Annotated in this window: 48 protein-coding genes, 1 tRNA gene and 1 riboswitch (1 of these 50 only partly in view); of the genes, 28 read left to right on the forward strand and 21 right to left on the reverse strand. The window is 69.0% G+C overall.

Translation table 11 applies throughout. The features are described 5' to 3' along the window. Positions 1–864: the 5' portion of a LysR family transcriptional regulator gene (locus JJL56_RS25205; protein WP_211110724.1), read on the reverse strand. 69 nt of this gene lie to the left of the window's left edge; only the first 864 of its 933 coding nucleotides appear in the window; its start codon is at positions 862–864; its stop codon lies off the left edge, out of view. A 185-nt stretch (positions 865–1,049) separates the two neighbouring features. On the opposite strand from JJL56_RS25205, the gene JJL56_RS25210 reads away from it, so the two are divergent. The 8 genes from JJL56_RS25210 to JJL56_RS25245 all read left to right on the forward strand — a co-directional run bounded on the left by JJL56_RS25210 (position 1,050) and on the right by JJL56_RS25245 (position 9,947). Next, positions 1,050–2,171: an ABC transporter substrate-binding protein gene (locus JJL56_RS25210; protein ID WP_137142949.1), complete on the forward strand. Its 1,122-nt coding sequence runs from the start codon at positions 1,050–1,052 to the stop codon at positions 2,169–2,171. 223 nt (positions 2,172–2,394) lie between these two features. Then, a complete protein-coding gene (locus JJL56_RS25215) occupies positions 2,395–3,411 on the forward strand; it encodes an ABC transporter ATP-binding protein (protein WP_345772641.1) in 1,017 nt (338 codons plus the stop codon). Then, positions 3,408–4,262, forward strand: a complete 855-nt coding sequence (locus tag JJL56_RS25220; protein WP_035682465.1) for an ABC transporter permease — start codon at positions 3,408–3,410, stop codon at positions 4,260–4,262. The genes JJL56_RS25215 and JJL56_RS25220 overlap by 4 nt, the downstream gene beginning before the upstream one ends. Then, positions 4,262–5,062 carry an ABC transporter permease gene (locus tag JJL56_RS25225; protein WP_200486750.1) on the forward strand — a complete coding sequence of 267 codons (801 nt, stop codon included), beginning with the start codon at positions 4,262–4,264 and terminating at the stop codon, positions 5,060–5,062. Before JJL56_RS25220 ends, JJL56_RS25225 begins: the two co-directional genes overlap by 1 nt. Before the next feature lie 33 nt (positions 5,063–5,095). Next, on the forward strand, positions 5,096–6,151 hold the full coding sequence (speB, locus tag JJL56_RS25230) for an agmatinase (RefSeq protein WP_200486751.1): 1,056 nt from the start codon (positions 5,096–5,098) through the stop codon (positions 6,149–6,151). 4 nt (positions 6,152–6,155) lie between these two features. Beyond that, positions 6,156–6,962 carry a carbon-nitrogen hydrolase family protein gene (locus JJL56_RS25235; RefSeq protein WP_200486752.1) on the forward strand — a complete coding sequence of 269 codons (807 nt, stop codon included), beginning with the start codon at positions 6,156–6,158 and terminating at the stop codon, positions 6,960–6,962. A gap of 16 nt (positions 6,963–6,978) precedes the next feature. Next, positions 6,979–8,223 (forward strand): threonine ammonia-lyase, encoded by a 1,245-nt coding sequence (locus JJL56_RS25240; RefSeq protein ID WP_200486753.1) that lies wholly within the window; start codon positions 6,979–6,981, stop codon positions 8,221–8,223. 362 nt (positions 8,224–8,585) lie between these two features. Then, positions 8,586–9,947: a nucleobase:cation symporter-2 family protein gene (locus JJL56_RS25245; RefSeq protein WP_200486754.1), complete on the forward strand. Its 1,362-nt coding sequence runs from the start codon at positions 8,586–8,588 to the stop codon at positions 9,945–9,947. Positions 9,948–9,991: 44 nt separating this feature from the next. On the opposite strand, the gene JJL56_RS25250 is transcribed toward JJL56_RS25245, so the two are convergent. Next, positions 9,992–10,285 (reverse strand): acylphosphatase, encoded by a 294-nt coding sequence (locus JJL56_RS25250; RefSeq protein WP_145628821.1) that lies wholly within the window; start codon positions 10,283–10,285, stop codon positions 9,992–9,994. A 232-nt stretch (positions 10,286–10,517) separates the two neighbouring features. Here JJL56_RS25250 and JJL56_RS25255 point away from each other — a divergent pair, with 232 nt between their 5' ends. Then, positions 10,518–11,381, forward strand: a complete 864-nt coding sequence (locus JJL56_RS25255) for a DUF2189 domain-containing protein (RefSeq protein ID WP_200486755.1) — start codon at positions 10,518–10,520, stop codon at positions 11,379–11,381. Between the two features lie 10 nt (positions 11,382–11,391). On the opposite strand, the gene JJL56_RS25260 is transcribed toward JJL56_RS25255, so the two are convergent. The 3 genes from JJL56_RS25260 to coxB are packed head-to-tail and all read right to left on the reverse strand — an operon-like array spanning position 11,392 to position 15,310. Beyond that, a complete protein-coding gene (locus tag JJL56_RS25260) occupies positions 11,392–11,751 on the reverse strand; it encodes a hypothetical protein (RefSeq protein ID WP_200486756.1) in 360 nt (119 codons plus the stop codon). A gap of 8 nt (positions 11,752–11,759) precedes the next feature. Next, complete coding sequence (ctaD, locus tag JJL56_RS25265; protein WP_200486757.1) at positions 11,760–14,291, reverse strand: cytochrome c oxidase subunit I; 2,532 nt, start codon at positions 14,289–14,291, stop codon at positions 11,760–11,762. Then, on the reverse strand, positions 14,288–15,310 hold the full coding sequence (gene coxB / locus JJL56_RS25270; protein WP_200486758.1) for a cytochrome c oxidase subunit II: 1,023 nt from the start codon (positions 15,308–15,310) through the stop codon (positions 14,288–14,290). The genes ctaD and coxB overlap by 4 nt, the downstream gene beginning before the upstream one ends. Before the next feature lie 150 nt (positions 15,311–15,460). Here coxB and JJL56_RS25275 point away from each other — a divergent pair, with 150 nt between their 5' ends. Both JJL56_RS25275 and JJL56_RS25280 read left to right on the forward strand, forming a co-directional pair. Continuing rightward, the gene (locus tag JJL56_RS25275) at positions 15,461–16,603 is read left to right on the forward strand and encodes a c-type cytochrome (RefSeq protein WP_200486759.1); all 1,143 of its coding nucleotides are present in this window, start codon (positions 15,461–15,463) and stop codon (positions 16,601–16,603) included. A gap of 185 nt (positions 16,604–16,788) precedes the next feature. Continuing rightward, positions 16,789–17,385 (forward strand): PDC sensor domain-containing protein, encoded by a 597-nt coding sequence (locus JJL56_RS25280; RefSeq protein ID WP_200486760.1) that lies wholly within the window; start codon positions 16,789–16,791, stop codon positions 17,383–17,385. A 55-nt stretch (positions 17,386–17,440) separates the two neighbouring features. Here JJL56_RS25280 and JJL56_RS25285 read toward each other — a convergent pair whose 3' ends face one another. Together JJL56_RS25285 and JJL56_RS25290 are read right to left on the reverse strand one after the other, a co-directional pair. Beyond that, positions 17,441–19,504 (reverse strand): putative bifunctional diguanylate cyclase/phosphodiesterase, encoded by a 2,064-nt coding sequence (locus tag JJL56_RS25285; protein ID WP_200486761.1) that lies wholly within the window; start codon positions 19,502–19,504, stop codon positions 17,441–17,443. 344 nt (positions 19,505–19,848) lie between these two features. Next, positions 19,849–20,040, reverse strand: a complete 192-nt coding sequence (locus JJL56_RS25290) for a zinc-finger domain-containing protein (protein WP_079285642.1) — start codon at positions 20,038–20,040, stop codon at positions 19,849–19,851. A gap of 171 nt (positions 20,041–20,211) precedes the next feature. Between JJL56_RS25290 and JJL56_RS25295 the strand changes: the two genes are divergently transcribed. From JJL56_RS25295 to JJL56_RS25305, 3 genes are all read left to right on the forward strand, one after another. Next, a complete protein-coding gene (locus JJL56_RS25295; protein ID WP_145628805.1) occupies positions 20,212–21,225 on the forward strand; it encodes an ABC transporter ATP-binding protein in 1,014 nt (337 codons plus the stop codon). Positions 21,226–21,247: 22 nt separating this feature from the next. After that, positions 21,248–22,216, forward strand: a complete 969-nt coding sequence (locus tag JJL56_RS25300; RefSeq protein WP_345772642.1) for an alpha/beta hydrolase — start codon at positions 21,248–21,250, stop codon at positions 22,214–22,216. A 95-nt stretch (positions 22,217–22,311) separates the two neighbouring features. Next, positions 22,312–22,388: transfer RNA gene (locus JJL56_RS25305), tRNA-Arg, on the forward strand. Positions 22,389–22,472: 84 nt separating this feature from the next. Here JJL56_RS25305 and JJL56_RS25310 read toward each other — a convergent pair. Continuing rightward, positions 22,473–23,006, reverse strand: coding sequence for a hypothetical protein (locus tag JJL56_RS25310; RefSeq protein ID WP_186453055.1), 534 nt, complete (start codon positions 23,004–23,006; stop codon positions 22,473–22,475). A gap of 240 nt (positions 23,007–23,246) precedes the next feature. Here JJL56_RS25310 and polA point away from each other — a divergent pair, with 240 nt between their 5' ends. Together polA and JJL56_RS25320 are read left to right on the forward strand one after the other, a co-directional pair. Further along, entirely contained in the window at positions 23,247–26,153 is a 2,907-nt protein-coding gene (polA, locus tag JJL56_RS25315) for a DNA polymerase I (RefSeq protein ID WP_200486763.1), read from the forward strand. Between the two features lies 1 nt (position 26,154). Then, positions 26,155–28,419, forward strand: a complete 2,265-nt coding sequence (locus JJL56_RS25320; protein WP_200486764.1) for a CheR family methyltransferase — start codon at positions 26,155–26,157, stop codon at positions 28,417–28,419. A gap of 192 nt (positions 28,420–28,611) precedes the next feature. Here the strand turns inward: JJL56_RS25320 and JJL56_RS25325 are convergent, their stop codons facing one another. After that, a complete protein-coding gene (locus JJL56_RS25325; protein WP_145628800.1) occupies positions 28,612–29,631 on the reverse strand; it encodes a chemotaxis protein CheB in 1,020 nt (339 codons plus the stop codon). Positions 29,632–29,743: 112 nt separating this feature from the next. After that, positions 29,744–29,980: a hypothetical protein gene (locus tag JJL56_RS33355; protein WP_247891242.1), complete on the reverse strand. Its 237-nt coding sequence runs from the start codon at positions 29,978–29,980 to the stop codon at positions 29,744–29,746. Between JJL56_RS33355 and JJL56_RS25330 the strand changes: the two genes are divergently transcribed. From JJL56_RS25330 to JJL56_RS25355, 6 genes are all read left to right on the forward strand, one after another. Further along, positions 29,963–31,726 (forward strand): ATP-binding protein, encoded by a 1,764-nt coding sequence (locus JJL56_RS25330; RefSeq protein WP_247891243.1) that lies wholly within the window; start codon positions 29,963–29,965, stop codon positions 31,724–31,726. The genes JJL56_RS33355 and JJL56_RS25330 overlap by 18 nt on opposite strands. A gap of 164 nt (positions 31,727–31,890) precedes the next feature. Then, positions 31,891–32,241: a DUF2946 domain-containing protein gene (locus tag JJL56_RS25335; RefSeq protein WP_247891244.1), complete on the forward strand. Its 351-nt coding sequence runs from the start codon at positions 31,891–31,893 to the stop codon at positions 32,239–32,241. A gap of 214 nt (positions 32,242–32,455) precedes the next feature. After that, a complete protein-coding gene (locus JJL56_RS25340; RefSeq protein ID WP_200486766.1) occupies positions 32,456–34,705 on the forward strand; it encodes a TonB-dependent receptor in 2,250 nt (749 codons plus the stop codon). A 30-nt stretch (positions 34,706–34,735) separates the two neighbouring features. Continuing rightward, positions 34,736–35,554 carry an energy transducer TonB family protein gene (locus JJL56_RS25345; RefSeq protein WP_200486767.1) on the forward strand — a complete coding sequence of 273 codons (819 nt, stop codon included), beginning with the start codon at positions 34,736–34,738 and terminating at the stop codon, positions 35,552–35,554. Between the two features lie 118 nt (positions 35,555–35,672). Next, a complete protein-coding gene (gene ychF / locus JJL56_RS25350) occupies positions 35,673–36,773 on the forward strand; it encodes a redox-regulated ATPase YchF (RefSeq protein WP_145628791.1) in 1,101 nt (366 codons plus the stop codon). Between the two features lie 197 nt (positions 36,774–36,970). Further along, positions 36,971–37,792 (forward strand): EAL domain-containing protein, encoded by an 822-nt coding sequence (locus JJL56_RS25355; protein WP_200486768.1) that lies wholly within the window; start codon positions 36,971–36,973, stop codon positions 37,790–37,792. On the opposite strand, the gene JJL56_RS25360 is transcribed toward JJL56_RS25355, so the two are convergent. Then, positions 37,755–38,231, reverse strand: coding sequence for an NUDIX hydrolase (locus tag JJL56_RS25360; RefSeq protein ID WP_145628787.1), 477 nt, complete (start codon positions 38,229–38,231; stop codon positions 37,755–37,757). The two genes, JJL56_RS25355 and JJL56_RS25360, sit on opposite strands and share 38 nt — an antisense overlap. Before the next feature lie 95 nt (positions 38,232–38,326). Between JJL56_RS25360 and JJL56_RS25365 the strand changes: the two genes are divergently transcribed. The 3 genes from JJL56_RS25365 (at position 38,327) to JJL56_RS25375 (ending at position 41,043) form a co-directional block, all read left to right on the forward strand. After that, positions 38,327–39,262: a LysR family transcriptional regulator gene (locus JJL56_RS25365; RefSeq protein ID WP_200486769.1), complete on the forward strand. Its 936-nt coding sequence runs from the start codon at positions 38,327–38,329 to the stop codon at positions 39,260–39,262. Positions 39,263–39,377: 115 nt separating this feature from the next. Beyond that, on the forward strand, positions 39,378–40,631 hold the full coding sequence (locus JJL56_RS25370) for an MFS transporter (RefSeq protein WP_186453054.1): 1,254 nt from the start codon (positions 39,378–39,380) through the stop codon (positions 40,629–40,631). A 4-nt stretch (positions 40,632–40,635) separates the two neighbouring features. After that, positions 40,636–41,043, forward strand: coding sequence for a hypothetical protein (locus JJL56_RS25375; RefSeq protein ID WP_200486770.1), 408 nt, complete (start codon positions 40,636–40,638; stop codon positions 41,041–41,043). A gap of 468 nt (positions 41,044–41,511) precedes the next feature. On the opposite strand, the gene phbB is transcribed toward JJL56_RS25375, so the two are convergent. The 3 genes from phbB to JJL56_RS25390 form a co-directional block, all read right to left on the reverse strand. After that, positions 41,512–42,234 carry an acetoacetyl-CoA reductase gene (gene phbB / locus JJL56_RS25380; protein WP_119510469.1) on the reverse strand — a complete coding sequence of 241 codons (723 nt, stop codon included), beginning with the start codon at positions 42,232–42,234 and terminating at the stop codon, positions 41,512–41,514. Positions 42,235–42,332: 98 nt separating this feature from the next. After that, positions 42,333–43,508 (reverse strand): acetyl-CoA C-acetyltransferase, encoded by a 1,176-nt coding sequence (locus tag JJL56_RS25385; protein ID WP_145628781.1) that lies wholly within the window; start codon positions 43,506–43,508, stop codon positions 42,333–42,335. A gap of 112 nt (positions 43,509–43,620) precedes the next feature. Then, positions 43,621–44,886: an alpha/beta fold hydrolase gene (locus JJL56_RS25390; protein ID WP_200486771.1), complete on the reverse strand. Its 1,266-nt coding sequence runs from the start codon at positions 44,884–44,886 to the stop codon at positions 43,621–43,623. A gap of 485 nt (positions 44,887–45,371) precedes the next feature. On the opposite strand from JJL56_RS25390, the gene phaR reads away from it, so the two are divergent. Both phaR and JJL56_RS25400 read left to right on the forward strand, forming a co-directional pair. Next, positions 45,372–46,043: a polyhydroxyalkanoate synthesis repressor PhaR gene (gene phaR / locus JJL56_RS25395; protein WP_145628779.1), complete on the forward strand. Its 672-nt coding sequence runs from the start codon at positions 45,372–45,374 to the stop codon at positions 46,041–46,043. A gap of 148 nt (positions 46,044–46,191) precedes the next feature. Further along, on the forward strand, positions 46,192–46,416 hold the full coding sequence (locus JJL56_RS25400; RefSeq protein ID WP_145628777.1) for a hypothetical protein: 225 nt from the start codon (positions 46,192–46,194) through the stop codon (positions 46,414–46,416). Positions 46,417–46,502: 86 nt separating this feature from the next. Here the strand turns inward: JJL56_RS25400 and JJL56_RS25405 are convergent, their stop codons facing one another. Both JJL56_RS25405 and JJL56_RS25410 read right to left on the reverse strand, forming a co-directional pair. Then, positions 46,503–47,654: a glutathionylspermidine synthase family protein gene (locus JJL56_RS25405; RefSeq protein WP_247891245.1), complete on the reverse strand. Its 1,152-nt coding sequence runs from the start codon at positions 47,652–47,654 to the stop codon at positions 46,503–46,505. Between the two features lie 206 nt (positions 47,655–47,860). Continuing rightward, complete coding sequence (locus tag JJL56_RS25410; RefSeq protein WP_200486773.1) at positions 47,861–49,789, reverse strand: glycosyltransferase family protein; 1,929 nt, start codon at positions 49,787–49,789, stop codon at positions 47,861–47,863. A 144-nt stretch (positions 49,790–49,933) separates the two neighbouring features. Then, positions 49,934–50,171, forward strand: a riboswitch (cobalamin riboswitch). 174 nt (positions 50,172–50,345) lie between these two features. Here JJL56_RS25410 and JJL56_RS25415 point away from each other — a divergent pair. Continuing rightward, positions 50,346–51,026: an energy-coupling factor ABC transporter permease gene (locus JJL56_RS25415; protein WP_145628771.1), complete on the forward strand. Its 681-nt coding sequence runs from the start codon at positions 50,346–50,348 to the stop codon at positions 51,024–51,026. A gap of 77 nt (positions 51,027–51,103) precedes the next feature. Here the strand turns inward: JJL56_RS25415 and JJL56_RS25420 are convergent, their stop codons facing one another. The 5 genes from JJL56_RS25420 to JJL56_RS25435 form a co-directional block, all read right to left on the reverse strand. Then, the gene (locus JJL56_RS25420) at positions 51,104–51,871 is read right to left on the reverse strand and encodes a superoxide dismutase (RefSeq protein WP_247891246.1); all 768 of its coding nucleotides are present in this window, start codon (positions 51,869–51,871) and stop codon (positions 51,104–51,106) included. 127 nt (positions 51,872–51,998) lie between these two features. Next, entirely contained in the window at positions 51,999–52,373 is a 375-nt protein-coding gene (locus tag JJL56_RS25425) for a hypothetical protein (protein ID WP_200486774.1), read from the reverse strand. 181 nt (positions 52,374–52,554) lie between these two features. Beyond that, on the reverse strand, positions 52,555–52,821 hold the full coding sequence (locus JJL56_RS33755; protein ID WP_282188952.1) for a hypothetical protein: 267 nt from the start codon (positions 52,819–52,821) through the stop codon (positions 52,555–52,557). Positions 52,822–52,925: 104 nt separating this feature from the next. Continuing rightward, a complete protein-coding gene (locus tag JJL56_RS33760; protein ID WP_282188951.1) occupies positions 52,926–53,051 on the reverse strand; it encodes a hypothetical protein in 126 nt (41 codons plus the stop codon). Beyond that, the coding region (locus tag JJL56_RS25435; protein ID WP_200486775.1) for an IS30 family transposase at positions 53,048–53,286 on the reverse strand (239 nt) is incomplete at its 5' end. The genes JJL56_RS33760 and JJL56_RS25435, both read right to left, overlap by 4 nt.

The raw sequence follows: 53,286 nt of genomic DNA on the forward strand, positions 1-53,286 counted from the left end.
CAGGTCCACCACCGGGCTCTTGGAGCGGTTGGCGTCGAAGGCCACCTGGAAGGGCGCCTGATAGGACAGGACCTTGGGCAGCAGGACCCGCAGCCGCCTGGCCTTGACGTAGGGCGCCGCGTAATGGTCCGGCAGATAGCCGGCGTAGGCGCCGGACAGGATCAGCCGCGCCGCCCCCTCCATGTCGCTGACCGTCGCCTTGGGCGTCGAGATGGCGAAGATCTTCAGGTCGCGCGCACCCCAGTAGCTGCGCGCGACCAGCCGGTAGCGGCGGATCTCGTCCAGGTCGATGGCCTCGTCCGGCAGGGTGAACAACGGGTGCCCGTCCGCCACGCAGAAGTGGATCGTTTCGTTGTAGAGGTCCTGATAGGACAGGCTGGGCACGATGCGCGGAAAACTGGCGATGGCGAGTTGCAACTGCCCGCCGATGACGTCGCGCAGAAGCTCGTTCGGCGGGCGGACGTTGATGATCAGCGAGACCTCCGGCGCTGCCTCGGTGAAGCGGGCGAAGACGCGCTCCAGCGGGGCGCGCGGGTCGGTCAGCGTGTTGTCCACCAGCCCGACCGCCAGCGTGCCGGTCAGCCGCTCGCGCAGGCCGCGCACCCGCCCGCGGAAACGCTCCAGCGTGTCGAACACGCGCCGCGCCTCGTCATAGACCGCCTGCCCTTCCGGGGTGAGTTGGAATCCCGACCGCCCCCGCCGGCACAGCCGCAGGCCCAGCCGCGTCTCCAGATCGGCGAAATGGGTGGAGATGGTGGACAGCGACAGGTTCAGTTCGCTCTGCGCCGCACTGAATCCGCCGGCCTCGACGATGGTCATGAACAACCGCAACAGGCGCAGATCCACGGTTTCCAGCTGAATCATCGCCACGACGCCCGCCCTCCCCTGCCCCGCCCGATGGGTCCGGCACGCCCGATACTTCGGCCCGGATCGAAGTAAGATACAAAACTTTCTGATTTTCGGGCAACGGCGCCGGGGGTCTAATGATCGCAGGCTGCAATGCTGGCCTCACGAACAGATAAGCTCGTCCGCAAGGAAAGGTCGCATCCATGAACGAGACGACGGGTAAGCAGGGACTTCACGCCGCTTTGACCGGCGGCATCAGCCGGCGCGCCGTTCTGGCCGGAGCGGGCACGCTGGCCACGGTGGCCGCCATCGGCTTTCCGAACATCGTCCGCGCCCAGTCGAAGACACTGAAGGTCGGCGTCTACGGCGGCTACTTCAAGGAATCCTTCGAAAAGCACATCTTCCCGGAATTCTCCAAGGCCACCGGCATCACGGTGGAGGCCATCGCCGAGCCGACCGGCGAGGCGTGGCTGGTCCAGCTCGAACAGGCGGCCCGCGCCCGTCAGGCGCCCGCCGACGTCTCGATGATGTCGCAGGTGGCGATGCTGAAGGGGGCCTCGGCGGAGCTGTGGGCGCCCTTCGACCTGTCGAAGATTCCCAACGCCGCCAAGGTCGTCCCCCACCTCGTCAACAAGTACCCGGACGGCAAGGTCAGCGGCATCGGCGCGGTGTCCTGGTACATCACGCTGGTCACCAACACCAAGAGCTACCCGCAGGCCCCGGACAGCTGGGCGGCGCTGTGGGACCCGGCGAACAAGGACAAGCTCGGCCTGCTGGCGCTGGTCAGCAACAGCTTCCTGCTGGAGGTCACGGCGGCGACCTTCTTCGGCGGCACCAAGCATCTCGACAGCGAGCAGGGGCAGCTCGACTGCTTCAAGAAGCTGGCGGAGCTGAAGTCCAACGTGAAGCTCTGGTACCGCGACGAGGCGCAGTTCGAGGCCTCGCTGAAGTCCGGCGAGATTCCGATGGGCCAGTATTACCACGACGTGACCGGCCTCGCCGCCGCGGACGGGCAGCCGGTGCGCTCGACCTTCCCGAAGGAGGGCGGCATCCTCGATTCGGGAAGCTGGGCGGTCACCCGCGCTTCCAAGGCCGGCGACCTCGCCCATGTCTTCGTGGACTACATGTGCCAGCCGTCGATCCAGGCCCTGCTGTCGCGCAAGGTCGGCACCGCCCCGACCATCGACCGCAAGCTGACCGACCTGACCGATCAGGAGTTCGCCGCCGTGTCCTCCGACATCGCGCCGATCATCCCGCGCTACGACCTCTACACGAGCAAGTCCGACTGGCTGAACCAGAAGTGGACGGAAATGATCGTCGGGTGAGTGTGTGAGCCCTTCTCCCCTCTGGGGAGAAGGGTATGGGATGAGGGGGCGGCCGCAGGCCGGACACGCACTGCAATGAGGCTGCGTTGACGCCCTGGCAGGCGCCCCCTCACCCTACCTCTCCCCAGAGGGGCGAGGGGACAAAGCCCGCTGTGAACGACAGACAAAAAGCCATCCTATGTCAGCCCTTGTCCTCGACGGTCTCACCAAACGATACGGTCCCGTGACCGCGGTGCACGGCGCGTCGCTGCGCATCCCCCACGGACAGTTCGTCTGCCTGCTCGGCCCGTCCGGCTGCGGGAAGACGACGCTGCTGCGCATGATCGCCGGGCTGGAGGACCCCACCGGCGGACGGCTGGTCATCGATGGGCGCGACATCACCACGGCCCCCGCCCACACGCGGGAATTCGGCATGGTGTTCCAGTCGCTGGCCCTCTTCCCGCACCTGACGGCGGGCGAGAACATCGCCTACCCCCTGCGCATCCGCGGTGCGGCGAAGGCCGAGCAGCGCAAGCGCGCCGACGAGCTTCTGGAGCTGGTGCGTCTGCCCGGCGTCGCCGACCGGCCGGTCTCCAAGCTGTCCGGCGGGCAGCGGCAGCGCGTCGCCATCGCCCGCGCGCTGGCCCTGTCGCCCAAGCTGTTCCTGCTGGACGAGCCGCTGTCGGCGCTCGACGCCAAGCTGCGCGAGGCCATGCAGATCGAGCTGAAGCAGCTTCAGCAGCGGCTGGGCATCACCACCATCGTCGTCACCCACGACCAGAGGGAGGCGATGACCATGGCCGACCTCGTGGTGGTGATGTCGCAGGGCCGCATCCATCAGGCCGCCCCGCCGATGGAGGTCTACCGCCAGCCCGCCGACGCCTTCGTCGCCGACTTCATCGGCATGACCAACCTGCTGGAGGGCGAGGTGACCGCCCCCGGCACCGCCGCCGTGCCCGGCGGCGCCCTGCATCTGCCCGACCTGCCGCCGACCGGCCGCGTCCTGCTGTCCGTCCGCCCGGAGGACGTGATCGTCCACCCCGCGGGCACCGACGGGCCGAACCGGCTGAGCGGCACGCTGTCCTTCATGCGCGACCTCGGCGCCAGCGTGGAGTTCCGCATCGACGTGGCCGGGCGGGAGATCGTCGCCCTGACCCGCCCGCAGGACCGCCCGCCGGTCGCCCCCGGCGGCGCCCTGGCGGTGGAGTTCCCCCCGGCGGCCTGCGTCGTGCTGCCCCCGATGGGCGAGAGGGTCCCATGATCCGCCGCGCCCCCCGCGGTCTGGCCGAACACGCGCCGATCCTCTTCCCGGCGCTGATGCTGGTCGTCTTCTTCGTCATCCCCTTCAGCCTGATGATCGCGGTCAGCGTCTTCCGGCGCGTGCCCGGCGGCTTCTACGAGCCGGACCTCGTCTTCGCCAACTACGAGCGCTTCCTGACCGCCTTCTTCGGCGGGGTGATGTCCTTCTCGCTGGGGCTGGCGGCGCTGGTCGCGGCGCTGTCGGTGGGCATCGCCTTCCCCTTCACCTACCGGCTGGTCAAGCTGTCGCGCGGCGCGCAGATCCGCTGGCTGGTCTTCCTGCTGTCGATCCTGTCGCTGTCGGAAGTCATCATCGGATTCGCCTGGTCCACCCTGCTGTCGCGCACGGCGGGCATCACCAACCTGTTCGTGGCGCTGGGCCTGATGGCCGAGCCGCAATCGCTCAGCCCCAGCTTCGGCGCGCTGCTGGCCGGGCTGGTGTATCAGGCCTTCCCCTACACGGTGCTGGTGCTCTACCCGGCGCTGGCCCGCCTCGACCCCTATCTGGAGGAGGCGGCGCGCACGCTGGGTTCCTCGCCGCTTCGGGCCTTCTTCACGGTGGTGGTTCCGGCGCTGCGCAACACCATCGTCGCCACCACGATCATGGTGTTCGTCTTCGCGCTCGGCTCCTACCTGCTGCCGCAGCTTCTTGGACGGCCCCAGCACTGGACGCTGTCGGTGCTCATCACCGATCAGGCGATCTACCAGTCCAACATGCCCTTCGCGGCGGCGATGGCCGTCTTCCTGGTGCTGGTCAGCCTCGCCCTGGTCGGGCTGGCGCTGCTCGCCGGACGGCGGGAGGAGACGGCCTGATGCTGATGCGCACGCTGAATTCATTGGCCGCCGGCCTGATCGCCCTGGTCCTGTCGGGCCCGATCCTGGTGGTGGCCGGCGTCTCGGTGAACGAGAAGAAGTCGCTGACCTTCCCGCCGCAGGGCTTCTCGCTCGCCTGGTACGCGGAGGTCTTCACCGATCCCGGCTGGCGCGGCGCGCTGATCACCAGCCTCGTCGTCGCCACCCTGTCGGCGGCGCTGGCGGTGCTGATCGCCTTTCCGCTGGCCTGGTTCCTGTGGCGCTGGCGGGCACCCTGGGCGCGGGCGTTCGAGGTGCTGGGCATGACGCCCTTCATCCTGCCGCCGGTCATCACCGCGCTGGGCTTCCTCAGCTTCTGGGCGGCGGTCGGCGAGTACGGGTCGCCCTGGACGGTGGTGGTCAGCCACGCGGTGTTCTTCGTGACGCTGCCGCTGGTCACGCTGTCGCTGGGCTTCGGGGCGGTGGACCGCTCCTACGTCGAGGCCGCGGCGACCATGGGGGCCGACGACCGGACGGTGCTGCGCACGGTGGTGATGCCGCTGGTGAGGCCCTACGTGATCTCCGGCTTCGCCTTCGCCTTCGTGCTGTCGCTGAACGAGTACATCGTGGCCTACATGGTGGTCGGCTTCACGCTGGAAACGCTGCCCATCAAGATCTTCAACGCGCTCCGCTACGGCTACACACCGACCATGGCCGCCGTGACGGTGCTGTTCGTGTCGCTGACGGCGGTGGTCTTCGGGCTGATCGCGTGGTTCGGCGACCTGCCCCGCCTTCTCGGCGCCTGGGCCAAAAACGACTGATAACCCTTTTCCTTTCTCAAAGAGATCCGGACGATGATCGACCCTCAGAAGCTTGATCGTTTGCGTACGAAGTACAGCGGCTCCGGCGGCGACGACTTCCACGATCCGGAGTTCCAGCGGGTGGCCGCCCTCCAGTTCTCCGGCGGCAAGCGGGTGCAGCCCTTCGCCGGGGTGTCCACCCTGCTCGATGCCCCCTACCGCCCCGACGCGGTCGACGCCGCGGACTTCGGCGGGCTGGACATCGCGCTGATCGGCGTGCCGATGGACCTGGGCGTCACCAACCGGGCCGGCGCCCGCCTCGGCCCGCGCGCCGTGCGCGGGATGGAGCGCATCGGCCCCTACGAGCACGCCCTGCGCATGGTCCCGGCGGCCTCCTGCAAGCTCGCCGACGTCGGCGACGTGCCGCTGTCCAGCCGCTTCAGCCTGGAGGCGTGCCACGGCGACATCCTGGCCTTCTACAACCGCGTGATGGACGCGGGCGTCATCCCGCTGTCGGTGGGCGGCGACCATTCCATCACCTATTCGATCCTCAAGGCGCTGGGCCGCGAGCGTCCGGTGGGCATGATCCATTTCGACGCCCATTGCGACACCGGCGGCCCCTACGAGGGCGCCAAGTTCCACCATGGCGGTCCCTTCCGGCAGGCGGTCCTGGACGGCGTCCTGGACCCGGAGCGCACGGTGCAGATCGGCATCCGCGGCAGCACCGAGTATCTGTGGGAGTTCTCCTACGACAGCGGCATGACCGTGATCCACGCGGAGGACATCCCGGAGCGCGGCATCGCCAGCGTCGTCGAGACGGCGCGCAAGGTGGTGGGCGACGGGCCGGTCTACGTCTCCTTCGACGTGGATTGCCTGGACCCGGTCTTCGCCCCCGGCACCGGCACGCCGGAGGTCGGCGGCCTGACCACGCGGGAGGCGCTGGCAATCCTGCGCGGGCTCGACGGGCTGGACATCGTCGGCGGCGACGTGGTGGAGGTGGCGCCCCAGTACGACGCCACGACCAACACCGCCCACGCCGGCGCGCAGATGCTGTTCGAGATCCTCTGCCTGTCGGTGCGCGCCCTCGCTAACCGCCAGGGCCGGGGCTGACGGCATGCGGCTGAGCCTGTTCCAGGCGGACGCGGAGCCCGGTGCGCCGGACCGCAACCTCGACCGTCTGGAGCGGGCGGCGGCGGAGGCGGCGGGGCGCGGTTCCGTCCTGCTGGTCGGGCCGGAGATGGGCCTGACCGGCTACGACATCGGCGCGGCGGCGGTGCGCGCCCTGGCCGAGCCGGCGGACGGGCCGATGGCCGCGCGGGTCGCCGACATCGCCCAGCGGCACGGCATCGCCATCCTCTACGGCTACCCGGAGCGGGGGGTGGACGGCGCCGTCCACAACGCCGCGCAACTGATCGGGGCGGACGGGCGGCCCCTCCTGAACCAGCGCAAGGCGCATCTCTATAGCGATCTCGACCGCGGCTCCTTCGCGCCGGGCGGCGACGCCTTCCCGACCGCCGGCGTCGGCGGGATGCGGGTGGGCGTGGCGATCTGCTACGACGTGGAGTTTCCCGAACTGGTGCGCCGCCACGCGCTGGCCGGGGTGGACGTGCTGCTGGTGCCGACCGCGCTGATGGCGCCCTATGAGATCGTCGCCACCACCATCGTCCCGGCCCGCGCCTTCGAGAACGGCATCTTCGTCGCCTACGCCAACCGCTGCGGGCGGGAGGGGAGTTTGCGCTATTGCGGGCTCAGCAGCGTGGCGGCGCCGGACGGGAGCGTGCTGGCGCGGGCGGGCGACGGCGAGGCGCTGCTGACCGTCGATCTGGACCCCGCCCTGCGCCGCGTCGGCACGCATCTGGCGGACCGCCGCCCGGACCTGTACGGTGCGGTCTCCAGCGCGCCTGGGAAGGGCGGTTCGTAGAGGAAGAACAGGACACATGCCGGTCACCATCGACGACATTCACGCCGCCGCCGAACGGCTGGCCGGACGCATCAGCCGCACGCCCTTCCTGCGCTCGGAAACCCTGTCGCAGATCACCGGCGCCGAGGTCTGGGTCAAGCTGGAGAACCTCCAGTTCACCGCCTCCTTCAAGGAGCGCGGGGCGGCCAACCGGCTGCTGCATCTGACGCCGGAGGAACGGAAGGCCGGGGTGATCGCCATGTCGGCCGGCAACCACGCCCAGGCCGTGGCCTACCACGCGAAGCGGCTGGGCATCGCGGCGACCATCGTCATGCCGCGCTTCACCCCCTTCGTGAAGGTCAAGCGCACCCGTTACCACGGCGCCACCGTCATCCTGGAGGGCGATTCCCTGGCCGAGGCCGCGGCCTTCGCCCACGACCTCGCCAAGCGCGAGGGGCTGGTCTTCGTCCATCCCTACGACGACGACGCGGTGATCGCCGGCCAGGGCACCGTCGTGCTGGAGATGCTGGCGGAGGTGCCGGACCTCGACGCGCTGGCCATCCCGGTGGGCGGCGGCGGGCTGGCCGCCGGGGCCGCGGTCGCCGCCCGCGCGCTGCGGCCCGGCCTGGAGGTCGTCGGGGTGGAGGTGGAGACCTACCCGGCCGCGGCGCAGCGCCTCGCCGGGCAGCCGGTCAAGGTCGGCGGCCCGACCGTGGCCGAGGGCATCGCCGTGCGCGACGTCGGCGACCGGCCCATGGACATCCTGAAGCAGAACGGCTGCGACGTGGTGCTGGTGCCCGAGGCGGTGATCGAGCGCGCCATCGCCATGCTGATCGAGGTGGAGAAGACCGTGGCGGAGGGCGCCGGGGCCGCCGGTCTGGCCGCCCTGCTCTTCCACCCCGAGCGCTTCCGCGGCAAGCGGGTCGGCCTGATCGTGTCGGGCGGCAACATCGACACGCGCACGCTCGCCAACGTGCTGATGCGCGGCTTCGCCCGCGACGGTCGCCTGCTGAACCTGGACATCGACGTGGCCGACCAGCCCGGCGCGCTGGCCCAGGTGGCCCGCATCGTGGCGGAGTGCGGCGGCAACATCATCGACGTGCAGCACCAGCGCCTGTTCGGCGCCTTCTCCGTCAAGTCCGCCGAGGTCGCCCTGCTGATCGAGGTGGAGGACGAGGGCCACGGCGACCGCATCACCGAAGCCCTGCGCGGCGCCGGCCTGCCCGTCCGCAAGGCGGTGGTGGCGGAAGCGGTGCAGCCGCTGTCCAGCGTGCGGCCTTGACCCGAGCCCCTTCGCTTGCGGTGCAATAGCCCTCTCCCCTCTGGGGAGAGGGTGGCCCGAAGGGCCTCTCGCACTGGCCGAAGGCCAGCGCTGACGGCGGCAGGCGGATGCCTATGGCATCCGCTGAGAGCCGGTGAGGGGGTTGCGCTTTTGCCGGACAGTCCGACACGCGCAACCCCCTCACCCTAACCCTCCCCCCAGTGGGGAGAGGGGATATGGATCTGCCCATGGATTGAGCATCCCTCCCGAGCACCGCTGGCTTTAGCGGCACATCCGGGCAGACTCCACCACAATCCTCCGCCCCGCCGGTTGTGGCACGGGCCATGCATTTCGCGCCTGTTCATTCGCGGAGGTCATGGATCATGTCGTCGCTGGAATCACCAACCCGACCCCACCCGGTTGACGAGAAGCTTCCGCTGCTGCGCCTGCTGGCGCTGGGCATGCAGCATGTGATGGTGATGTACGCGGGGGCCATCGCCGTGCCGCTCATCATTGGCGGCGCGCTGAAGCTGCCCAAGGACCAGATCGCGCTCCTCATCAACGCCGACCTGTTCGCCTGCGGCATCGTCACGCTGATCCAGACACTGGGATTCTGGAAGTTCGGCATCCGCCTGCCGGTGATGATGGGCGTCACCTTCGCCGCGGTCAGCCCAATGGTCGCCATGGCGGGGAACCCGTCGCTGGGACTGCTCGGCATCTACGGCGCGGTGATCGGAGCCGGGATCTTCGCCACGCTGGCCGCCCCGCTGGTCGGGCGCATGCTGCCGCTGTTCCCGCCGGTGGTGACGGGCACCGTGATCGCCATCATCGGCATCTCGCTGATGCGGGTGGGCATCACCTGGGCCGGTGGCGGGGCCGGGAACCCGAATTTCGGCGATCCGCTCTATCTCGGCGTCGCGCTGTTCGTGCTGGCGGTGATTCTGCTGGTGACCAAATACGCCAAGGGCTTCTGGGCCAACATCTCGGTCCTGCTGGGCATCGTCGCGGGCTTCGCCCTGACCATGGTTCTGGGGCTGGTCAGCTTCGACGGGGTGGGACAGGCGAAGTGGGTGGACGTCATCCGCCCGTTCCAGTTCGGCACGCCGGTGTTCGAGTTCTGGTCGATCCTGACCATGTCGCTGGTGATGATCGTCGTGATGATCGAATCCACCGGAATGTTCCTGGCGGTCGGCGAGATGGTCGGCCGCCCGGTGACGCCGGAGCAGCTGACCCGCGGCCTGCGCACGGACGGGCTGGGCACGCTGATCGGCGGCGTCTTCAACACCTTCCCCTACACCTCCTTCTCGCAGAATGTCGGGCTGGTCGGGATCACCGGCGTGCGCAGCCGCTGGGTCTGCGTGGCCGGCGGCGTCATCCTGGTCGCCTTCGGCCTGTTCCCGAAGCTGGCCCACGTCGTCGCCTCCGTCCCCACCTATGTGCTGGGCGGGGCCGGTCTGGTGATGTTCGGCATGGTGGCGGCGACCGGCATCAAAATCCTGGCGAAGGTCGATTACACGACCAACCGCGGCAACATCTACGTCGTGGCCATCAGCATCAGCCTGGGCATGGTGCCGCTGGTCGCCGACAAGATCTTCCAGAAGATGCCGCCCTTCCTGTCGCCGCTCCTGCACAGCGGCATCCTTCTCGGCACCATCGCGGCGGTCCTGCTGAACCTGTTCTTCAACGGGCTGGGCAAGGCCGGCAGCGCGGAGTTCGTCGCCGCCGCCAAAACCGCGGAGGCGTGAGGACGACGCCCGGCTGGGGTCGGGGGCTCGATCCCGGCCGGGCGTCACTGCGTCGGGCGTTGCTCGAAGACGCCCGGTCCGGGATCGCGGGCCGGCTCCACGGCGATGTCGCTGACCACGGCGGCGGAGGGGCCGCGGCGGCAGGCCTCCAGCATCCGATCCACGGCGTCCGCGGGGCCGGCGAACAGCGCCTCCACCGTTCCGTCGCCGCGGTTGCGCACCCAGCCGGCCAGCCCCAGCCGGTTCGCCGTGTCCACCGTCCAGCCGCGGTACCACACACCCTGCACCCTGCCATGAACGCGGGCCAGCACGGCCTTGCGGTTGTCGTCGTCCGCCATTCCCATCCCCGGTGTCATCTCCCTATGGTCGGGACAATAGGACAGGCGCCGGTTCAGGAAAACCCGGCGTGCCCCTCCCCCAATGAACAATCCCGCCAACCATTCGTCGGCGTATCATCCATGCATGGCGGGGCGCGGGACCTCCTGTGACCGCCGGGCCGCGACAGCGAAGGCCGCGACCGGGCACGGGCGGGCTCGCGCACCCTGAACGAACGGTTCGGGAGGAACGGACATGACCATCCGAAACCCTGCGGAATGGGGAGCGGCCCATTTCAAATCCTGGTCCCACGGCTTGGCCGAAGCGGGCCACGCCATCGCCCCGCCGGCGCGGGAACGGGCGGCGCTGGAGCCGACCGTGCGGCGCATCCGCAGCGACGACCTGCGCGACGCGCTGAGGAAAGGACTCCATGATTTCATGGCCTGCCGCACCGACGTCCTCTTCATCGCCCTGATCTACCCGCTGGTCGGGCTGCTGCTGGCCGAGGTGGTGTTTCACGGGAACGCGCTGCATCTGCTGTTCCCGCTGGCCTCCGGCTTCGTGCTGATCGGCCCCTTCGCCGCGGTCGGCCTCTACGAGATGAGCCGCCGGCGCGAGCGGGGTGACCGCGTGTCCTGGGCGGACGCCTTCGCGGTGGCGCGCTCCCCGGCCTTCGGGGCGATCCTGGCGATGGGGGCGATCCTGACGGCGGTGTTCCTGCTGTGGCTGGTGGCGGCGCAGCTCATCTACATGGCGACCCTCGCCCCGCTGGCGCCGGAGGGCTGGAGCGCCTTCACCCAGGCGCTGTTCACCACCCGCGCCGGCTGGGCGATGATCGTGCTGGGGATCGGGATCGGTTTCCTGTTCGCCGTTCTGGTGCTGGCGATCAGCGTCGTCAGCTTCCCGCTTCTCATGGACCGCCGGGTCGGCGTGGCGACGGCCATCCGCACCTCCGTCCGCGCCACGCTGAGGAATCCCGAGCCCATGGCGCTGTGGGGAATGATCGTGGCGGGCGGGCTGCTGCTCGGCTCGCTGCCCGCTTTCGTCGGGCTGGTGATCGTCATGCCGGTGCTCGGCCACGCCACCTGGCACCTCTACCGGCGCCTGATCCCGGAGTGAGACAGCCGGGTTAGCCGCAAGCCGGCACCTGCAGGGCGGGAAGCCCGTTCCACAGGATGGCGACCAGCGATCCCGCGGCGGCGAGCGCGGTGAACAGGCGGATGAAGCGGCGCGGGTCCTCGCTGGTCCGCCGGCCCGGAGCGGCGCCCCACAGCGCCGCCGCCAGCACGCCCGCGGCCAGCAGCAGGGCGATGGCCGTGGCGCCGAGGATCAGCACCACCGCGACGGGGTGCCCGTACAGATTCACCCCGTCCCATTCGCGGGCGCAGATCAGCCCGTTGATGCCATAGACCGCCGCGAAATGGACCGCCCAGATCAGGAAGGCCGACATCATTCCGGTGAAGGTCGCGGTGAACGCCGTCTTCTCCATGCCCCACCTCACACGGCCAGACGCGGGAACAGATGCACCAGCAGGAGCGACGCCACGCCCTGCCCGCAGGTATAGAGCCACACCAGCATCACGTTGTCGAAGGTGACCCGCCGCCGCGCGTGCAGCCGCCCGGCAAAGGAGCGCGCCAGCGCGAGGCCGGTCATCAGGACCAGGATCACGACGTGGAAGACCTGCCAGGAGGCCAGCATGTAGACGATGGCGCCATAGGCGCTCTCCGACGCCACGAGGCCGCTGCCGATGTGGTTGTAGGGCTCGGCCACCGCGGCGGCCAGCATCAGCAGGAGACCGGCGAGCAGGAGGCCCCGCATCGCCCAGGAGCGGTTGCCGGCCACGGCGCGGCTCGCCAGCAGCATCGCCCCCGCCGCCACGACCCAGAGCGCCGCCTCGCCCAACAGCCACCCCAGCCCCGGCAGGGAATCGGTGCCTGTCGGCCAGACGTCCGGGCTGACCGTCCACAGGAAGACGTAGGTGAAGCACAGGCAGGCGAAGGCCGTCCCGTCCACCAGCAGCAGGACCGCCGTCCCCCACCAGGAATGGTTCTCCGATCCTTGGAGATAGACCGGCACGCGCCAGCCCCCGCCGACGTCCTGCGGCGGATGGTCGGCCCCCTTGTCGAGGCTCCACACCCACCAGAAGACCGAGGCGATGGCCAGCACCCCCGGCACCAGCGACACCCAATAGAGCTGCACCGCCAGACAGATGAAGTGGGCGGCGGTGAACAGACCGGCCAGGAAATGGCTCCAGTGCGGGCCGGGCATCGGCATCAGATACTGGGGCCGGGCCTCGATCGGACTGGTCACGATGGTCTCGCGCCGGCGGGTCGGGGCGCCGGGCAGGTAATGGGCGCCCTCCTGCACCTCGCGCGACAGGTTCGGGTTGTCCCACAGCGGGTAGAGCGAGCGGACGTGCGGGATGCTGCGCGTGGCGTAGTCGTCGTTCGGAATCCACTCCAGCGTCCCCGCCTTCCACGGATTCTCCGGCGCCGGGCGCCCCCGACCGAAGGCGTCGCGCACCATGTCGATCAGCACCAGCAGGATGCCGAAGGCCATCACGAAGGCCCCGACGGTCGAAACCATGTTCAGGGCGTTCCAGCCGAGATCCCCCGGATAGGTGTAGACGCGGCGCGGCATGCCCATCAGGCCGCTGACATGCATGGGGAAGAAGGCGACGTTGAAGCCGATGAACATCATCCAGAAGGCCCAGCGCCCCAGCCGCTCCGACAGCATCGTGCCCTTCAGCGTCGGCCACCAGTGATACAGCCCGGCGAAGACCGGGAAGACCATGCCGCCGATCAGCACGTAATGCAGGTGCGCCACCACGAAGTAGCTGTCATGGGCCTGCCAGTCGAAGGGGATGACCGCCACCATCACGCCAGTCAGGCCACCGGCCACGAAGATGAACAGGAAGCCCAGCAGGAACCACGTCGCCACGGTCCATTGCAGCCGCCCCTTGCCCAGCGTGGCGATCCAGGCGAAGACCTGGATTCCGGCAGGCACCGAAACGGCCATGCTGGCGGCTGAGAAGAAGCTCAGGCTCAGCGGCGGGATGCCGGTGGCGAACATGTGGTGCACCCACAGGCCGAAGCTGAAGAAGCCGGTGCCGACCAGCGCAACCACCACCCAGTCGTGACCGACCAGCGGCCGCTGCGCCAGCGTCGGCACCATCATCGACACCAGCCCCGCCGCCGGCAGGAAGATGATGTAGACCTCCGGATGGCCGAAGAACCAGAACAGGTGCTGCCAGAGCAGCGGGTCGCCGCCCCGCTCCGCGATGAAGAAGGGCCAGTCGAAGGCGCGCTCGATCTCCAGCAGCGCGGTCGCGATGATCACCGCCGGGAAGGCGAAGACGATCATCCCCGCCATCACCAGCATCGACCAGCAATAGACCGGGATCTTGTCCAGCGTCATGCCGGGCGGGCGGGTGCGCAGGATGCCGACGATGATCTCGATGGCCCCGGCGATGGCCGAGATCTCGATGAAGCCGATCCCGAGCAGCCAGAAATCGGCGTTGATGCCGGGCGAGAACCTCATGCTGGTCAGCGGCGGGTACATGAACCAACCGCCGTCCGGCGCCACCTCGAAGATCAGCGAGCAGAAGAAGGCCAGACCGCCGAACAGATAGGCCCAGAAGGCGAAGGCCGACAGCCGCGGAAAGGGCAGGTCGCGCGCCGCCAGCATGGAGGGCAGCAGGAAGACGCCGATGGCCTCGACGATCGGCACGGCGAACAGGAACATCATGCCCGTGCCGTGCACGGTGAAGAACTGGTTGTAGAGGCTGTGCCCCAGCACGTCGTTCTCCGGCACGGCGAGCTGCGTCCGCATGACGAGCGCCAGCGTGCCCGAGATGACGAAGAACAGCAGCGCCGTGCCGATGTACATCACGCCGATGATGTTGTTGTTCACCTCCTTCAGCAGGCCGAGGCCGGAGGTCGGCTTCCAGGCCCGCTTCAGCGTCTCCAGCTCCTCCTTCGGACGGGGCAGGCGGTTGGGCAGGGCGGCATCGTCGAGCGGCGGGGTCATTTCAGGCTCTCCAGCCAGACGGCGATGGCGTGCAGATCGTCGCCGCCCAGGATCGGGAAGGACGGCATGCGGTTCTCCGGCTTGATGTGCTGCGACCCGGCGATCCAGCCGGCCAGGGCCTCCGGCGTGTTGGGCAGTGTCCCGGCGGCCAGCGCGCCGCGTCCGCCGACATGGGTCAGGTCCGGCCCGGCCGCCCCGTTGGCCGGCGTCCCGCGCACCGTGTGGCAGGACCCGCAGCCGGAGCGCAGGAAGGCGTCGCGCCCGGCGGCCTGCTGCGGCCCGTCGGGCTCGGCGGCAGGGCCGCGCTCGGCGGCCAGCCAGTCCTCGAAGCGGTCGGGCGGCTCCACCACCACGTCGAAGGCCATCAGCGCGTGCTGGGCGCCGCAATATTCGGCGCACTGGCCCCGGTAGGTGCCGGGCCGCTCCCCAACCAGGACCAGCCGGTTCTCATGGCCGGGGATCATGTCCATCTTGCCGCCCAGGCTGGGCACCCAGAAGCTGTGGATCACGTCCGCCGCGGTCACCACCACCTCCACCGGCCGCCCGGCCGGGATGACGAGGCGGTTGGCGGTGCGCAGCACCTCACCCCCCTCCCCCACATCAGGATAGCGGACCTCCCACCACCACATGTTGCCGGTGACCTCGATGCGCAGCGGCTCCACCCCGCCGGTGTCCGACAACTGCCGGGCCACGGCGAACTCGTAGACCTGAAGCGCGGTCAGCGTGACGATGGGAAAGACGATGCCGCCGCCGATGATCCAGGCGCGGCTTCCGGGGAAACGTTCCGGCCGGGCGATGACGGCGTACCCCGCCAGCGCCATGACGAAAAGGAAGATCACCCCGCCCCCGGCGACGAGAAGCAATGTCAGGTCGAGGATCGCCTCGGCGTTGCGTCCGGCGGGGTGGAGCGCGGATTGCGGACCCCGCTCACAGGCCGCCAGGAGCCCCATTCCGCCGGCCAGGGCCGCCCCCCGCCAGTTCCGTCTGCGTCCCTCGCTGCGGCCAGACCTGCGGTCCATGCACCCCCCTCGCGGCGTTGGCCCGCGGCGGCGGGCGGCGTCGTTGCACGGCTAAACTCACGGCGTCGCCACAGGTTCCGCCGGAACTTCGGTCATCGGGGGAGCATTCATTCGGGGACGAACACTCACAACCGCCGGAGCGTCCCATCCATGCGCAGAGTTCTGACGATCATCGGGCTGGTTCTGGGCGCCCAAGCGGTGGGGGGCTTCCTGTTCGCCTGGTCGGGGCTCTACAGCATCGCCGCCAGCAAGGAGCACTGGCCGCCGGTCCACTGGTTCTTCAGCATGGCGATGCGCAGCTCCATCGAGACGCACGCCGCCTTCGTGGGCGATCCGCCCGACCTCAACGACCCGGCGCTGATCCGGCGCGGCGCCGGCCATTACGAGGATGGCTGCGCTCCCTGCCACGGCGCGCCGGACGTCGGGCGCAACCCGATCTCGCGCCACATGCTGCCCACCCCGCCCTTCCTGCCGGGTCATGCCGGGGATTGGACGGACAAGCAGCTCTATTGGATCACCTACAACGGCATCAAATACGCCGGCATGCCGGCCTGGCCCGCGCAGGCGCGCGACGACGAGCCCTGGGCGGTGGCCGCCTTCCTGCGCCGGCTCGACGGCATGAGCGCCGAGGAATACCGCCGTCTGGCCTTCGGGGAGACGCCGCCGGACGGCGACCGTTCCGCCCTGAGCGATCTGGCGATGCTGGACGGCTCCGCCCGCGAGGTGCTGGACAACTGCGCCCGCTGCCACGGCTATGACGGTGCCGGGGGCGGCACCGGGGACAGCACCGCCGCCTTCCCCCGCCTATCCGGGCAGAACGCCGACTATCTCTTCCACGCGCTGAAGGCCTACGCCGAGGGCGGGCGGCACAGCGGCATCATGCAGCCGGTGGCCGCCGGGCTGGACGATTCGATTCTGCGCACCCTGGCCGACCATTATGCGGGGCAGACGGCGGCCCCCTACCCGCCCCCGCCCGCCGACGCCGATCCGGCCCTGCTGGAACTGGGTGCCCGGCTGGCCGAGTCCGGCGACCGCGCCACCGGGGTTCCGGCCTGTTCCGGCTGCCATGGCGAGGACCGCGACCCGCGCTACCCCCGCCTCGACGGCCAGCACGCGAGCTACATCGCCGGCCAGCTCCGCCTCTGGCAGAAGGACGCGCACGGCGACACGCCGCTGTCCAGGATCATGGGCGCCGCCGTCCGCAACCTGACGGAGGAGCAGATCCGCGCCCTATCCCTGCACTACGCGCAGAGCCGCCCACGGCAGACGGCGGAGACGGAGGGAGAGCGCTGAACCTTGCCCCCGGCCAAGCGCCACCCGTTCAAGAACAACAATGGTTAGGTTTGCTGATTTTCCGTCTCACGGAATAATTCACGCATTCCTCTGACCGGCGGGATGAAGCGGGACCTATGGTTCTGCGCCCACGGAGCACAGGCCGCGAAGGCAGCCCGTGGGCGGATCAATCATGGGAGGAATCGATGTCCAAACGCTTTTCCCTGCTCCTGTCCACCGCGGCGGTTCTGACCGTGCTCGGCACCCTGCCGGCCTACGCCGCCGATCCCGCCCTGGAAACCACCGTCCGCAAGACGGTAAGCCCGCAGACCCAGACCTGGCTCGCCGATCCCGCGATCGTCGACGCCGTCAAGGCCCAGAACGCGCAGAACAAGGGCCTCGACCAAGCCAAGATCGACGCCATGGACAACGACTGGAAGGCGGCGGCCAAGGCCAAGTCCGCCAACCCCACCTACGACAAGATCGCCGCGAACGCCGTGACCAAGCGTCTGAAGGAGGTGACGGACAAGAGCAACGGCCGGATCGTGGAGATCCTGCTGATGGACAACCGCGGCCTGAACGTGGCCCAGACCGGCGGCACCTCCGACTATTGGCAGGGCGACGAGCCGAAGTGGCAGAAGGTCTACAGCGGCGGCTCCGACCTCTACATGACCGACCCGGAGAAGGACGCCGGGACGAACGCCATGCTGACCGAGGTCAGCGTTCCCGTGCTCGATCCGGCCAGCAAGGAGAAGATCGGCGTGGCGATGATCGTGCTCGACACCAACAAGCTCGGCAACTGACGGGGCGCGGCTTCCCGCCGGCCCATACCCGCCGGGCCGCCACCGGGAAGCCGCCCTACCCGGCGTTCTCCACCAGGAAGCGCTCGAAGGCGTCCACGTCCAGCGGGCGGCTGATCAGGAAGCCCTGGATGCGCGTGCAGCGCTGGCGGCGCAGCATGTCCGCCTGCTCCTCCGTCTCCACCCCCTCGGCGATGGTGTCGAAGCCCAGGCTCTCGGCCAGATTCACGATGGTGTTGACGATGGCCGGGTCGGTGGCCGACTGCACGATGTCGCGGACGAAGCTGCGGTCGATCTTCAGCGTGTTGATCGGGAACCGCTTCAGATAGGCCAGGGAGGAATAGCCGGTCCCGAAATCGTCGATGGACAGGCGGATGCCGATCCCCTTCAGCCCGTGCAGGATGGTCACCGCCTTCTCGATGTCGCCGATCATGGCGCCCTCGGTCAGCTCCAGCTCCAGCCGCTCCGGCGGCACGCCGCTGCGCTCCACCACGTCGCGGACGAAGGTCACCAGACGCGCGTCCTGGAACTGGCGCGGCGACAGGTTGACCGACACCGACGCGATGTCCAGCCCCGCCGCCAGCCAGCCGGCCAGCCGGGCGCAGGCTTCCTTCAGGGTCCAGGCGCCGATCTCCCAGATCAGGCCGGTTTCCTCGGCCAGCGGGATGAACTCCGCCGGGCTGACGAGGCCGCGGACCGGGTGGTGCCAGCGGATCAGCGCCTCCGCCCCGATCACCCGGTGGGAGCCGCGGTGCGGCATGTCCACCTTGGGCTGGAAGTGCAGCGCGAACTCCTCGCCGGTGGCGGCGGCGCGGCGCAGGTCGCTTTCCAGCCCCAGCGTGAAGCCGGTGCGTTCCCGCATGCCCGCCTCGTAGAAGACGAACTTGCATTCCGGGTTGCGCTTGGCGTGGTACATGGCGAGGTCGGCGTTGCGCAGCAGCTGGTCCGCCGTCTCGCCGTCGTCGGGGAAGAAGGCCACGCCGATCGAGGCGCCGCAGAAGAGCTCCTGGTTGTGGACGGCGAAGGGCTCGCCCATCGAATAGAGGATCTTCTCGACCAGCCGGGCGCCGGCGGCGCGGTCCACCGCGTCGGGCGCCACGATCAGGAACTCGTCGCCGCCCAGCCGGCCCACCGTGTCGGACACACGGGTGCAGTTGCGCAGCCGCTTGGCCACCAGCTTCAGCAGGTCGTCGCCGGCGTGGTGGCCCAGCGTGTCGTTCACCTGCTTGAAGCGGTTGAGATCGAGGAAGGCCACGGCGACCTTGGTGCGCATGCGCTGCGCGCGGGCGATGGCCTCCTCCAGCCGCTCGCAGACCAGCCAGCGGTTGGGCAGGTCGGTCAGCCGGTCGAAGCTGGCCTGGTAGCGGATCTGGTGTTCCTGGTCCTTGCGCTGGCTGATGTCGGCCAGCGTCAGCACGTAATGCTCCATCGCCCCGCCCGGCGCGCGCACCGCCGTGACCGACAGCGAGGCCGCGAAGGCGTCGCCGGAATGACGGAAGCTGGTCACCTCGCCCTGCCAGCGCCCTTCCGTGCGGGCGGTGCGCCAGATGTCCTCGATGAAGGCGCGCTCGTGCGAACCTGGGGCGAAGATCACCAGCGGGCGGTGGAGAAGCTCCTCGCGTTGGAAGTCGGTCATCACCTCGTAGGCCGGGTTGACCGCCTGCACCGACAGGTCGGGGTCCACGATCAGGATGCCGTCGGCCACGCTGTCGAAGACGGTGGCGAGCAGGCGGATCTTCTCCTCGTGCTGCTTGCGTTCGGTGATGTCCTGGACGGTGCCTTCGTAGTAGCGGATGCGGCCCTGCGGATCGCGCACGCAGCGCGCGTTCTCCGAGATCCAGATGATCGAGCCGTCGCTGCGGAAGACCCGCGCCTCGAAGCTCTGCACCACGTCCCGCTCGGCCATCAGGCGGGCGAAGGCCTCGCGCTTGCCGGGATCGACGTAGAGCTGCCCGGCGATGTCCGTCAGGTTGTCGATCAGGTCGGCCGGCGAGCGGTAGCCATAGATGCGCGCCAGCGCCGGGTTGACCCGCAAATAACGTCCGTCCACCGTGGTCTGGTAAATACCTTCGACCGCGTTCTCGAAAATACTTCTGTACTGCTCTTCCGTCTCTTGGCTCATGGACCGGGCCTCATCTGGCGCGAGAGCGGTGGCCTCAGGAAAAAGCATGCGAAGGACCTGAGCGGGCAATTGCGTTGGACGCCTCTTTTGCGCCGCAAAAAAGTAGAAGGCGGATCGCGACGCGCGTCAAGGCGGTTCGTTTTATATTTTTCACAATTGCAATAAAAGAGGCATATGACCCGCCCCGCCCGCACGTTGCATCACCACGGAGAGAGGTGGCGGATGGGCCACAGAATCGGCCCGTGGCGCAGACACGAGAAAGGGCCGGATCGCTCCGGCCCTTTCTCGTGCGCGGGATTTCCGCCCTGTAAAAAAGCGCCGCCGCAAAAGTGCGCCGCACGGACTCAGTGCCCGTGCGTGCCCGTCTTGGCGCCTTCCTTCAGGACGAAGTGACGCGAGCAGTAGGGGCACTCAACCTTCCCCTCGGCGCTCAGCGTCAGATAGACCAGCGGGTGGCCGAGCGCGCCGCCACCACCGTCGCACCCGACGGTCAGGGTTTCGACTTCGATCGTTTCAATTGGCTGCATGGCAGACATCCTCCACTTTGACACACGCGCGCGTTAACGCCATCGTTAAGATGCCCACCGAATGAGGCACGCGCGCGGGGTCGGATCATACCCAACGCGCCGGACGGATCAAGTGATTGGACAGTGATCGCCCCCGGGGGTTCGGACTCGGGGCACGACCGGAAAGGCCCTTTCGACTCCATGGTTGCGCACGCCCCGCTGAACGACGCCGCCCTGCCCGCCCACACCGTCCCCGCCTACGCCGTGGAGGTGCGCGGCCTCACCAAGACCTATCAGGCCTCCGGCAAGGCAGGGCCGAAACAGGCTCTGAAGGGCATCGACCTGGCGATTCCGCGCGGGGCGGTGTTCGGGCTGCTGGGGCCGAACGGGGCGGGCAAGTCCACGCTCATCAACATCATGGCCGGGCTGGTCAACAAGACCGGCGGCACGGTTTCGATCTGGGGAACCGACATCGACGCCCATCCGCGCCAGGCGCGGGCGTCGATCGGCGTGGTCCCCCAGGAACTGAACATGGACCCTTTTTTCACCCCGCGGGAAATGCTGGAGCTTCAGGCCGGGCTGTACGGCGTGCCCAAGGCCGAGCGCCGGACCGAGGAGCTGCTGGAGGCCGTGGGACTGCGCGACAAGGCCGACGCCTACGCCCGCTCGCTGTCGGGCGGCATGAAGCGGCGGCTGATGGTGGCGAAGGCGATGGTCCACACCCCGCCCGTCCTGGTGCTGGACGAGCCGACCGCCGGCGTGGACGTGGAACTGCGCATCCAGCTGTGGGAGCATGTGCGCAAGCTGAACCGCGAGGGCTCGACGGTGCTGCTGACCACCCACTATCTGGAGGAGGCGCAGGAGCTGTGCGACTCCATCGCCATCATCAACCACGGCACGGTGGTGGCCTGCGAGCCGACCGCTTCGCTGCTCCGCCGGGTGGACGCCAAGGCGCTGACCGTTCTGGTCGACCGCGACCTGGACGCCGTGCCGGCGGAACTGTCCGCCTTCTCCGCCGAACTGGCCGAGCCGCGGCGCCTGATCGTCCGCTACCAGCCGAGCCGCCAGCGGGTGGACGGTATCCTGGCCGCGTTGGCCGGAGCCGGGCTGGGGGTGGTCGATCTCAGCACCGAGGAGTCGGACCTGGAGGACATCTTCCTGCAGTTGACCGGCGGCGCGCACGCCCGCAAGGAGATCGCGCACGATGCGGCGTAGGGCGGCCGGCCGGATTGCGAGCGTGATCGTCGGGATCGGCCTTCTGCTGTCCGGCTGCACCCCGGCCTATCAGCCGATGGGACTTCCGGTGACCCAGCCGGCCCTGACCGACCGTGCCCTGATCGCCGCCGACGGTTTCGAACTGCCGCTGCGCCGCTGGCTGCCCGAGGAGGGGGCGCCGCAAGCGGTGGTGCTGGCGCTGCACGGCTACAACGACTACTCCAACGCCTTCGACGGGGCCGGGCGCAGCCTCGCCGCGCGGGGGATCGCCGTCTACGCCTACGACCAGCGCGGGTTCGGCGCCACGCGGAACACCGGCATCTGGCCGGGCACCGACACGCTGGTGGCCGACCTGAAGGCGGCGGTGTCCCAGATCCACGCCCGCCACCCCGGCCTGCCGGTCTATCTGATGGGCGAGAGCATGGGCGGTGCCGTGGTGCTGACCGCGATGACCGGCCCGAATCCGCCGACGGTGAACGGCACGATCCTGGTCGCCCCCGCCGTCTGGGGCCGCGACGCGATGGGCCTCCTCCCGCGGGCGCTGCTCTGGCTCAGCTACACCATGGTGCCGGGGATGGTGGTGCACCCGCCCAAGGAGCTGAAGATCCAGGCGTCCGACAACATCGAGATGCTGCGCGCGCTGGGCCGCGACCCGCTGGTCATCAAGGGCTCCCGCATCGACGCGCTGGAGGGACTGACCAATCTGATGGGCACGGCCCTGGCCGCCTGCGGGCATCTGTCGGTGCCCTCCCTGGTGCTCTACGGCGCCCACGAGGAGGTTCTGCCGAAGACCCCCGTCAGCCGCGCGGTCGAGGATTTCGAGACCGGTGGGCGGCATGTGGTGGCGGTCTATCCCGACGGCTGGCACATGCTGCTGCGCGACCTGAGGGGGCAGGTGGTGGTCAACGACATCGCCGCCTGGATCGAGAATCCCAAGCAGCCCCTGGCGAGCGGCGCCGACCGCAACCGCAGCCTTCTGGCCGCGAAATAAGCGCGGATGGACGGCCCCCGCGGGGGTGAAAAAATGTCGAAAGGAGTGTTTGCACTGGCCGAGGCTTTTCGCTATGGTGCGCCTCCGCTGATGATGGACCCGTAGCTCAGCTGGATAGAGCGCTGCCCTCCGAAGGCAGAGGCCGATGGTTCGAATCCATTCGGGTCCGCCAGCGATTTCAAAGGCTTAGCCGCAATGCGCGCTAGGCCTTTATTATTCATATCCCCGTTTGCATCGCCGTATCGCTGTGGGAGCGCTATGCCAGCTCCCGGACAGCAGAGGCATGCTCGTGAGCGCCCGCCATCGGCTGCGCACCGGATCGGCCATCCTTCGCCTCTCCCATCAAATACGCGGCCGTAACGCCCGTTACCCCTCCCCACACCACATGGGCGGCAAGCATCAGGCTGTTGCGGGCGCTCGGATGGCGGGTTGCGGGGGTCAGGATGCGCATCGCCGGAATCCAACCGAGATAGCTGGCACCCCAGACCGCGAGACCGTAGCCGATTCCCGTCGCCACCGCCGGTCCGCCGACGCGCTGCGCGACCGCCGGATACAGAGCCCCGGCAGCGGCGCCGTAGCCGTAATGCAGGGCGAGCGTCAGGTCGCGGCGCTCCGGTTCGTCCAGCGCGTCCAGCAGCCCGGTCGGGCCGACGACCCGGTCCGTGATCAGGCGCGGCGGCAAGGGGTACCGGTCTTTTTCCGGCAAGGCGCGGAACATCGCGCGCATGGCCGCCGTCATGGCGACGGTGCCGGCCAGCCCGGCGATGGCTCCGGCGACATAATGGTTCATGGCGGGGCGGGTCGATGGCTGTTGCGCAGGGCATCCCATAAGAACTCGCAACAGATGCTTCCTTTCATGGTTCCTGCTCATGGTTCCAGCGTCGTCCGAGGGCACCCGGCGGACACCTTTCGACCGTTCATGCACACCCGAATCGGGCTGGGTGTCTCCAGCCCTCCAACGGCGTCGGGCGCGCTCGACTCTCGGGCCGCCTTCGGCCATGGTATCGCCCCGAAGGGAAGAGGCCGCACCATGTCCGACGAAAAGACCACCGACACGCTCCAGATCGCCAGCGAAGCCCCCGCACCCGCCGGGGACGGCAGCGGCCTGTATCTGGTGGACGGGTCGGGCTTCATCTTCCGGGCCTTTCACGCCCTGCCGATGCTGAACCGCCCGGACGGCACGCCGGTCAACGCGGTGCTGGGCTTCTCCAACATGCTGCTGAAGCTGCTGGCCGACCTGAAGGCCTCCGCCGTGGCGGTGGTCTTCGATTCGAAGCGGCTGAACTTCCGCAATGAGTTCTATCCCGAATACAAGGCCCACCGCCCCGAGCCGCCGGAGGAGCTGAAGCCCCAGTTCGCCCTGATCCGCGAGGCGACGGAGGCCTTCTGCCTGCCCTGCCTGGAGCTGGAGGGCTACGAGGCCGACGACCTGATCGCCACCTACGCGCGGCTGGCCAACGAGGCCGGGCGCGAGGTCACCATCGTGTCGTCCGACAAGGACATGATGCAGCTCGTCCGCCCCGGCGTGCGGATGCTCGACCCGCTGAAGAACAAGCCCATCGGCCCCGACGAGGTGTTCGAGAAGTTCGGCGTCGCCCCCGACCGGGTGGTGGACGTGCAGGCGCTGGCCGGCGACAGCGTGGACAACGTGCCGGGGGTGCCGGGCATCGGCGTGAAGACCGCCGCCCAGCTCATCACCGAATACGGCGACCTGGAATCGCTGCTGGCCCGCGCCGGCGAGATCAAGCAGCCGGCCCGCCGCCAGAAGCTGATCGACTTCGCGGAGCAGGCGCGGATCTCCCGCCGCCTCGTCCTGCTGGACGACCACGCCCCGCCGCCGAAGCCGCTGGAGGAGCTGCGCGTCCGCGAGCCCGACCACCAGAAGCTGATCGACTTCCTGCGCGCCCAGGGCTTCCGCACCATCGTCAGCCGCGTCGAGGCGGAGATGCGCAAGGACGGCACCATCGCCGACGGCGCGGTTCCCTCCGCCACGCCGTCCGCCGGCCCGGCCGGGACCGCCACGACCTCCCCCGCCCCGGCGGCGGAGGCCGGCGCGCCGCGCAGCCGCCCCGCCCCGCCCACCGACGTCGAGCAGCGCTACGAGCTGGTGCAGGATCTCGACGCCCTGGCCGTCTGGCTGGAGCGCGCCCGCAACACCGGCGTCCTGGCCGTGGACACCGAAACCGACTCGCTGACCCCCGCCACGGCGACGCTGGTCGGCATCTCGCTGGCGACCGAGCCGGGGCTGGCCTGCTACATCCCCCTGGCGCATCAGGCCCCCAACGCCGCGGCCAGCGGGGAGCTGTCCTTCGAGACGCCGGAAGCGCCGAAGCAGATCCCGGCGGAGGACGCGCTGAAGGCCCTGCGGGCGGTGCTGGAGGACCCGGCGATCCTGAAGATCGGGCACAATTTCAAGTTCGACCACCAGCTGTTCGCCCGCCACGGCGTGCGCGTGTCGCCGATCGACGACAGCATGCTGATCTCCTACGTGCTGGAGGGCGGCGCCCACGGCCACGGCATGGACGAGTTGGCGGAGCTGCACCTCGCCCACACGACCATCCCCTTCAAGGAGGTCTGCGGCACCGGGAAGAACCAGATCACCTTCGACCGCGTGCCGCTGGACAAGGCGCTGGCCTACGCCGCGGAGGACGCCGACATCACGCTGCGGCTGTGGCGGGTGCTGAAGCCGCGGCTGGTCGACGAGCGGATGGTAACCGTCTACGAGACGCTGGAACGCCCGCTGGTCCCGGTGATCGCCGACATGGAGTCCTGCGGCATCCGGGTGGACCGGGCGGCGCTCGCCCGCCTGTCCCAGGACCTCGCCGTCCGCATGGCGGAGATCGAGAAGGAGGTCCACGGGCACGCCGGGCGCAGCTTCAACATCGGTTCGCCCAAGCAGCTCGGCGAGATCCTGTTCGACGAGATGAAGCTCGGCACCGGCAAGAAGGGCAAGACCGGCGCCTACTCCACCGATTCCAGCGTGCTGGAGGAGCTGTCGGAACAGGGCCACGTCATCGCCCAGCGCGTGCTCGACTGGCGCCAGCTCGCCAAGCTGAAGAACACCTACACCGACGCGCTCCAGGCCCAGATCGTCGAAGGATCGGAGCGGGTGCACACCGCCTTCGCCATGGCGGCGACCAACACCGGCCGCCTGTCCTCGACCGACCCGAACCTGCAGAACATCCCGGTCCGCACCGAGGAGGGGCGCAAGATCCGCCGTGCCTTCGTGGCGGCACCAGGGCACAAGCTGATCTCCGTCGACTACTCGCAGATCGAGCTGCGGCTCGTCGCCGAGATGGCCGGCATCGCCGCGCTGAAACAGGCGTTCCAGGACGGCATCGACATTCACGCGGCCACCGCCAGCCAGGTCTTCGGCGTGCCGCTGGACCAGATGACCTCGGAGATCCGGCGCAAGGCCAAGGCGATCAACTTCGGCATCATCTACGGCATTTCCGGCTTCGGGCTGGGCCGCCAGCTCGGCATCGCGCCGGGCGAGGCCAACGCCTTCATCAAGGCCTATTTCGAGCGCTTCCACGAGCTGAAGGTGTGGATGGAGGCGACCAAGGCCTTCGCGCGCCAAAACGGCCATGTGGTGACGCTGTTCGGGCGGCGCTGCTACATCCCCGGCATCCACGACAAGAACGCCGCCCGCCGCGCCTTCGCGGAACGGCAGGCGATCAACGCGCCGATCCAAGGCACCGCCGCCGACATCATGAAGCGCGCCATGGCGCGCGTGCCCGGCGCCCTGAAGGAAGCCGGCTTCGACGACGTCCGTATGCTGCTCCAGGTCCACGACGAACTGCTGTTCGAAGCCCCGGACGCGGAGGCCGAACGCGCCGCCGCGCTGGTGCGCGCGGTCATGGAGGGGGCCGCCACGCTCGGCGTGCCGCTGGTGGCCGACGCCGGAATCGGCAACAATTGGGACGAGGCGCATTGAGATGTCCGGCAAGGATTCCGGCGCCAAGGACTCCGCCGAACCCGAATTCGAGGCGCTGATCCGCTACATCCAGGAAAGCCGGGGCCTCGATTTCCGCGGCTACAAGCGCACCAGCCTGCAACGGCGCATCCGCCGCCGGATGGAGGAGGCGGGCTGCGAGGATTTCGCCGTCTACCATGGCCTGCTGGAAGCAGACCCGCAGGAATTCATTCATCTTCTGAACACCGTGCTGATCAACGTGACCTCCTTCTTCCGCGACACCGACTCCTGGGACGTGCTGCGGAAGGAGGTCGTGCCGCAGATCCTGGCCCAGCGCTCCGACCGCGACCCCATCCGCATCTGGAGCGCCGGCTGCGCGTCGGGGGAGGAGCCCTATTCCCTCGCCATGCTGCTCGCGGAGGCGCTGGGCAAGGACGCCTTCATCAACCGGGTGAAGATCTACGCGACCGATCTGGACGACGCGGCGCTGAACACCGCCCGGCACGCCATCTACTCCCCGCGCGACGTGGCGAACGTGCCGCCCCCGTTGCTGGACCGGTATTTCGAGCGCACCAACAACCACTACGTCTTCCAGCGCGAGCTGCGCAAATGCGTGATCTTCGGGCGCCACAATCTGGTGACCGACGCCCCGATCTCGCGCATCGACCTGCTGGTGTGCCGCAACCTGCTGATCTATCTGGAAAGCGAAACCCAGAACATCGTCCTGCCGCGCCTGCACTACGCGCTGACCAACGACGGCGTCCTGTTCCTCGGCAAGGCGGAGACCCAGCTCGCCCGCTCCAAGATGTTCGAGCCGGTGAACCTGAAGAGCCGCATCTTCCGCAAGGTGCCGCAGGAATGGCGGCGCAGCCCGGGCGGCAGTCTGACCATCGCGCCGGACAACAACCATCGCCAGAGCTTCCAGAGCCGGCTGATGGAAGGCATCGTGGACAGCAGCGCCACCGCCTATTTGTCGGTCGACGGCGACGGCATCCTCGTCTTCGCCAACACCATGGCCCGGCGCCTTCTCGACGTGGGCGAGATCGACATCGGCCGCCCGTTCCAGGACCTGTCGATCTCCTACCGCCCGGCGGAGCTGCGCTCGCGCATCGAGGAGGTGCGGAAGACCGGGCGCGTGGTGCGCATCGAGCATCAGGAATTCGCCCGCCCGCCGGGCGAGCCGATGCGCCTGAGCATCGAGATCTCCCTGCTCTACGGGCGCGACGGCAAGCCCTTCGCCACGCTGCTCGGCTTCACCGACACCAGCCGGCATTTCCAGGTGCAGCAGGAGCTGGAAGCCGCGCAGGAAAGCCTGGAGACGACGATCGAGGAGCTGCAAAGCTCCAACGAGGAGCTGGAGACGACCAACGAGGAACTCCAGTCCACCAACGAGGAGTTGGAAACCACCAACGAGGAACTCCAGTCCACCAACGAGGAACTGGAGACCATGAATGAGGAGCTGCGCTCCGCCAACGAGGAGTTGGAGGTCGCCAACGAGGAGTTGCGTCGTCAGGGCGAGGAATCCGGGGAGTTCCGCCGCTACTCGGAATCGATCCTGCGCAGCATGGACGTGGGAATCATCGTTCTGGACCAGGATCTGCGCGTGCGCTCCTGGAACCGCTGGGGCGAGAACATGTGGGGCCTGCGCGCCGAAGAAGTCCAGGACGAGGACTTCCTCGACCTCGACATCGGCCTGCCGGTGCAGCGGCTCCGCGCCGACCTGGAGAACGTCCTGCACAGCGAGTCGCCGCAGACGCCGGTCATGCTGAACGCCGTGGACCGGCGCGGCCGCGCGGTGACCTGCCGGGTCCGGCTCTCCCCGCTGCTGTACGAGGCGCGGGAGGCCCGCGGCATCGTCCTGATCATCGAGGACGTGACCGAACAGACCCGGACCGAAGCCCTCGCCGGCTATCTCGGGCGGGTCATCGGCGAATCCCTGAACGAGGTCTATTTCCTCGACCCGTCGAGCTTCCATTTCCTGCTGGTGAACCGCGGGGCCGAAACCAAGCTGGGCTACAAGCTGGAGCACCTGAAGCAACTGGCCGTGCACGACCTGATGCCCGAGGTGCCGGCGGAGCGGTTCCGGGCTCTCGTCGCCCCCCTTCTCTCGGGCGAGAAGCAGGAGGTGGTCTTCGAAACGGTGATGCAGGGCAGCCAGCGCGGTCCCCATCCGGTCGAGGTCTGCCTTCAGCATTTCGGCGGGGAACAGCCGCCGATCCTCGTCGCCATCGTGCACGACACCACCGAACGCCAGCATCTGGGCGGCGAGACGGCGGCGGCGGACTAAAGAGGATTGCAATCCGCTTTGGACCGCGACGGCGGTCCCGGCCGCACATGCGGCCGAAGCCCAGCCGGCAAATGAGGCCATGTGAATCCAAAGCGAATGAAAATTCGCTTTAAGGGACGGTTGGAAGCGGTCGGGCGCGCCGCCGCTTCCGGGGAACGTCGAAGGGTGAATGGGCACCGCTCCGGGAGCCCCTCAAATCCCCTCTTCGGTGGCCATGCCGCCCGCCAATTCCTGCCCCGGTCCGGACAGCACGTCCTTCAGCATCGCCACGGTCCGCTCGGCCTCCTGCGCCGACCGGGTCCAATTGGCCTCGACGGTGGGGTGCCCATGCGCACGGGCCCGGTCGGCCAGGCGCCGGAACATTATGGCGCGGTCCTCGTGGGTTCGCAGGGCCACCCAGATGGCCTGCTCGATCGACTCCCGATGGAACTCCGCCAGCGTCGCGGGGCCGTACGCATGGCCGACCTTGCAGCGGAAACGCAGCAGCGGGCCGTCCTCGATCTCCACCAGATTGCCGCCGCAATCGGGGCAGCTCAGCGTGCTCGGTTTGCCCACGGAGGCGGTGAGTTCCGGCACCGCGTCGAACCCGTTCTCCGGAATGCGCGCCTCCATCGCGATGTCGGCGGGGACCGGCACCGCGGGGCCGGACGGCTCGGTCAGCAAACGGGTCAGCAGCGCCGGAAGGTCGGACAGCGGGGCACAGGCGTCCACGGAGACATGCCGCATGGCGTTGCACGGCATGTCCGGCCACTCGGCGTCCTCCGGGTCCTGCACCATTGCCAGCCCGCCGCAGCGCTTCACGGCGCGCAGCCCGGCGGTCCCGTCGTCCAGCGTGCCGGTCAGGATCAACCCCACCGCCCGCACCCCGTAGGCGACCGCCACCGACCGGAACAGCGGATCGATGGCCGGCCGGCATCGGTTCTCCCGCGCCCCGCGGCGCACCAGCGCGCAGCCGTCCTTGACCAGCAGATGGTGATCGGGCGGCGCGACGTGAATCCAGCCGGGGCGCACCGGTTCCCCGTCGTCCGGATGGAAGGCCGGCAGCCAGCCGGCGCGCGACAGCACCGTCGGCAGCACGCTGTGCGTGGCGCCGATGTGCTGAACGACGAAGACCGTGGCCGTCACGTCGCGCGGCATCGCCGCGAACAGCCTCTGCAATGCGGTGATCCCACCGGCGGAGGCCCCAATGGCCAGAATGTCCCTCTTGTCCATGATCCGGAAACAGCAGTTCTTGCATGCAAGAAAGCAACAGCATGGTGGTCGGAAAATTCCGGCTTTGGTTCTATAACTTTTCCACGCGCGCACTGTTGAGCCGTCTGTGCAATCATTCGCTCCCAGCGAGGGAGGGAGCTTGGGCAAGTCGGCATCCATCCGCGCGGGGGACGATACGCGCGATCCCGAACGCGAATTGCCCGAGCGCGAATTTTTGGTTCAGCGCGTCACAGAATTGGACCAAAGCCTCGAACAGGCCCTGGTGACGGCGCAGGATGCGCAGGAGGAAGCGCGCCTTTTGGCGGCCGACCGGATTCAAATGGAAGAGGAGATGAACGCCCAGCGGCATGAGATCGCCGCGTTGCGCGAGCGCCTCGCCCTGTCGGAATCGCGCCAGGCGGAGTTGCTCGACGCCTTGGCCGACACCAACCAGCGGCTGAACGCCCTCAGCCGGGACGAATCCTATCTGTCGGAGGAACTCCAGACCTCTTATGAGGAGCTTCAGACCCTCACCGAGGAGTTGGAGCAGGCCAACGCCGATCTGGAGCAGCGGGTCGAGGAGCGTACCACGCAGCTTAGCGAGAGCGAGCGGCGGTTCCGCGCCCTGTTCGAGGCGATGGACGAGGGCTTTCTCCTCGCCGACGTGATGTTCGACGGCGACCGGCCGGCGGATGTCCTGTATCTGGAAATGAATCCGGCGGCGCGGCGCATGACCGGAGAGGATTTCGTCGGTCGGCGGCTGCGCGAAATCAGCCCGGCTTTCGAAGACCACTGGTACGACGTGTTTGGCCGTGCGGCGCGCGACGGGGAGTCGACGCGGCAAGAGCTGTACGCCGGGCCGTTGGAAAAATGGATCAGCTTCTACGTCTTCAAGGTCGGCACCCCCGAACAGCGCCGCATCGCCGTGATCTTCCGCGACGTGACCGAGCGCAAGCAGACGCAGGAGCAGCTCAAGCGCGCGAAGGAGGCTGCGGAAGCGGCGAACCGGGCCAAGACCAAGTTCCTCGCCGCGGCCAGCCACGACCTGCGCCAGCCGATCCAGGCGGCGGCCCTCTACGCCCATGTCCTGCTCGGGTCGGTCGGCGCCGACCCGATCGCCCAGGAATCGCTGAGCCGGCTGAAGGCGTCCATCGACAGCCTGAACGGCATGCTGAGCGGCCTGCTCGACCTGTCCCGGCTGGAGGCCGGCGTCATCGAGGTGTCGGTCAGCGATTTCTCCCCCGCGGCCCTGATGACCCGTCTGGCCGAGGAATTCCGCGGCGTGGCCGAGGCGTCGTCCATCGAGCTGCGCTGCCGGCCCAGCCGTCTGGCGGTGTCCACCGATCCCCACCTGCTGGAACGGTTGTTGCGCAATCTGCTGTCCAACGCCATCGCGCATGGCCGGCCCAAGGACATGGACGGCAGAGGGCGGGTGCTGGTCGGCTGCCGCCGCCGGGCCGACGGGGTGGAGTTCCAGGTGTGGGACAACGGGCCGGGCATCCCCGAGGACGCCCGCGAGGCCATCTTCGAGGAGTTCCGCCAGCTCAACAACCCGGAGCGCAACGCCACCCAGGGTTTCGGGCTGGGCCTGTCCATCGTGTCGCGCATCGCCCGCCTGCTGGGGGTGGAGGTGGCGCTGCGCTCGCGGGTCGGGTCGGGCTCGGTCTTCTCGGTGACGGTGCCCTACGCCCGCAAGCCGGAGGCCGGCGCCGTAACGGTTCCGGCCCCGGAGACCAGCCGGGAACCGCGGCTGAAGGGGCGCACGGTGCTGCTGGTGGAGGACGACGAGCAGGTCCGTCGCAGCATGACCATGATGCTGAAGCGCTGGGGGCTGCGCGTGGTCGCCGTGTCCTCGACGGCGGAGCTGGCCGCGACGCTGCCCAGCCTGCGGCGCCCCCATGTGGTGCTGACCGACTACCGCCTGCCGGGCGGCGACTCCGGGCGCTCGGTGGTCGAGCTGGTGCGCCGGCGCTGGCCGGTGCCGGGGATCATCATCACCGGCGACACCGCCCCGGAGCGGTTGCGCGAGGCCATGTCGCTCGGCTGCCGCCTGCTGCACAAGCCGGTGCTGCCCGCGGATCTGGCCGGGGCGCTGGGCGAGGTGCTGCCCTCCTGAAAGTGGCACGGCGGTGCTGGGCTGCGACCAATCGTCCCTTGTTCCTTCGGCATAGTCCGATTAACCTAATCCCCTACTCGGATTAAGGGGTCGGCCGGGACATGCCGGTTTTTCTCGGAAGCATCGGACGCAGGCTGGGCTGCGCCGCCGTGATGGCGGGCGGAATGGCTTTGCTTCTGCAGCTTTTGGGTTGGGCCTTCCTGATTCCGGTGGCCAACGCCACGACCGGCGAAACGGTCATGATCTGCACGCCGCAGGGCATGGCCTCCATCGTTCTTCCCGACGGCCCATCCCCCGATTCCCTGATCCCGGACGGCAAGGCCACATTGTCCATGGGCGATGACTGCCCGGTCTGCGGGCTGGTCGCCGGTCTGACCGCGCCGCCGCCGCTTCTGACCGTGGTGCTTCCGGTTTCCGTCGTCGCCCACAGTTCCATCGGATTGCCCGGCCAGCACATCGCCGCCGGCTGGTTCCTGTCGCGGCTCAAGGCCCGAGCGCCCCCGGCTTTCGTCTGACCACCATCGGCACGCGCCCTCCGCTTCCCGCGCCCGGCTGTTGAGCCCGGCACGGCCTGCCCGGTCTTGCCCACCCCATCCTTCACGCCAGCCTTCGCACCGCAACCCGCCGGTCCCGATCCCTTGCGCTGATCCTGCGCGCCGATCGATGACCAGGCGGGGCGGCAAGGCTGTGCCCCGATCTTCACTCGTCCCCTTCGAGAACGAGCGCCCAATGATTCGCCTGTCCACCGCCGCGTCCGCGGCGAACGCCCCCCGTTTGTCCAATCGCCTTCGTGCCTCCACCGCCCTGCTGACGGCCGTCCTTGCCGCGCTGAGCGCACTGCCGGCCCAAGCTCAAACCCCGCAGGCCCTGCCCGCCGTCCCGGTCGAGACGGACACCGCGCCGGCCGCCACGGCGCCGGAGAAGGGCCTGTCCCGGCCGCTCGGCACCGGCACGCTCGACGCCGCCGAAATCGCCAGCCGCCGCATCGCCAGCGCGGACGCCGCGGCGCTGCTGCGCAGCCTGCCGGGCGTGTCGCTCTACAGCGCGGGCGGCTTCTCCAGCCTGCCGGCGCTGAACGGTCTGGCCGACGACCGCGTGCGCGTCCAGGTCGACGGCATGCCGATGACCGCCGCCTGCGCCAACCACATGAACGCGCCGCTGTCCTACGCCGACCCCTCGGTCATCGACGCGATCGAGGCCATCGCCGGCGTCACCCCGGTCAGCAAGGGCGGCGACAGCATCGCCGGCACCATCTCGGTGACCAGCAAGCCCCCCGTCTACGCCCAGCCCGGCGAGCCCATCCATGGCGAGGGCAGCCTGTCCACCGTCTACCGCTCGAACGGCAACGGCACCACCCTGTCCGGCACCGCCACCGCGGCGACCGAGCGGTTCAGCCTGCGCTACACCGGCGCCTGGAGCCGGGCGGACGATTACAAGGACGGCGACGGGGACAAGGTCCGCTCCACCCTCTACAACGTGCAGAACCACGCCCTGTCGGCCAGCGCGCGCAAGGACGGGCACGAGATCACCCTGTCCGGCGGCTACCAATATTCGCCCTATTCCGGCTTCGCGAACCAGCGCATGGACATGACGCTGAACCGCGGCACCACCCTGAACGGCCATTACAAGGGCGCGTTCGACTGGGGCACGCTGGACGGCCGGGCCTTCTGGCAGCGCACCGTCCACGCCATGAACTTCCTGCACGACAAGGGCGGCGCCGACCGTGGTGGCATGCCGATGAACACGGACTCGCACGAGATGGGCTACGCCGTCTCGGCGGAGGTGCCGCTGTCGTCGCAGGACACGCTGCGCGTCGGCAACGAGCTGGTCCGCTACCGCATCGACGACTGGTGGCCGCCGGTCACCGGGGCGGCGATGATGTCGCCGCTGACCTTCGTGAACCTGAACGACGCCCGCCGCGACCGGCTCGGCACCTTCGCCGAGTGGGAGAAGCGCTGGACCCCGGCCTGGACCTCGCTGCTCGGCGTGCGCAACGACGTGGTGTGGATGGACAACGGGCCGGTCCAGCCCTACTCCTGGGCCAACCCGATCCGCACCGGCATGATGGGCATGGGTATGGGCATGGCGAACCCGGACGCGCCCGCCGCCACGGCCTTCAACCGGGGTGACCGCTCCAAGACCGACGTGAACGTCGACGCCACCGCGCTGCTCCGCTTCGCTCCGTCCGCGTCGGAACGCTATGAGTTGGGCTTCGCCCGCAAGACCCGCTCGCCCAACTTGTACGAGCGCTTCGCCTGGGGCACCGGGGGCATGTCCTCCACCATGATCGGCTGGTACGGCGACGCCAACGGCTATGTCGGCAACCCGGACCTGAAGCCGGAAACCGCCTACACGGTCGGCGCCACCGCCGCTTGGCAGGACGCCGCGGCCAAGCGCTGGTTGGTCAAGGTCACGCCCTATTATTCGCACGTCGAGAACTTCATCGACGCCGACCGCATCGGCACCCTGTCGAACGGCTTCGTGCAGTTGCGCTTCGCCAACCACACGGCGGAACTGTACGGCATCAACGCCGAAGGCCGCACCCTGGTCCACCAGGACGAGCGGATGGGCGAGTTCACGATGGGCGCCGTGGTCAGCTACGTCCGCGGCCGCAACCTCGACACCGGGCGCGACCTCTACCACATCATGCCGCTGAACGGGACGTTCGACCTGGGCCACCGTCTGGGCGACTGGAGCAGCGTTCTGGAATTCCAGATGGTCGGGCGCAAGTTCCTGGTGGATTCCGGGCGGAACGAGCCGGAAACCCCCGGCTACGCCCTGGTCAACCTGCGCACCAGCTACGTCTGGGGCAACCTGCGCGCCGACGTCGGGATCGAGAACCTGCTCGACGCCCACTATTACCTGCCGCTGGGCGGCGTCGATTACGGCGATTTCCGCGCCAGCGGCAACCGCCAGCCGATCGGCGCCCTGGCCGGCATGGGGCGGTCCTTCAACCTCGGCCTGACCATGGCCTTCTGATGGAGGCCGGTTGACGCGGCGCTCCCAGCCTTGCGCGCGATCCGCCTGCATGAGCGTCCCCAGCCGGCCCGCCGGCCGCTGGGGGCGCTCGCCCTGTCCGGGACGCTGCACGCCGGCGTCCTGGCCGTCCTTCTGTTCGCCGCCGGAGCGGCCCCCGGCACGGTCACGGAGGAGACCGGCGCCGTCAGCCTGAACGAAGCCATCACCCCAGTGATCGAGGTGATGCTGGTGGCGTCCGAGGCGGACAGCGGCCCGCCGCCGGCAGCGGCGCCCGAACCGGAGAGCGAACCGGAACGGGAGTCCACGCCGGAGCCGGTCGCCCAACCGGAGCCGGAGTTGGCGCCAGAGCCGGAACCGGTGCCTCCGGTGGCGGAGCCGCCCCCGGAGCCCACAGCGGAACCGCCGCCGCCTCCCAAGCCGCTGCCGAAGCCAGCGCCGAAGCCACCGGTCAAGGCGGCACCGAAACAGCAGCCGGCTCCAGCGTCACCGCCTTCCCCGGCTCCATCCACCGAAAGCGAAACCGGAACCGGCCACAACGCCGCCGCGGCGGTCGAGGCGGTTTCGGCCAGCCGGGGCGCGGTGGTCGATTACGGGGCGCAGGTCTGGGCCTGGATCGGGCGGCACAAGCCGGAGAAGGTGGTCGGCGGCGGGCAGGCCACCGTCAAGCTGACCCTCGGCACGGCGGGCGAGGTGCTGGACGCCTCCATCCTCACGTCGAGCGGCGACGAGGCGTTGGACCGGGCGGCCCTGGCCGCGGTGCGCAAGGCGTCTCCCTTTCCCACCCCGCCACCCGGCCTGCCGGTGGAGGACCGCGTGTTTTCCGTGCCCTTCCTGTTCCGCCCGCGGTGAATCCAGTGCGCCGGAAGCGGCGGTCAACCCTGCCCACCCCCACTTCCCGTTTGCGCTTTGCGGCTCCACGTAGGATAAAGCGCCCCAATTCCCGAGATTTCCGACGGCGAGCACCCCCATGGGCTTCAATTGCGGCATCGTCGGCCTGCCGAACGTCGGCAAGTCGACCCTGTTCAACGCGCTGACCGCCACCCAGGCGGCCGAGGCGGCGAACTTCCCCTTCTGCACCAAGGAGCCGAACGTCGGCCGCGTCGGCGTGCCCGACCCGCGGCTGGACAAGCTGGCGGCCATCGCCAAGTCGCAGAAGATCATCCCGACCCAGCTCGAATTCGTCGACATCGCCGGCCTGATCCGCGGCGCCTCGAAGGGTGAGGGGCTGGGCAACCAGTTCCTCGCCAACATCCGCGAGGTGGACGCCATCGTCCACGTCCTGCGCTGCTTCGAGGACGACGACGTCACCCATGTGGAAGGCAACGTCGATCCCCTGCGCGACGCCGAGGTGGTCGAGACCGAGCTGATGCTCGCCGACATGGAGAGCCTGGAGCGCCAGCTCACCAGCCTCCAGAAGAAGGCCAAGGGCGGCGACAAGGACTCCAAGATCAAGGCCGATCTGATGGAGCGCGCGCTGAAGGTCCTCCAGGACGGCAAGCCGGCCCGCGTCGTCGATGTCAGCGACGAGGAGTGGCCGGTGTTCAAGCAGTTCATGCTGCTGACCGCCAAGCCGGTCCTCTACGTCTGCAACGTCGAGGAGGCCTCGGCGGCCACCGGCAACAGCCTGACCGCCAAGGTCGCCGAGAAGGCCAAGGCCGAGAACGCCGGCATGGTCGTCATCTCCGCCGCCATCGAGTCGGAGGTCGCCCAGCTCTCCGACGCCGCCGAGAAGCAGGAGTTCCTGGAATCCCTCGGCCTGGAAGAGACCGGCCTCAACAAGCTGATCCGCGCCGGCTTCCAGCTTCTCGACCTCATCACCTTCTTCACCGTCGGCCCGAAGGAGGCCCGCGCCTGGACCGTGCGCCGCGGCGCCAAGGCCCCGGAAGCGGCCGGCGTCATCCACACCGACTTCGAGCGCGGCTTCATCCGTGCCGAGACGATCGACTTCGACAGCTACATTACGCTGGGCGGCGAGCAGGGCGCCAAGGACAACGGCAAGATGCGCCAGGAAGGCAAGGAGTACGTCGTCAACGACGGCGACATCTTCCATTTCCGCTTCAACGTTTGATTGGGCAGCCGCGCAACCCTTCTCCTCTCCGGGGGAGAAGGGTTAACGCCTCCCAATCTTATCACCACAGAGAAATCCGTTAACCCTTTCGTAAAACTGGAAAAACCGCTTAAATACCCCTGAGATATGGTTAACAAGCCTCGCTTCGGCTGTTAAGTCCCCTATGGGCGACAACCGAGGGCTGGACCGGAGGGGATATGGCGGTGAACCAGAACGCGACCATCGCGCCGGGTGCCGGGACCTTCTCCGACCGCGTGCGCGACGCCATCCGGCACGGCGAATTGCGCTTGGCCTTCCAGCCGCAGGCCGACGCCCAGAGCGGGCGGCTGACCGGGTTCGAGGCGCTGTCGCGCTGGCGCCTGGCCGACGGCACGGTGATCCCGCCCGACGTCTTCATCCCCATGGCGGAAACCAGCGACGCCATCCACATCCTGGGCGAATGGACGGTGCGCCGCGCCTGCGAGACCGCGGCGGGCTGGATGCAGGACGGCGTCGCCGACGTGCCGGTGGCGGTGAACCTGTCGGCACGGCAGCTGGAGGACCCCGGCTTCGCCCGCACCGTGCTGGGCATCCTCGCCGAAACCGGCCTGCCCGCGGCCAATTTGAAGCTGGAGCTGACCGAAACCGCCCTGTTCGAGCACAGCGAGTCCTCACGCGAGGTGCTGACCCAGTTGCGCGGCGCCGGGGTGCGGCTGGTGCTGGACGATTTCGGGACGGGCTATTCCTCGCTGTCCCTGCTGCGCCGCGTGCCGGTCGAGGCGCTGAAGATCGACAAGCACTTCACCCAGGCGATGGTGCAGGACCGCGACGCCGCCGCCATCGTGCGCGCCATCATCGACCTCGCCCACGCGCTGGGGATGCAGGCGATCGCCGAGGGGGTGGAGACCAACGACGAGCTTCTCTACCTGCGCGCCTACCGCTGCGACCGCATCCAGGGCTACCTGCTGGCCAAGCCCCTGGACACAGAGCAGGTCCCGGACTTCATCCGGCGGCTCGCCGCGACGCCGACAGGCGGATGACCCGCTCCGTCTCGTCCCATTCGGTCAGCTCGGCGGCCTCGTCGACGGTGGCCCAGCGCGCTTCCAGGGCGTCGTCGGCGCAGACCGCCTCGCCCTCCGGGCTCTCCGCCGCCACCTCGACGATGGTGTAGTGGTACTGGACGGCCCCGGTGTCGTCGAGCGTCATGGCGTCCACCACCGTGACCACCTCCGTCGGCACGACGTGCAGGCCGGTTTCCTCCAGCACCTCGCGCACCGCCGTCTCGAACACCGTCTCGCCCACCGACTGGGCGCCGCCGGGCAGGCTCCACTGCCCCATCCGCGGCGGGCGGCCCCGGCGGATCAGCAGCACCCGGTCGCCGCGCCACACCACGGCGCCCACCCCCACCCAGGGACGGTCGGGGTATTCGCGGCCGGAACGGTCTGCGGGGGGCGTGGTGGACTCGGGCGAAGCGGACATGGAAACTCCCTCGTTGCGCTTGACCCGACGCTAACCCAGGCGGACAGTCGGATACCAGTGGCCAAGAGGCCGACCGCCCCACCCCGGACGCCGCCATGAAGCTCAACGAGATCCGCACCTTCGTCGCCGTGGCCGAAGCCCAGTCCGTGCAGGAGGCCGCGCACCGGCTGGGGCTGACCCAGTCCGCCGTCTCGCGCCTGATCCAGCGGCTGGAGGCCGAGCTTGGCGTGGCGCTGTTCGACCGCCAGACCAAGCCGCTGGCCCTGACCCGCGACGGCGAGATGGCGCTGGCCCACGCGCACCGGGTGCTGAAGGCGACCGACGAGCTGTCGGACGCCTTCGCCGGAGCCGCCCAGCCCCAGGGGCTGCTGCGGCTGGGCGTGGCCCATGTGCTGACCGCCATCGCCGCGCACCATCCGCTGGACCGGCTGCGCGCCGCCTTCCCCGGCCTGACCGTCCGCCTCCATTCCGACTGGAGCACGCCGCTGGTCGAACAGGTGCGCAACGGCACGCTGGACGGCGCGCTGGTGCTGACCCACGACGCCCAGACGCCGCCGGACGATCTGGACGCCGTCTGCATCTCGCGCGAGCCCGTGCGCGTCGTCGCGTCGTCCGAGCTGGCCGGACAGCGGGACTGGACCCTGCCGGCCATGAACGCCGTGGGTTGGGTGCTTCAGCCCGACGGCTGCCAGTACCGGACCGCCATGGGCCGCGCGATGGCGCAGCACGGCCCGGCGCTGAACGTCACAGTGGAGGGGTTCGACCAGTCGCTGCTGCTGTCGCTGGTCGCCCGCGGCGTCGGATTCGGGTTGGCCCCGCTGCGGCTGATCGCCCCGACCCTGCACGCCGCGCAGGTGCGGCCGTTGGAGACGCCGGACTTCGCGCTGACCGTCGCGGTGTGGCTGCTGCGCGGCCGCTTCACCGGGCGCATCGGCCCAGTCTTCGACGTTCTGGAGGACAGCCTGCTGGACCTGCTGCCCCCGGCGGCGGAGGTGCCCTTGCCCCTGCCCTGCCATTCCGCGGCCGAATAACCTTCTTTCCCATTGTGAATTTGCTGCACGTCCGGGCTGCGCTTATCGTGTGACCCTGATGAGACGCGGGCCAGCGTTGCCGCACCGGCCACAGCCCGCGCCGAGGGAGGATCACTTGAACACCAGCAACCGGGCGGGCGGAGCGCCTTCGCCCCGCTCCTGGCGGACGCCGGGATTCGTCATCGCCTGCGGCTGCCTGATCGCCATGCTGGCGTTCGGCCCGCGGTCCAGCATGGGCCTGTTCACCGCACCGCTGTCGGAGGCGCACGGCTGGGGCCGCGACGTCTTCGCCCTGTCGATCGCCATCCAAAATCTGGTCTGGGGCATCGGCACCCCCTTCGCCGGCGCGCTGTGCGACCGCTACGGCCCGGCGCTGGTGCTGGGGCTCAGCGGGATTCTCTACGCGCTGGGCTTGGCGTTGATGCCCTACGCCGACACGCCGCTGATGCTGCATCTCAGCTCCGGCCTGCTGATCGGTCTGGGTCTGGCCGGAGCGTCCTTCGGCATCGTCATCGCCGGTTTCAGCCGCATCGTCCCGCCGGAGAAGCGGAGCTGGTCGATGGGCGTGGCCACCGCCGCCGGCTCGATGGGACAGTTCCTGTTCGCCCCCACCGGCCAAGCCTTCATCGCCGCCTACGGCTGGCAGACGGCGCTGATCCTGTTCGGCGCCTCGATGCTGATGATCCCGGTGCTCGCCTCCTCCTTCGCCGGGGCGGGCGGGTCGAAGAGCGCGCAGGCCGTCACCGGGGCCGACATCGGCTTCGCCGCGACGATCCGGCAGGCCTTCAAGCACCGCAGCTACGTGTTGCTGGTCACCGGCTTCTTCGTCTGCGGCTTCCAGCTCGCCTTCATCACCACGCATCTGCCGCCCTACCTGACCGCCGCCGGGATCAGCCCCGGCCTCGCCTCCTGGGCGATGGCGCTGATCGGGCTGTTCAACGTGGTCGGGTCCTACATGTCCGGCGTGCTGGGCGGGAAGATGAGCAAGCGCCTGCTGCTCTGCGCCAACTACACGCTGCGCGGCCTGTGCACGGCGATCTTCATCCTGCTGCCGGTCACCCCGGTTTCGGTGATCCTCTACGCCGCGGCGATGGGCCTGCTTTGGCTGTCCACCGTGCCGCCGACCTCCGGCCTCGTCGTTCTGATGTTCGGCACGCGCTATCTCGGCATGCTCTACGGTTTCGCCTTCCTCAGCCATCAGGTGGGCGGATTCCTCGGCGTGTGGCTGGGCGGCGTGCTGTACGAGCGCGTCGGCTCCTACGACGTGGTGTGGTGGGCCAGCGTGGCCCTGGCCTTTGCCGCCGCGGTGGTGAACTGGCCGATCGCCGAGAAGCCCGCCCCCTCCCTGGCGGCGGAAGCAAAGGCCTGAGGCCATGACGGAACCGGCGCCCGCCCCCACTTCTCCTCCCGGCTTCGGCCACGGCTTCGCGCTGGCGCTCGGCGCGCTGGCCCTGGTCGTCTGGGCGGTGGTGACGGGGGTGGCGCTGACCCAGGCCGCCCTGAACGAGGAGGACGGAGGCACGGTGCTGGCCGTCTTCCCGCCGGGCACCCCGACCGCCGAGGCCTTCACCGCCGTGGTCCGTGCCGGAGGCCAGCCGGTGCGCCAGACCTGGATACCCTTCGCCTGGGTCGCCCGCAGCGACGGCAGCGGCTTCGTCGGGCGTTTGAAGGAGGAAGGGGCGGTCACCGCCTACGGCGAACTGTCGGTGGGCCCGGCGCTGGGCGGCTGCGCGGTGGTCTCGCTGGACGACAAACGCCCGGTCGGCTTCCAGTTCAAGTGACGCAAAAAACCGTCCACCAAGCGGTGACGGGGCCACAGTTCGGCTATTGACAACCCCCGCAAGGTGGAGCAGGCTATTCCTCAGAGCAACACTGGTTGAGGTGAAGACGCGGTGGACACCGCATCAAGTTGGCCAATTAGCCAACTTCTCATCACAGCAAATGTTCCCGTAGTCAGGAGGGTGTGATTGTCATGAGTCCACCTGCGCTTACTTGAGGAAGCCGACCTGTTCGGCCACACATTTCTGAACATTGCCGTTGAGACGGCTCAACCATTGCGGATGTCCTGGCACAACCGCTGAAACCCCCGCCCCCCGCGCGGGGGTTTCGCTTTTTTGGCCTCCCGTGCCGCGCGCCATGTCCTTGGCGATCCAAAGAAAAAACCCCTCCCCCGCGGGTACGGGAGAGGGGCGAAGGCTTCGTGTCGCTTCAAACGGGTGCGAAGACCCGGGAGTCCTCGCACCGGCCGATCAATACATGTGCTGGCCGCCGTTGATCGACAGGGTCGAGCCGGTGATGAAGCCGGCGTCGTCGCCGACCAGGAACAGCACGCCGCGGGCGATCTCCTCGGCCTTGCCGAGACGGCCGACCGGGATGCGGGCGACGATCTTCTCCAGCACGTTGGGCGGCACCGCGCGCACCATGTCGGTGTCGATGTAGCCCGGCGCGATGGCGTTGACGGTAACGCCCTTGGCAGCGCCCTCCTGGGCCAGCGCCTTGGTGAAGCCGTGGATGCCCGACTTGGCGGCGGCGTAGTTCACCTGACCATACTGGCCGGCCTGGCCGTTCACCGAACCGATGTTGACGATGCGGCCGAAGCCGCGCTCGCGCATGCCGTCGATGACGTTGCGGCAGAGGTTGAAGCAGGAGGTGAGGTTCGTCGCGATGACGTCGTTCCACTGCTGCGGGGTCATGCGGTGGATCACGCCGTCGCGGGTGATGCCCGCGTTATTCACCACCACGTCCACCGGCCCGAGTTCGGCGGTGATCTTCGCGATGCCATCCTTCACGGCGTCGAAGTCCGACACGTCGAACTTGTAGACCGCGATGCCCGTGCGGGCCGAGAATTCCTTCGCCTTTTCATCATTGCCGGCGTAGTTGGCGGCAACGACATAGCCAGCGTTCTTCAACGCGACGGAGATGGCTTCGCCGATACCGCGCGTTCCGCCCGTGACGACTGCAACTCGAGCCATTGGCTCCTCCCCCAAAGCTTGGTGTTGGATTCTTTATCGGTTTCTGTAGGCGCACATACGAAACGGGCCGCACCCCGGAGGGAACGGCCCGCTTTTCATCAGCCCCGCTCGACGGTGAGGGCGATGCCCATGCCGCCGCCGATGCACAAGGTGGCGAGGCCCTTCTTGGCGTCGCGCTTCTGCATCTCATAGAGCAGGGTGGTCAGGACGCGGGCGCCGGACGCGCCGACCGGATGGCCGAGCGCGATGGCGCCGCCGTTGACGTTCACCTTGGAGGTGTCCCAGCCAAGGTCCTTGTTGACGGCCAGGGCCTGCGCGGCGAAGGCTTCGTTCGCCTCGATCAGGTCCAGGTCCTCGTGCTTCCAGCCGGCCTTCTCCAGCGCGAGGCGGGAGGCCGGGATCGGGCCGGTGCCCATGATCGCCGGATCGACGCCGGCGGTCGCCCAGGAGACGATGCGGGCCAGCGGGGTGAGGCCGCGCTTGGCCGCGTTCTCGGCGGTCATCAGGACCAGCGCGGCGGCGCCGTCGTTGATGCCCGAGGCGTTGCCGGCGGTCACCGTGCCGTCCTTGGAGAAGGCCGGGCGCAGCTTGGCCAGCGATTCCGCCGTGGTGCCGTGCTTCGGATACTCGTCGTCGGCGACGATGATGTCGCCCTTGCGGCCCTTGATGGTGACCGGGATGATCTCGTCCCTGAAGCGGCCCGACTTCTGGGCGGCCTCGGCCTTCTGCTGCGAGGCGGCGGCGAAGGCGTCCTGCTCGTCGCGGGTCAGCTGCCACTTCTGGGCGACGTTCTCGGCCGTCGTGCCCATGTGGTAGCCCTTGAAGGCGTCCATCAGGCCGTCCTTCAGCATGGTGTCGAGCATCTCGGCGGCGCCCATCTTCACGCCGTTGCGCAGATGCATGACGTGCGGGGCCTGGCTCATGCTCTCCTGGCCGCCGACGACCATGACCTCGGCGTCGCCGTTGCGGATCGCCTGATAGCCGAGCGCGACCGAGCGCAGGCCCGAACCGCAGAGCTGGTTGATGCCGAAAGCAGTGGCGGAGGCCGGGATGCCGGCGTTGACGGCGGCCTGGCGGGCCGGGTTCTGGCCCTGACCGGCGGTCAGGATCTGGCCCAGGATGACCTCGGTCACCTCCGCGGCGTCGGTCTTGGCGCGGCTCAGCGCTTCGCGGATGGCGACCTCACCCAGGTAATGGGCCGGCACGGCGCTGAGCGCCCCGTTGAAGCTGCCGATGGGAGTACGCGCTGCGCTGGCGATCACAACCTCGGTCATGTTGACGCTCCTCAGATTTTGTCAGTTTTATTATCGTGACAGGGGGCCGCACGGAGTGAGAAAAACCTTATGCGCGGATTTCTCGCAATGCAAGACACCTGACAGGCTGCGGTTATCCTGCCGCACTAAGCCATTCGGCCAGGGGACGCCAGACTCCTGTTTCGGCACCGGCGCTGACCACCATGCCAATATGACCAAGCGGCGGCCTGATCATTTGCGCGCTGCCGATTGATCTTGCCAAAGCCACCGCGGACGCGGGCGGAACGATGCGGTCGCGCTCCGGGATCAGCGCCAAAACGGGCATGCGCAACCGCGCCGGCTCCACCGGCTGGCCGGCGACCAACCATTCGCCGCGCGCCGTGTCGTTGCGACCGTACCAGCCGGCCAGCGTGTCGCGCGCCACCCCGGCGACCAGCGGCACCCCATCGTTCAACCAGTCCTCCAGCGACACGAAGGCGAGAGCGGCGCGGCTGTCCGGCTCCATGCGGGCGAACTGCGAGAATTTCTTCAGCGCCAGCAGCGGGTCGAGCTGGGCGAACAGCGCCTGGAGCATGTCCACCGGCAGTTCCCCCCAGGCGTCGAGCCGCGGGCCGAAGGGCTGGAACGCCGCGGCGGCGCGGCGGGCCAATCCGGCGTCCTCCGCATGGAAGTCCCAGGGGGTGGCCAGCAGGCCAAGCGCCGCGACTTCCTTGGGGCGGCGCTGCGCCAGCGCGGTGGCGAGCAGCCCGCCCATGCAGTAGCCGACCACCGGGACCGGGCGGCCAACCGCGTCCACCACCGCGGCGAGCGCCCGCTCCAGCCGCCCGGCGATGTAGTCGGTCAGGCTGTAGCGCCGCTCCAGCGGGCCGGGCGTGCCCCAGTCGATCAGGAAGGGACGCAGACCCTGCGCGGCCAGCCAGCGCATCAGGCTTTTGCGCGCCGACAGGTCCAGAATGTAATGACGGTTGACCAGCGACGGCACGAAGAGGACCGGCGCGCCGGTCGCCGGGCCGAGGGCGCCGTAGTCGAGCAGCCGGGACGTCCCTTCCGTCCACGGCACGGGCGGGTCGGGCAAATCGCGGCGGTAAGGGTGGTGGCGGTAGCGCTCGATGCCCGTCAGGGCGAGGTCGAGTTGGCGGCGGACCGCCCGGTCAACCGTCTGGGCGAACGCGTCCGCGTCGGTTGCGGCGATCCGCCGGCGCAGGTCCTCCGCCCGCTCCCGCAGATGCGGCTTCCATGGCAGCGAGCCGTTCTTCAAGTGCGGCAATGCGGCGGAGGAGCTGAGCAGTGTCGCCGCCACCGTCGCCAGATGCAGCGCCAGGGGCCGTGGTCCCAGCCGTGGGGTGGGCCGTGGAGTGGGTTGCGGGGGTGGGGGCATCGTGGCGTTGTCCCCGGTCACGCGGCTCTCCCTCGGAGGACGGCTGGGATGAGGCCGGCTGGAACGGGGCTGGCGTCGGATTCCAGCCGGTGCCCGGCGGGCTGGCGTAGGCGAAGCCGCCCGGCCCCAGGACGAAGGGCGCCATCGCCGCGGCGCCCTGCGCCATCATCTGGAACAGGCGGGCGGCGGCATCGGCCATCTCGGGATCGGCGGCGCAGGCCGCCCATTGTTCCTGCCACAGGTCGAGGTACCGTTGCGCGAGCGTTTCCAGGGACGGGGTGTCGGATTCGGACGATTCGGCCATGGCCGGGAGTATATGGGGGAGGCGGTACGCTTGACCAGAGCCGCGAAGGACCGATCGAAAATGCCGCAAATCCCGAATTATCCGGGCGCCGTCCACCTGCGGTCGCAGCGCTGCGGCACAGCACTGGACAGGGTGCATTCCTTCGAGTAGTCCTTATATCTGGAACATACCCGCCGCACGACCCTTCTTGAAAGAAACAGCGATGGCCGACAAGGAAGACCAGAAGTCCGCGACGATCACGATCAAGAAGTACGCCAACCGGCGGCTCTACAACACGGCGACCAGCAGCTATGTGACGCTCGACCATCTCTGTCAGATGGTCAAGGACGGCCTCGACTTTGTGGTCTATGACGCGAAGACCGGAGAGGACATTACCCGTTCGGTCCTGACCCAGATCATCGTCGAGGAGGAGAGCAAGGGCCAGAACCTGCTGCCGATCAGCTTCCTGCGCCAGCTCATCGGCTTCTACGGCGACAACATGCAGTGGATGGTGCCGCGCTACCTCGAATATTCGATGCAGTCCTTCTCGCGCAACCAGGAGCAGATGCGCGACTATTTCCAGAACACGCTGGGCGGCATGTTCCCGTTCGGCCGGCTGGAGGAGGTCGGCAAGCAGAACATGGCGATGTTCGAACGGGCCATGCGCATGTTCTCGCCCTTCGGCGGTGCCGAGGACGGGCAGCCGGGCGAGCCGGCGATGCCGCCCCGCCCTGCCCCCCCCGGCCCGTTCGCCGCTCCGCCCGCCGCTCCGTCCAACGGCCCGGCGGCGGTCAGCCACACCTATGAAGAGCTTCAGAAGCAGATCGACGACCTGCAGAAGCAGATCGCCAGCATCGCCAAGCCGGCCCGCCCGGCGAAGCCCGAAGGGAAGTGAGCGGCAGCGCCGCCAATCGCATCGACGGCCATCGCATTGACAGCTTTGCGGCGCAGGGCGGGGAAAGTTCCCCGCCCTTTTCTGTTTTTTCGGCACCAGTGGCACGCCCGGCTGTTTGTTCAACGGAACGGTCCAGAGGAGGAACGCCATGAAGACCGAGTTGCAGATGACGATGGAACTGGAGGTTGCGGACGCCCAGGACGCCCACCGATTCGAGGAAAAGCTGCGCGGCTGGCTGCGCCACCAGAGTCAGGTCGTGTCGGTGTCCGCCACCCACAGCGGCGTCGGCAACGATGTCGCGTGGCGGGACGCCCGCCGGGCGACGTTCGGCTCGCCGCTGCCCAATCCCTTCGCGCCGGGCCGCAGCCGCTGAGCCCCGCCGCTTGATCGCCGCCGCCGAAGCGCCCGCCCTGCGCCCCGTTGGAACAGGGCGGGTTCCTTCCACCCCGTGAAAGCGCGTCAGCCGCGGAAGATGTGCGGCACCATCGCCGCGTCGGAGCCGACCCGCGGGTCCGCCGATTCACGGACCGACATGCCCAGACACTTGTCCCCGATGATCCAACAGTGCAGGAGCGCGTGGACGCCCTCCTCCTCGAAGATCGGTGGGGTTTCCAGCCAGACCCGCCCCCCCGGATACTCGGCGCCGCCGGTGTCCGAGACGGTGCGGCCATGGGCCGTCATGCGCTGGGCCGCGTCGTCCAGCCCGAACAGGCTGCGCTCCGTCACGGCGTCGCAGCCGGCCAGCTCCTCGGGATCGAGCCCGGCGCGGCACAGGTTGGGGTGGCGCGGGTAGAGCGCCCAGAGTGTCGCCAGCAGCCCATGGTTCGACATCGGCCAGCACCACAGCGGCGACAGCATGCTCATGCCGCCCATCCGCAGCTTTTGCAGGAAGGCGTCGTCGGCCAGCCCCTGCCAAGGGTAGATCTTCGCCAGCCAGGAGGCTGCCCGCCCCTCGTCGTCGACGAAACGCTGGCCGTCCCAACCCAGGCTTTGCAGCGGCAGCAGATGCGTGGCGATGCCGGCCTCCGCCGCCGTCGCGGCCAGATAGACCAGTTCGCTCTCGCGCATCGGGTCGGGGGTGGCGCAGGCCAGATGGACGAATTGGCGGCCCGGCATGCCCGCCGCCAGTTCCTCCCAGCGCTCCACAATCCCTTCATGCAGACCGTTGAACTGGTTGGCGTCGGCCATCAGGGCCTCACGCCAGTTGCGCTGGATGATCGAGGCGGCGAACAGCCCCTCCGGCGTGTCGTAGTTGCAGGCCAGCAGCTTGACCGAATCGCGCCCGTCATAGGCCAGAGTCAGCCGCCCGATCAGCCCGCCGGCCCGCTCGTTCAGCCGCCCCGCAGCCCAATAGTCGTTCCAGGAGGCTTCCAGGAGCCGCGCCACGCCGCCGCGGACCCCCAGCCGGGCCAACGCCCGCCCGTCCATCGTCGCGCGCAGCGCCTCGCGCAGCATGGTGTGCAGTTCGTCGGCGACGCTCTCGATCAAGTCGATCTGATGGGCGGAGAACTCGTACCGCACATCCTCGCGCCAAAAGGCGCCGGCGCTCATGGCGCGGACGCCGAAGGGGTATTTGCGGAGCCCCGGACGCCAATCCGCACGGGGTTTCATGACTGCTCTGCGCATCGTGTGCTTACCGGGCCGCCGGATTCAATCCATGGTTTTCCCCGCTGCGCCGCGCGCCGCGCGGCCGTCCGGGATTCGGAGGGGGCGGATCATTGCGGCGCAAACGCGCCAACACAAGCGCCTTGCGCGCCTATCCCTCCGTTTTTCCACGCTTCCCCTCCCGGATCTCACAGGCTGGGTGGGAACGTCCTTCAGTACGGACGGCTGGCCAGCCAGGCCGCGATGGCGCTCTCCATCGCCTCGGCGGTCGGATCGCCGCGCTCCGGGCCGGTTCCCACCATGGGAAGCCTGGCCGCCACGGCGATGTCTTCCGCCGGGGCGCCCGTCCCGACGAACAGGTCGCAGCGCCGCAGCAGGGCGCACAACCCGTCGAAACCCAGCCGCCCGACCGCGTTCACGCAGGCCGCCCCCGTCTCCCCGGCGATGCGCGCGGCGGCGCCCTTGGCGGCCTCCTCGCCGACCAGGATCAGGGTGGTACCGCCCCGCGCGGCGAGGCGGCGGCACAACTCCGACAGGCTCCCGGTGCCGACGGACGCGGACAGGCCGACCGCGCAGCGCCAGCGCGCCGGAACGCCCTCTGCCAAAAGCGCGGCGGCGGCGCGCTCACCGGCGGGGGAGGTCCAGACCTCCGTCGCGGGGTCCGGCTCTCCGACGTTGAGCGCACCGAGCAGGACGGCGGGATTTGGCGCGACATGGGTCAGGAAGGCATCGGCGTAATAGCCGCGCACCGGCCGGCCGACCCTGCAACCGAGGCGGAGCGGCGCGCCGGTGTCCTGCATCAGGCGGTTGGCGAAGCCGGCATCCTCACCCCGGACCGGGTTGACCGTCAGATCGAAGGCGCCCTGGAACTGATCGCCGATCTCCTGGCGCACGGCGCTCACCAGCGCGTCGTCGGGCGCCCGCCCCCGCAGCGGCGGCAGAGTGACCCGCTGGTTGACGTAGGGGCAGAGGGCGAGCGCCGCCTCCGCGTCCGGCGTTGCGAAGACGGTGATCCGGGCCAGCGGCACGGCCCGCCGCAACTCCCGCAGGAAACCCGACGCCCGCAGGACGGCACCGGCCCCGTCGAGCAGGAACACGCCGACGCTCCGGATCAGGTCGGTCGGGAAGGGCGGCGGTTCGCCGGGAGCGAGCGTGCGGCGGCAGGCCGCAGGGCCGGACTCCCGCAGCAACGCCACCGCCGGGGCGGTGGAGGCACCCCGTGCCGGCGGCACGAAGGCCCAGCGTCCATCGGGGGCCGGGCGGGCCAACGGTTCCACCAGGGCATGTTCGGCGCGCGCGACGGTCGCCGCGTCGGTCACCCAGGGGAAGAAATCGCGCAATGGGAGGGTGCCGCTGCCGACCGACCGACCGGCCGTTTGCAGGGCGTCCCATTGCCGGACCGCGCCGTCGTAGCCGTAATAGACCTCCTTGAAGGCGACCTGCTCCCGCGTCGCATAGGCGAAATGCTGGAAGACCAGCCCGCCCGCCGCCGTTTCCTCATGCAGGAAGGGGTTGGCCGCTCCGAGTTCAAGGTCCGGCCCGTCGGGCTGCGGGCGCATCAGCCGGGGCGGGACGTGCGAGTGCCAGAAATCCCCCGGCCGATACCGCCAGGTGCGCAGCCATTCGTAGGCGCGGTAATTGCCGTAATGGTCTACCCGATCGAGGACCAGGGACGGGCCGACGAAGAAATGGCAGAGGTAAAGCGCCGCCGTGCGCGACGGCGAATCGAGGAACATTTGGCGCGCACGGATGACCTGCTCCGCCGTCCACAGCTCGTCCGCATCGATCTGCCAGAGCAGGCACTCCTCCGTCATGGCGACCAGCGGCGCGGTCACCATCTCCACCTTGCCCTGCCAGAAAGCGCCGGGCGGCTTGCGGTGGACCGACACGCGGCCGGGCTCCTCCGCGGCGATCTGGTCCAGATATTCCGAGGTGCCGTCGCCGCTGCGGCCGTCGCGGTGTAGGTCCTGGGGGACGCGCCCGCCCCGTTGCGCGCACCAGGAGGAGTCGCGGACCTGCTCCGCCACCCCCTCCACGATGTGCCAATGCCAGGGAAAGGGGAGTTGGCGGAACACCTCCAGGTGATAGCGGATGAAGGGATCGCCGTTCAGCACGATGGTCAGGAAATGAACCGGTAGCATGCCCGCAATCCCGTCCTTCGCCCGTTGATCCGGCCTCGCGCCATCCGCAGGACCTTGTCGGTTCCGCGGGAGCGGTGTCAAGGAAGGCATGCGATGCCGCCGATGGGTCGCCATCCCCCTCTTGACGGCGGGGGACCCCGCCCCTACCCTGGCGCCGGTTATGGTTCCCCGCGCCGTCCGGTCGCGGGGCTAAGAGGGAAGCCGATGCGCCGCCCCGATCAGGGAACACGGCAAATCCGGCGCTGCCCCCGCAACTGTGAGCGGTGAGCGGCATCGTCCTTTCCGTGTCACTGGCGCCGCCTGCGGGAACGGGCGCCGGGAAGGCCGGACGATGCCGCCTTGACCCGCAAGCCAGGAGACCTGCCGTAACCGAACGTACGTCCTCGGGCGGGGTGCCCCGGTGGTCGCTTGCCGATGTCCGGCCCGAAGGCCGCCCGTCCTCCGCAAGCCGTCCCTCCGGTGCGCCCATCCAGGGGACCAAGGGGGTTGCGATGCCGGTGCCTGCCAGCAACGACGCCCCTCCCAACGCATGGCAGACTCGGAAAGGGCATAGAGCATGCACATCGAACCCGGCGTCGTGGACGGCGCCAAGATCGCTCTCAGCTACGCGACGGCCGCCGGCGGCTTCGCAATGGCCGGAAAGCTGGCGCGCGACGACGTCCGCAACAACGGCGGGGTCGCGCCGCTGGTGCTGCGCAGCCTGATCGCCACCGCGCTGGTCTTCAGCTTCTTCGAGGTGTTCCCGCACCACCCCGTGGGCGTGTCGGAGGTTCACCTGATCCTCGGTTCGACGCTGCTCCTGCTGTTCGGCGCCGGCGCCGCCTCCATCGGTCTGGCCGCCGGCCTGCTGATCCAGGGCCTGTTCTTCGCGCCGTTCGACCTGCCGCAGTACGGCATGAACGTCACCACGCTGCTGGTCCCGCTGTGGGGCATCAGCCTGCTGGCGAAGCGGATCGTTCCGGACGCCACCCCTTATGTCGACCTGAAGTACTCGCAGGCATTGGCCCTCTCCACCACCTACCAGGGCGGCATCGTCGCCTGGGTGGCCTTCTGGGCCTTCTACGGCCACGGCTTCACCGCCGAGACCATGACGGAAGTGGCCTCCTTCGGCGCCGCCTACATGACCGTCATCATCGTCGAGCCGCTGGCCGACCTCGCCGTGCTGGCCGTCGCCAAGGCGCTGCGCCGCCAGAGCCAGGGGCCGCTGTTCAACGTCCGCCTGCACCAGGGCGCCTGACCGGCTCCCTTGACGGACCCGTTGGACGGGAGGATTCGCGTGAAGGGCGGCGGGGATGCCCCGCCGCCCTTTGCCGTTCAGATCACCAGCTCGCCCTTGCGGATCGCCGCGTAGCGGCGGTTCACCGCCCCCCAGTCGACCACGTTCCACCAGGCCGCCAGATAGTCGGCGCGCCGGTTCTGGTACTTCAGGTAATAGGCGTGCTCCCACACGTCGTTGCCCATCAGCACCGGCACCCCTTCCATGGCCGGGGAATCCTGGTTCGGGCGGGCGGCGATGGCGAGCTTGCCCGATGACGGATCGGCGGTGACGAAGACCCAGCCGCTGCCGAACTGCCCGGCCCCCGCCGAATTGAAGCGCGTCTTGAAATCGTCGAAGCTGCCGAAGTCGCGCGTGATGGCGGCGCCGACCTCGCCGTCCGGGGCGCCACCGGCGTTCGGCCCCATGATGCTCCAGAACATGCTGTGGTTCGCGTGCCCGCCGCCGTTGTTGCGCACCGCGGTGCGGATGCTTTCCGGCAGTTCCGGCACGCGCTTCAGCAGGTCGGCCAACGGCATCGCCTGAAGGTCGCCGTGGTTGGCGAGCGCCTTGTTGAGGTTGTCCACGTAAGCCTGATGGTGCTTGCCGTGGTGCACGCTCATGGTCGTCGCGTCGATGTGCGGTTCCAGCGCGGCGGGGGCGTAGGGCAGCGGCGGCAGCGTGAAGCCCTTGCCTCCCGGGGCTTGGCCTCCCGGCGTCTGGGCCCCTGATGCTTGAGCGAAGACGAAGCGCGGCGCCACCGCCAGCACCAGCGCGGCGGCTCCGGCGGACAGCAGCAGTTGGCGGCGATCCAGGCGAACGGACATGAGACCTCCCAATGTGTGTGTCGTGCCGAACAGCGGGGAAGCGACAGCCTCAGTGCGCCCCGCAACTCACTCAACAGGGCAATGGGCGTACTCACTCGGTACCGGCGGACAGCAGATCGTCCTATTCTTACAATCGGATCTTTCCCGTCAGACCGACGGATGCCGAGCGGGCCATGCCGATCGCCACCGTCCGCCAACGTCCCAGACGGAATCGGGAAGGCGCCGCCGTCGGCTTCCTGACCGGAGCGACCGGAGCCGCTCCCACCACCTCATGAATCTTGCGGCCGCGGCGCTCCCGAAGCAGCAGGCGCATCACCTCCTCCTCCGTGACGAGGCGTCCGGCCTTGGCCGAGGCGAGGCTCGCGGTGTCCTGGAGGGCGGCGACCTGAGCCAGAGTGCCGGTCAGCCCCTTGGCCGCGGCGGTTTCCAGAGCTTCGCGATGAATGGCGAGGATGAACGGCTTCAGCCCGCGGTCGGGCAATCCGTGCGGCGATGTCGGCATGGCGGAATGGCTCCGGGGATTCGTTCGATCGAGTAAACCATCATCCAACCGATAACCCCGCGGCGGCAAAGACCCCTACGGATTAGCCCGCCCCCTCCGTTCGGGGAAGCCGACGCAAAACGGCGGGTGCCGAAGCCCGAAGGCCCCGGCACCCGCCGTTCCGGCTGGTCTCTATGCCGTCTCAGCCGAACCAGGCGGCGACGTTGCCGGTCTGGCCGAGGATGGTGATGCGGTTGCCCGAGCCGACGTCGAGGGTGGTGTTGCCGCCCTCCACCCGCGCCGAGCGGATCACCGCGCCGAGGTCCATGCTGGCGTCGTAAAGGGCCAAACGGTCCACACCCGCCTGGAAGTCCATCACCACCGAGCCGCCCGAGGCCCGCCCGAAGGCGAACAGGTCCGCACCCTCGCCGCCCCACAGCGTGTCCGCCCCGCCGTCGGCGAACAGCACGTCGTTGCCCGCACCGCCGTTCAGCAGGTCGTTCCCCGCCCCGCCGAACAGCGTGTCGTCGCCGTCGTCACCGGTGGCCAGGTCGTCGCCCGCGCCAAGCCCGATCAGGTCGCGGCCCGCCCCCCGCTGATCGTGTCGTCGCCCTCCTCGCCGAACAGGATGTCGTCGCCCGTCCCGCCGAAGCCGCGGTCGTTGCCCGTGCCGCCGCCGATCAGGTCGGGCGGATTCAAGCGGTCGTCGCAACAGCCTCTTCCCGTCCTCCCTTATCGATGGATTGGAGCAGTTCGTCCAGCGCCTCTGCTGGAGTTTTCCAGCCAAGGGTTTTGCGGGGTCTGGTGTTCAGGACAAGTGCGACGGCCGCCAGGGTATCGGCGTCATGCACGGCGAGGTCGGTGCCCTTGGGGAAGTACTGACGCAGCAGCCCATTGGTGTTCTCGTTCGTGCCGCGCTGCCAAGGACTGCGCG

This window comes from Azospirillum aestuarii, from assembly GCF_016632405.1.
GTDB lineage: Bacteria > Pseudomonadota > Alphaproteobacteria > Azospirillales > Azospirillaceae > Azospirillum > Azospirillum aestuarii.

Bases quoted from the DNA above. Each gene is read 5' to 3' on its own strand.
- JJL56_RS25210 (WP_137142949.1), top strand. From the start codon at position 1,050: ATGAACGAGACGACGGGTAAGCAGGGACTTCACGCCGCTTTGACCGGC.
- JJL56_RS25220 (WP_035682465.1), top strand. From the start codon at position 3,408: ATGATCCGCCGCGCCCCCCGCGGTCTGGCCGAACACGCGCCGATCCTC.
- JJL56_RS25225 (WP_200486750.1), top strand. From the start codon at position 4,262: ATGCTGATGCGCACGCTGAATTCATTGGCCGCCGGCCTGATCGCCCTG.
- speB (WP_200486751.1), top strand. From the start codon at position 5,096: ATGATCGACCCTCAGAAGCTTGATCGTTTGCGTACGAAGTACAGCGGC.
- JJL56_RS25235 (WP_200486752.1), top strand. From the start codon at position 6,156: ATGCGGCTGAGCCTGTTCCAGGCGGACGCGGAGCCCGGTGCGCCGGAC.
- JJL56_RS25240 (WP_200486753.1), top strand. From the start codon at position 6,979: ATGCCGGTCACCATCGACGACATTCACGCCGCCGCCGAACGGCTGGCC.
- JJL56_RS25245 (WP_200486754.1), top strand. From the start codon at position 8,586: ATGTCGTCGCTGGAATCACCAACCCGACCCCACCCGGTTGACGAGAAG.
- JJL56_RS25250 (WP_145628821.1), bottom strand. From the start codon at position 10,285: ATGGCGGACGACGACAACCGCAAGGCCGTGCTGGCCCGCGTTCATGGC.
- JJL56_RS25255 (WP_200486755.1), top strand. From the start codon at position 10,518: ATGACCATCCGAAACCCTGCGGAATGGGGAGCGGCCCATTTCAAATCC.
- JJL56_RS25260 (WP_200486756.1), bottom strand. From the start codon at position 11,751: ATGGAGAAGACGGCGTTCACCGCGACCTTCACCGGAATGATGTCGGCC.
- ctaD (WP_200486757.1), bottom strand. From the start codon at position 14,291: ATGACCCCGCCGCTCGACGATGCCGCCCTGCCCAACCGCCTGCCCCGT.
- coxB (WP_200486758.1), bottom strand. From the start codon at position 15,310: ATGGACCGCAGGTCTGGCCGCAGCGAGGGACGCAGACGGAACTGGCGG.
- JJL56_RS25275 (WP_200486759.1), top strand. From the start codon at position 15,461: ATGCGCAGAGTTCTGACGATCATCGGGCTGGTTCTGGGCGCCCAAGCG.
- JJL56_RS25280 (WP_200486760.1), top strand. From the start codon at position 16,789: ATGTCCAAACGCTTTTCCCTGCTCCTGTCCACCGCGGCGGTTCTGACC.
- JJL56_RS25285 (WP_200486761.1), bottom strand. From the start codon at position 19,504: ATGAGCCAAGAGACGGAAGAGCAGTACAGAAGTATTTTCGAGAACGCG.
- JJL56_RS25290 (WP_079285642.1), bottom strand. From the start codon at position 20,040: ATGTCTGCCATGCAGCCAATTGAAACGATCGAAGTCGAAACCCTGACC.
- JJL56_RS25295 (WP_145628805.1), top strand. From the start codon at position 20,212: ATGGTTGCGCACGCCCCGCTGAACGACGCCGCCCTGCCCGCCCACACC.
- JJL56_RS25310 (WP_186453055.1), bottom strand. From the start codon at position 23,006: ATGAACCATTATGTCGCCGGAGCCATCGCCGGGCTGGCCGGCACCGTC.
- polA (WP_200486763.1), top strand. From the start codon at position 23,247: ATGTCCGACGAAAAGACCACCGACACGCTCCAGATCGCCAGCGAAGCC.
- JJL56_RS25320 (WP_200486764.1), top strand. From the start codon at position 26,155: ATGTCCGGCAAGGATTCCGGCGCCAAGGACTCCGCCGAACCCGAATTC.
- JJL56_RS25325 (WP_145628800.1), bottom strand. From the start codon at position 29,631: ATGGACAAGAGGGACATTCTGGCCATTGGGGCCTCCGCCGGTGGGATC.
- JJL56_RS25330 (WP_247891243.1), top strand. From the start codon at position 29,963: ATGAACGCCCAGCGGCATGAGATCGCCGCGTTGCGCGAGCGCCTCGCC.
- JJL56_RS33355 (WP_247891242.1), bottom strand. From the start codon at position 29,980: ATGCCGCTGGGCGTTCATCTCCTCTTCCATTTGAATCCGGTCGGCCGC.
- JJL56_RS25335 (WP_247891244.1), top strand. From the start codon at position 31,891: ATGGCTTTGCTTCTGCAGCTTTTGGGTTGGGCCTTCCTGATTCCGGTG.
- JJL56_RS25340 (WP_200486766.1), top strand. From the start codon at position 32,456: ATGATTCGCCTGTCCACCGCCGCGTCCGCGGCGAACGCCCCCCGTTTG.
- ychF (WP_145628791.1), top strand. From the start codon at position 35,673: ATGGGCTTCAATTGCGGCATCGTCGGCCTGCCGAACGTCGGCAAGTCG.
- JJL56_RS25355 (WP_200486768.1), top strand. From the start codon at position 36,971: ATGGCGGTGAACCAGAACGCGACCATCGCGCCGGGTGCCGGGACCTTC.
- JJL56_RS25360 (WP_145628787.1), bottom strand. From the start codon at position 38,231: ATGTCCGCTTCGCCCGAGTCCACCACGCCCCCCGCAGACCGTTCCGGC.
- JJL56_RS25365 (WP_200486769.1), top strand. From the start codon at position 38,327: ATGAAGCTCAACGAGATCCGCACCTTCGTCGCCGTGGCCGAAGCCCAG.
- JJL56_RS25375 (WP_200486770.1), top strand. From the start codon at position 40,636: ATGACGGAACCGGCGCCCGCCCCCACTTCTCCTCCCGGCTTCGGCCAC.
- phbB (WP_119510469.1), bottom strand. From the start codon at position 42,234: ATGGCTCGAGTTGCAGTCGTCACGGGCGGAACGCGCGGTATCGGCGAA.
- JJL56_RS25385 (WP_145628781.1), bottom strand. From the start codon at position 43,508: ATGACCGAGGTTGTGATCGCCAGCGCAGCGCGTACTCCCATCGGCAGC.
- phaR (WP_145628779.1), top strand. From the start codon at position 45,372: ATGGCCGACAAGGAAGACCAGAAGTCCGCGACGATCACGATCAAGAAG.
- JJL56_RS25400 (WP_145628777.1), top strand. From the start codon at position 46,192: ATGAAGACCGAGTTGCAGATGACGATGGAACTGGAGGTTGCGGACGCC.
- JJL56_RS25405 (WP_247891245.1), bottom strand. From the start codon at position 47,654: ATGAAACCCCGTGCGGATTGGCGTCCGGGGCTCCGCAAATACCCCTTC.
- JJL56_RS25410 (WP_200486773.1), bottom strand. From the start codon at position 49,789: ATGCTACCGGTTCATTTCCTGACCATCGTGCTGAACGGCGATCCCTTC.
- JJL56_RS25415 (WP_145628771.1), top strand. From the start codon at position 50,346: ATGCACATCGAACCCGGCGTCGTGGACGGCGCCAAGATCGCTCTCAGC.
- JJL56_RS25420 (WP_247891246.1), bottom strand. From the start codon at position 51,871: ATGTCCGTTCGCCTGGATCGCCGCCAACTGCTGCTGTCCGCCGGAGCC.
- JJL56_RS25425 (WP_200486774.1), bottom strand. From the start codon at position 52,373: ATGCCGACATCGCCGCACGGATTGCCCGACCGCGGGCTGAAGCCGTTC.